The sequence below is a fragment of the Acidaminococcus sp. genome (assembly GCA_022482815.1).
Lineage (GTDB): Bacteria > Bacillota > Negativicutes > Acidaminococcales > Acidaminococcaceae > Acidaminococcus.
On sequence record JAKVOM010000001.1, the window covers coordinates 2,652,888 to 2,710,558 of the forward strand.

The 57,671-nt window shown below is 49.0% G+C and carries 41 protein-coding genes, 3 tRNA genes and 1 other annotated feature (2 of these 45 cut by a window edge); of the genes, 15 read left to right on the forward strand and 29 right to left on the reverse strand.

The genetic code is table 11. The features are described from left to right. From trxB to LKE33_11545, 11 genes are all read right to left on the reverse strand, one after another. Nucleotides 1-400 carry the 5' portion of a thioredoxin-disulfide reductase gene (gene trxB, locus LKE33_11495; GenBank protein MCH3951541.1) on the reverse strand. Its footprint begins 518 nt before the window's first position, so only the first 400 of its 918 coding nucleotides appear in the window; its start codon is at nt 398-400; its stop codon lies off the left edge, out of view. Beyond that, nucleotides 397-723 carry a thioredoxin family protein gene (locus LKE33_11500; GenBank protein MCH3951542.1) on the reverse strand — a complete coding sequence of 109 codons (327 nt, stop codon included), beginning with the start codon at nt 721-723 and terminating at the stop codon, nt 397-399. The genes trxB and LKE33_11500 overlap by 4 nt, the downstream gene beginning before the upstream one ends. Nucleotides 724-1,198: 475 nt before the next feature. Beyond that, entirely contained in the window at nt 1,199-1,633 is a 435-nt protein-coding gene (locus LKE33_11505) for an OmpH family outer membrane protein (GenBank protein MCH3951543.1), read from the reverse strand. A 480-nt stretch (nt 1,634-2,113) separates the two neighbouring features. Then, nucleotides 2,114-2,317 carry a heavy-metal-associated domain-containing protein gene (locus tag LKE33_11510; protein ID MCH3951544.1) on the reverse strand — a complete coding sequence of 68 codons (204 nt, stop codon included), beginning with the start codon at nt 2,315-2,317 and terminating at the stop codon, nt 2,114-2,116. A gap of 19 nt (nt 2,318-2,336) precedes the next feature. After that, nucleotides 2,337-2,627 (reverse strand): metal-sensing transcriptional repressor, encoded by a 291-nt coding sequence (locus LKE33_11515; GenBank protein MCH3951545.1) that lies wholly within the window; start codon nt 2,625-2,627, stop codon nt 2,337-2,339. Nucleotides 2,628-3,223: 596 nt separating this feature from the next. Next, complete coding sequence (gene ileS, locus LKE33_11520) at nt 3,224-6,031, reverse strand: isoleucine--tRNA ligase (protein ID MCH3951546.1); 2,808 nt, start codon at nt 6,029-6,031, stop codon at nt 3,224-3,226. Nucleotides 6,032-6,065: 34 nt separating this feature from the next. Beyond that, nucleotides 6,066-6,282 (reverse strand) — a binding site (T-box leader). 416 nt (nt 6,283-6,698) lie between these two features. Continuing rightward, a complete protein-coding gene (locus LKE33_11525) occupies nt 6,699-7,478 on the reverse strand; it encodes an RNA methyltransferase (GenBank protein MCH3951547.1) in 780 nt (259 codons plus the stop codon). Further along, a complete protein-coding gene (locus LKE33_11530; protein MCH3951548.1) occupies nt 7,475-8,134 on the reverse strand; it encodes a TrkA family potassium uptake protein in 660 nt (219 codons plus the stop codon). Before LKE33_11530 ends, LKE33_11525 begins: the two co-directional genes overlap by 4 nt. Before the next feature lie 20 nt (nt 8,135-8,154). Then, entirely contained in the window at nt 8,155-9,483 is a 1,329-nt protein-coding gene (locus tag LKE33_11535; protein ID MCH3951549.1) for a TrkH family potassium uptake protein, read from the reverse strand. 4 nt (nt 9,484-9,487) lie between these two features. Further along, nucleotides 9,488-10,501, reverse strand: coding sequence for an alpha-hydroxy-acid oxidizing protein (locus LKE33_11540; GenBank protein ID MCH3951550.1), 1,014 nt, complete (start codon nt 10,499-10,501; stop codon nt 9,488-9,490). Nucleotides 10,502-10,929: 428 nt separating this feature from the next. Next, nucleotides 10,930-11,487, reverse strand: coding sequence for a TetR/AcrR family transcriptional regulator (locus LKE33_11545; protein ID MCH3951551.1), 558 nt, complete (start codon nt 11,485-11,487; stop codon nt 10,930-10,932). 170 nt (nt 11,488-11,657) lie between these two features. Between LKE33_11545 and LKE33_11550 the strand changes: the two genes are divergently transcribed. The 4 genes from LKE33_11550 (at nt 11,658) to LKE33_11565 (ending at nt 16,111) form a co-directional block, all read left to right on the forward strand. Beyond that, nucleotides 11,658-13,529 carry a cation-translocating P-type ATPase gene (locus LKE33_11550; protein MCH3951552.1) on the forward strand — a complete coding sequence of 624 codons (1,872 nt, stop codon included), beginning with the start codon at nt 11,658-11,660 and terminating at the stop codon, nt 13,527-13,529. Nucleotides 13,530-14,207: 678 nt separating this feature from the next. Further along, nucleotides 14,208-14,492 carry a MarR family transcriptional regulator gene (locus tag LKE33_11555; GenBank protein ID MCH3951553.1) on the forward strand — a complete coding sequence of 95 codons (285 nt, stop codon included), beginning with the start codon at nt 14,208-14,210 and terminating at the stop codon, nt 14,490-14,492. A gap of 356 nt (nt 14,493-14,848) precedes the next feature. Next, nucleotides 14,849-15,373 carry a GNAT family N-acetyltransferase gene (locus LKE33_11560; protein ID MCH3951554.1) on the forward strand — a complete coding sequence of 175 codons (525 nt, stop codon included), beginning with the start codon at nt 14,849-14,851 and terminating at the stop codon, nt 15,371-15,373. Between the two features lie 81 nt (nt 15,374-15,454). Then, nucleotides 15,455-16,111 carry a hypothetical protein gene (locus LKE33_11565; protein MCH3951555.1) on the forward strand — a complete coding sequence of 219 codons (657 nt, stop codon included), beginning with the start codon at nt 15,455-15,457 and terminating at the stop codon, nt 16,109-16,111. A gap of 249 nt (nt 16,112-16,360) precedes the next feature. On the opposite strand, the gene LKE33_11570 is transcribed toward LKE33_11565, so the two are convergent. The 3 genes from LKE33_11570 to LKE33_11580 all read right to left on the reverse strand — a co-directional run bounded on the left by LKE33_11570 (nt 16,361) and on the right by LKE33_11580 (nt 21,193). Further along, nucleotides 16,361-17,605 (reverse strand): IS110 family transposase, encoded by a 1,245-nt coding sequence (locus tag LKE33_11570; GenBank protein ID MCH3951556.1) that lies wholly within the window; start codon nt 17,603-17,605, stop codon nt 16,361-16,363. Between the two features lie 550 nt (nt 17,606-18,155). Beyond that, a complete protein-coding gene (locus LKE33_11575; protein MCH3951557.1) occupies nt 18,156-20,594 on the reverse strand; it encodes a YadA-like family protein in 2,439 nt (812 codons plus the stop codon). A gap of 461 nt (nt 20,595-21,055) precedes the next feature. Beyond that, nucleotides 21,056-21,193 carry a hypothetical protein gene (locus LKE33_11580; protein ID MCH3951558.1) on the reverse strand — a complete coding sequence of 46 codons (138 nt, stop codon included), beginning with the start codon at nt 21,191-21,193 and terminating at the stop codon, nt 21,056-21,058. A 1,113-nt stretch (nt 21,194-22,306) separates the two neighbouring features. On the opposite strand from LKE33_11580, the gene LKE33_11585 reads away from it, so the two are divergent. Further along, the gene (locus LKE33_11585) at nt 22,307-23,209 is read left to right on the forward strand and encodes a transporter substrate-binding domain-containing protein (protein MCH3951559.1); all 903 of its coding nucleotides are present in this window, start codon (nt 22,307-22,309) and stop codon (nt 23,207-23,209) included. A gap of 339 nt (nt 23,210-23,548) precedes the next feature. Here LKE33_11585 and LKE33_11590 read toward each other — a convergent pair whose 3' ends face one another. The 3 genes from LKE33_11590 to LKE33_11600 form a co-directional block, all read right to left on the reverse strand. Then, nucleotides 23,549-24,433, reverse strand: a complete 885-nt coding sequence (locus tag LKE33_11590; GenBank protein ID MCH3951560.1) for a LysR family transcriptional regulator — start codon at nt 24,431-24,433, stop codon at nt 23,549-23,551. A 730-nt stretch (nt 24,434-25,163) separates the two neighbouring features. After that, nucleotides 25,164-26,045: a LysR family transcriptional regulator gene (locus LKE33_11595; protein ID MCH3951561.1), complete on the reverse strand. Its 882-nt coding sequence runs from the start codon at nt 26,043-26,045 to the stop codon at nt 25,164-25,166. A 393-nt stretch (nt 26,046-26,438) separates the two neighbouring features. Beyond that, nucleotides 26,439-29,690, reverse strand: coding sequence for a hypothetical protein (locus LKE33_11600; protein ID MCH3951562.1), 3,252 nt, complete (start codon nt 29,688-29,690; stop codon nt 26,439-26,441). Nucleotides 29,691-30,649: 959 nt separating this feature from the next. Between LKE33_11600 and LKE33_11605 the strand changes: the two genes are divergently transcribed. Next, nucleotides 30,650-31,504 (forward strand): zinc ribbon domain-containing protein, encoded by an 855-nt coding sequence (locus LKE33_11605; GenBank protein MCH3951563.1) that lies wholly within the window; start codon nt 30,650-30,652, stop codon nt 31,502-31,504. Nucleotides 31,505-32,158: 654 nt separating this feature from the next. On the opposite strand, the gene LKE33_11610 is transcribed toward LKE33_11605, so the two are convergent. Continuing rightward, nucleotides 32,159-35,446 (reverse strand): autotransporter domain-containing protein, encoded by a 3,288-nt coding sequence (locus tag LKE33_11610; protein ID MCH3951564.1) that lies wholly within the window; start codon nt 35,444-35,446, stop codon nt 32,159-32,161. Between the two features lie 410 nt (nt 35,447-35,856). After that, nucleotides 35,857-36,075, reverse strand: a complete 219-nt coding sequence (locus LKE33_11615; GenBank protein MCH3951565.1) for a hypothetical protein — start codon at nt 36,073-36,075, stop codon at nt 35,857-35,859. Nucleotides 36,076-36,123: 48 nt separating this feature from the next. On the opposite strand from LKE33_11615, the gene LKE33_11620 reads away from it, so the two are divergent. After that, a complete protein-coding gene (locus LKE33_11620) occupies nt 36,124-37,473 on the forward strand; it encodes an ISL3 family transposase (protein ID MCH3951566.1) in 1,350 nt (449 codons plus the stop codon). 336 nt (nt 37,474-37,809) lie between these two features. Here the strand turns inward: LKE33_11620 and LKE33_11625 are convergent, their stop codons facing one another. The 4 genes from LKE33_11625 to LKE33_11640 all read right to left on the reverse strand — a co-directional run bounded on the left by LKE33_11625 (nt 37,810) and on the right by LKE33_11640 (nt 45,093). Continuing rightward, entirely contained in the window at nt 37,810-42,660 is a 4,851-nt protein-coding gene (locus tag LKE33_11625) for a hypothetical protein (GenBank protein ID MCH3951567.1), read from the reverse strand. 510 nt (nt 42,661-43,170) lie between these two features. Next, nucleotides 43,171-44,001, reverse strand: coding sequence for an SDR family oxidoreductase (locus LKE33_11630; protein ID MCH3951568.1), 831 nt, complete (start codon nt 43,999-44,001; stop codon nt 43,171-43,173). A gap of 12 nt (nt 44,002-44,013) precedes the next feature. Then, on the reverse strand, nt 44,014-44,529 hold the full coding sequence (locus tag LKE33_11635) for an NAD(P)H-dependent oxidoreductase (GenBank protein MCH3951569.1): 516 nt from the start codon (nt 44,527-44,529) through the stop codon (nt 44,014-44,016). A 9-nt stretch (nt 44,530-44,538) separates the two neighbouring features. After that, nucleotides 44,539-45,093, reverse strand: a complete 555-nt coding sequence (locus LKE33_11640) for a hypothetical protein (GenBank protein MCH3951570.1) — start codon at nt 45,091-45,093, stop codon at nt 44,539-44,541. 167 nt (nt 45,094-45,260) lie between these two features. Between LKE33_11640 and LKE33_11645 the strand changes: the two genes are divergently transcribed. Beyond that, the gene (locus LKE33_11645) at nt 45,261-46,139 is read left to right on the forward strand and encodes a LysR family transcriptional regulator (GenBank protein MCH3951571.1); all 879 of its coding nucleotides are present in this window, start codon (nt 45,261-45,263) and stop codon (nt 46,137-46,139) included. A 442-nt stretch (nt 46,140-46,581) separates the two neighbouring features. On the opposite strand, the gene LKE33_11650 is transcribed toward LKE33_11645, so the two are convergent. Together LKE33_11650 and LKE33_11655 are read right to left on the reverse strand one after the other, a co-directional pair. Next, a complete protein-coding gene (locus tag LKE33_11650; protein ID MCH3951572.1) occupies nt 46,582-47,466 on the reverse strand; it encodes a 3-hydroxyacyl-CoA dehydrogenase NAD-binding domain-containing protein in 885 nt (294 codons plus the stop codon). Nucleotides 47,467-47,644: 178 nt separating this feature from the next. After that, nucleotides 47,645-47,857, reverse strand: a complete 213-nt coding sequence (locus tag LKE33_11655) for a hypothetical protein (protein ID MCH3951573.1) — start codon at nt 47,855-47,857, stop codon at nt 47,645-47,647. A gap of 272 nt (nt 47,858-48,129) precedes the next feature. Between LKE33_11655 and LKE33_11660 the strand changes: the two genes are divergently transcribed. Further along, the gene (locus LKE33_11660; protein ID MCH3951574.1) at nt 48,130-49,347 is read left to right on the forward strand and encodes an ISL3 family transposase; all 1,218 of its coding nucleotides are present in this window, start codon (nt 48,130-48,132) and stop codon (nt 49,345-49,347) included. A 101-nt stretch (nt 49,348-49,448) separates the two neighbouring features. Here LKE33_11660 and LKE33_11665 read toward each other — a convergent pair. The 4 genes from LKE33_11665 to LKE33_11680 all read right to left on the reverse strand — a co-directional run bounded on the left by LKE33_11665 (nt 49,449) and on the right by LKE33_11680 (nt 50,557). Continuing rightward, nucleotides 49,449-49,524 (reverse strand) — tRNA-Lys (locus tag LKE33_11665). A gap of 4 nt (nt 49,525-49,528) precedes the next feature. Beyond that, a tRNA-Gln gene (locus LKE33_11670) sits at nt 49,529-49,604 on the reverse strand. 6 nt (nt 49,605-49,610) lie between these two features. Continuing rightward, nucleotides 49,611-49,686, reverse strand: a tRNA-His gene (locus LKE33_11675). Between the two features lie 439 nt (nt 49,687-50,125). Next, on the reverse strand, nt 50,126-50,557 hold the full coding sequence (locus LKE33_11680) for a HutP family protein (GenBank protein ID MCH3951575.1): 432 nt from the start codon (nt 50,555-50,557) through the stop codon (nt 50,126-50,128). A 295-nt stretch (nt 50,558-50,852) separates the two neighbouring features. Here LKE33_11680 and LKE33_11685 point away from each other — a divergent pair, with 295 nt between their 5' ends. From LKE33_11685 to LKE33_11710, 6 genes are all read left to right on the forward strand, one after another. Beyond that, nucleotides 50,853-51,083: a hypothetical protein gene (locus LKE33_11685; protein ID MCH3951576.1), complete on the forward strand. Its 231-nt coding sequence runs from the start codon at nt 50,853-50,855 to the stop codon at nt 51,081-51,083. A gap of 231 nt (nt 51,084-51,314) precedes the next feature. Further along, nucleotides 51,315-52,157, forward strand: a complete 843-nt coding sequence (locus LKE33_11690; protein MCH3951577.1) for a basic amino acid ABC transporter substrate-binding protein — start codon at nt 51,315-51,317, stop codon at nt 52,155-52,157. Nucleotides 52,158-52,383: 226 nt separating this feature from the next. Continuing rightward, on the forward strand, nt 52,384-55,563 hold the full coding sequence (locus tag LKE33_11695) for a DUF3427 domain-containing protein (GenBank protein MCH3951578.1): 3,180 nt from the start codon (nt 52,384-52,386) through the stop codon (nt 55,561-55,563). A gap of 786 nt (nt 55,564-56,349) precedes the next feature. Further along, nucleotides 56,350-56,790 carry a MarR family transcriptional regulator gene (locus LKE33_11700; protein ID MCH3951579.1) on the forward strand — a complete coding sequence of 147 codons (441 nt, stop codon included), beginning with the start codon at nt 56,350-56,352 and terminating at the stop codon, nt 56,788-56,790. A 12-nt stretch (nt 56,791-56,802) separates the two neighbouring features. Next, the gene (locus tag LKE33_11705; GenBank protein MCH3951580.1) at nt 56,803-57,300 is read left to right on the forward strand and encodes a GNAT family N-acetyltransferase; all 498 of its coding nucleotides are present in this window, start codon (nt 56,803-56,805) and stop codon (nt 57,298-57,300) included. Between the two features lie 65 nt (nt 57,301-57,365). Continuing rightward, nucleotides 57,366-57,671, forward strand: the beginning of a protein-coding gene (locus tag LKE33_11710; protein ID MCH3951581.1) for an MFS transporter. Its footprint extends 903 nt past the window's final position; 306 of the gene's 1,209 nt are visible here — the first part of the coding sequence; it begins with the start codon at nt 57,366-57,368; its stop codon lies beyond the right edge, outside the window.

Sequence of the window (57,671 nt, forward strand, 5' to 3'; positions counted from 1 at the left end):
AGTACCCGATGCCGCGGCCGATCATCGCGTCTTCGCGGGGAATGCCGAGCTTACGGGGAGAAGCACCCATCGCAAGAATAATGGTACGTCCGAGATAATCGCCTTCTGAAGTATGGGCTACTTTGGGATTAGCTTCCAGGTCGAGGGATTCAACATCGACAAAAAGCGTCTCGGCGCCAAATTTCTCCGCACCTTCCTGCATCTTCTCGCCCAGTTCAAACCCATCTACAGGATCAGGAAAACCAGGGTAATTTTCGATTTCACTCGTCGTAGCCATCTGGCCGCCCGGAGAAAGTTTCTCCAGGATAGCCACGGAAAGACCACTGCGGGCACCGTAGAGGGCTGCCGTATAACCGGCAGGCCCTCCTCCGATGACCAGAATATCATAAACCTTTGTCATAATAATCCCTGCCCTTCAAGCCAGGTCTTTACAGCGGCCTTGGAGGGCGGATTCACGAGCAGTTCACTCGTCTTGCCGTCCTTGACGGCCATCAGACTAGGAATGGTTTCGACGCCGAAGCGTGCAGCCAGTTCGCGTTCATCATCAACGTTGACGGAGGCAAATTCAATCTTATCAGCTACTTCGGCAGCAAGCTGTCCCATTGCCGGCTTTAAGCGGCGGCAGTATCCACACCACGGGGCAGAAAATCCTACCACCATCGGTTTCGTATTCTTCAGCACAACTTCATCAAAATTGGATGATGTAATCTTCTTGAATTCCATGGTAAAACCTCCTTATATCTAGAGAAAAGCTATTAATTAGTTTTGATACTGTAATTTTAGCAGTTACAGTTATTTTTGTCAAGGAGTAAGAGGAAAAAAGTTAGCCGCTAAGAGCGGCTGGCTGTGGTCGACTGCGTCGACAGATTAAAGCCGTAGCCGACTCCGTCGGCTAGCCTTCGGCAGAATAGGGACAGCACCCAACACAAGCGATTCCTCCTCTGGGGGAGTATGCTAAAGCAGCCGTTTTATCGAACCAATCCCTGTTGTCCGACTGACCACCCACCGCAAGCGTCAGCGCTTCCTGCCGTCAGTGCTGACTGCGTTTTCCCTCTTCTCTTCTTACCTTCCTCCACCACTTCGTGGTCCGCCCTCCTTCCTAAAGGACGGAGGTGGCAGCGGAATTCCAAACCTGACGGTTTGGCTTAATTAAACAAAAAACAGGCCGCATCTGCAGCCTGTTTTGAGTCCTTTTCAATTAGCGTCCACCGACAGCTTTCAGTACGTCCTTCGTCAGGTCCGTACCGCCGTTAACGACAGCGCTTGCCGTCAGAACCGTCGTAATGCCGCGTTCCTTGGCAACTTGGTTTACTGCCTTCAGGATTTTTTCACGAATCGGGTTGAAGAGTTCCTGTTCTCTCTTTGCAATCCGTTCAGTCAGGGTGTTATCCAAGGCACGCTTGCCGTTGTCATCCAGGCTTGGAGCCTTTTCACGGAATTCCTGCTGAGCCTTCTGCTGTTCCAGATTCAAAGCAGCTCTTGCGCTGGCAAAATCAGGATGGTGAGAGAAGACCGTATTCAAATCTACATACCCAATGGATTCAGCTGCAAAAGCCGTTGCCGGTACAACTGCGCCGCCAACACCAAAAGACATGGACAGTGCTAAAGCAGCAGCCACCAATTGTTTCTTCAATGAGATCAGCCTCTTTTCTAAAATCTACTCAAGTGCTTTTTGCATTATAACATGCTAAAAATTGACGTGCAAGTCGAAAGATAAATAAAAGCTAAATAAATGAACTTAATTGAAAAAAGTTTTCTATTTTGTCATAGCCGGCCGTCTTTGGCGGCCGGCTATGGTCGACTGCGTCGACGGATTGAAGCCGTAGCCGACTCCGTCGGCTGGCCTTCGGCAGAAAGGGATATTCTTCACCGCAAGGAATCCCGCTATCTTTCTTTCCTCCACAACCTCCTTCCGAACGGACGAAAAAGAAGCTATCCTCCACCGCTGTCGTCAGCGCTTCCTGCCGTCAGTGCTGACTGCGGTTTCCCTCCTTTCGAAGCCGTGAAGCGGCTTGAAAGGAGGTCCCAAAGGAATTCCAAACCTAACGGTTTGGCTAAAAAAAGGCTGTGTAGCAATGATGGCCCATTGCTTCACAGCCCTTTTTTACGTTCATTATTTTACCAGTTCGTATCCGGCATCGGTGATTGCTTTATCAAATTCAGCAACAGGAATGTCACGGCTGGCAGTTACTTTAGCAGTACCTTTTTCCAGGTTGACATCCACAGCAGATACACCGTCCAGAGCAGCCAGGGCATCGTGTACATGCTGCTGGCAATGTGCGCACATCATACCTTTTACATTTAACGTCTTTTCCATATACGATTCATCCTTTCTGTCATTTCATCAATTTTTGAAGGGTTTCACACAGTTCATCAACGACCTGATCATCTCCGTTGCGGATGTCTTGCACCACGCAGGATTTGATGTGGTCAGCCAGTAATTTTTTGTTGAAGGCATTCAGACCGCACGTAATGGCGCTGACCTGGGTCAGAATATCCACACAGTACCGGTCTTCTTCAAGCATCCTCTTGATTCCGCGAACCTGACCCTCAATCCGGTTCAATCTCTTGATAAGATCCTTGTACTCACTGCCCTCTTTGTTTCGTTTCGTCGTTTCATGCAGCATTTTACTATACCTCCGTTATGTATATATAATACTCGTTTTGTGGAAAGATGTCAAACGCTTTCTTTGCTGTTACGAATAATTAATATTTGCTGGAGATTGATAAAAAGTTTTAATACCCCTACCCTGTATAAATTCAAGAAGTAGTGAGAAGTAGAAAGTACGCTGGTGCGGCAGATTGTCAGGTAAATTCCAGACAAAAAAGCTGTGGCGCTTCGCGCAAAAAAAGCTGTGGCCGCCATTGGCGGCGGGGCTGCGACAGCAAAAAAGCACTTTTAACGTTTAGCATTCAGCTTTTAGCCCAGCCTGCGAAAGATTGGTTTGTGGATAGACGACAGTGGTTAGTACTGTAGTGCAAGCAGATACTTTGGCTGATTTACGAAGACAATTGCAGCGAGCAGTTAATTGGCCTTCGGCAGAAAGGGAGTGTCCAAACCGCTTGTCGGTTTGCTTCCGCGGATGGCCGGCAACCCGCGACCAGATACCAGCGCTGTTAAGGAAGGTTTTCGCAAAATTTTAAATGCTAACGGTTCGGCTTAACGAAAAACCGGAAAGGTTCCCAAAACGGGAATCTTTCCGGTTTGTAAATCTATAATCGCTTATTTAAGCACTTCTACGCAGCGATGGCACAGGGTCGGATGTTCTGCGTCCTGGCCAACCGTCTCGTCGTATCTCCAGCAGCGTTCACACTTATGGCCTTCGGCCGGGGAAACTTTGACCGTCAGATCCTGACGATCCGTCTTTTCTCCGCCTTCCGTACCTTCATGCAGTGCTACCTGGGAAACAATGAGCAGCGTTGGCAGGTCTTTTTCTACGCGGCGCAGTACTTCCAGTGCTTCGCCGTCTGCATAGAGATCAACCTTAGCATCAAGGGAATTACCAATCTTCTTGTCGCGGCGGGCATTTTCCAGAATCTTCATGATTTCGCCGCGGACTTTGATGAAGCTGTTCCACTTCTGCAGTTCATCTTTGTTGATGTATTCCTCATGCAGCTTCGGCCATTCGAGCAGCAGTACGCTGACAGGTGCATCGGCCGGCTTCTTGAGCTGCTGGTAAACTTCTTCCATCGTGAAGCTCAGGATTGGCGTCAGCATGACCATGAGGTCATACAGGATTTCATACATAGCCGTCTGAGCGCTGCGGCGCTTCGGATCATTCGGCTTGCTCGTATACAGACGGTCCTTGATGATATCCAGATAGAAGGAGCTCATGTCTACCGTGCAGAATTCGTGAACAGCATGATACACCAGATGGAAATCATACTCTTCATACGCATTCTTTACGTACTTCTTCAGTTCCTGCAGGCGCATCAGTGCGTACTGATCCAGTTCTTCCATGTCGGCGAAAGCTACTTTGTCCTTTTCATAGTCAAAGTCATAGGTGTTGCCGAGGATGTAACGGATGGTGTTGCGAATCTTACGGTATACTTCGGCAATCTGTTTCAGGATCAGCTTGGAGATTCTGACATCGCCCTTGTAGTCTACGGAAGATACCCACAGACGAACAATATCGGCACCGTAATCCTTGATAACATCTTCCGGAGCGACCGTGTTGCCGACGGATTTACTCATCTTGCGGCCTTCACCGTCAAGAGTATAGCCGTGAGTCAGAACGGCACGGTACGGAGCCTTGCCCGTCGTAGCGACACTCGTGAGCAGCGAAGACTGGAACCAGCCTCTGTGCTGGTCACTGCCTTCGAGGTACATATCAGCCGGCCAGCCCAGTTCGGGGCGTCTTCTCAGTACGCCGCGGTGCGTTGAACCGGAGTCGAACCAGACGTCCATGATATCGCTTTCCTTGCGGAAATGCGTGCAGCCGCACTTCGGGCACTTCGTGCCTTCCGGCAGCAGTTCTTCGGCGGTATGCTTCCACCAGGCGTCGGTGCCCTCTTTTTCCACAATCTTAGCCAGATGTTCAATCGTTTCCGGCGTAATCAGCGGTTCACCGCAGTCTTCGCAGTAATAAATAGGAATAGGCACGCCCCAGACACGCTGACGGGAAATACACCAGTCATGACGGTCAGCAACCATGTTGTAAATGCGCTGACGGCCCCAGCTCGGAATGAACTGAACGTCGTTGTTGATGACTTTCAAAGCCTGATCACGGAAGCCGTCTACGGAAGCAAACCACTGCTCGGAAGCACGGTAAATGATCGGGTTCTTGCAGCGCCAGCAGTGAGCATACTGGTGGTGAATGTTTTTCTTGCCCAGAAGAGCGCCATTTTCAGCCAGATGTTTAATAACAAGGCCATTGCAGTCAAAGACGAATTTGCCTTTGAAGAGTTCGCCGGCTTCGTCAGTGTAGCAGCCTTTTTCATCGACCGGGCAGAGAATGTCCAGTTTATATTTGAGGCCCGTCAGATAGTCGACATCGCCGTGGCCAGGAGCGGTATGGACAGCGCCGGTACCGGTTTCCAGGTCAACGTAGTCGGCCAGTACAACGAGGGACTTTCTATGGTTGTATTCAGGGAACGGATGCTCGCATTCGGCATATTCAAAGTCGCGGCCTTTCGTTACACCGAGAACCGGGCCGAAGGTAATGCCGCATTCACTGGCAACCTTGTCAATCAGTTCCTTTGCCATGATGAGAGCTTCACCCTGGTATTCGACCCAGGCATATTCAAAGTCGGGGTTCAGGGCAATAGCGACGTTGGCCGGAATGGTCCAGGGCGTCGTGGTCCATACGACAAAGTAAGCTTTCATGCCCTTGGCAGCTTCCGGAGTAAGGCCCTTATCCTTGACGAGAGGCATCTTTACATAGATGGTCGGTGTCTTCTGATCCGCATATTCGATTTCGGCTTCGGCCAGAGCAGTTTCGCAGTGAGGGCACCAGTAAACGGTCTTTTTGCCCTTGTAGATGTAGCCCTTGTTGGCCATGTCGCCGAAAACGCGAAGCTGATCAGCTTCGGTAAGCGGATTAAGGGTCAGATAGGGATTATCCCAGTCACCGATCACGCCCAGACGCTTGAAGCCTTCGCGCTGCTCGTTGATCCATTTGTGGGCATAATCATTGCACATCTTTCTGAGTTCCAGAGCGGAAATCTTATGACGGTCTACACCGGTAGCCTTCAGGCAGGCATGTTCAATCGGCATGCCGTGCGTATCCCAGCCGGGAACGTAAGGCGTGTCAAAGCCCTGTTGATACTTATATTTAATGATGATATCTTTCAGAATCTTATTCAGTGCGTGACCAATATGAATCTTGCCGTTCGCATACGGAGGGCCATCGTGCAGAATGAACTTCTTATGGCCGGCATGCTGTTTCAGTTTCAGATGATACATGTCATGGTCCTGCCAGAACTTCAAAAAGTCCGGTTCACGTTTGGGCAGACCGGCACGCATCGGGAAATCGGTCTTCGGCAGATTCAGGGTAGCGCTGAACTTGTCGTTTTCTTTTTCTTTACTCACCAGGAACACCTCCAAAAAAATAAGCCCCGTCCCCGCAAGGGACGAGACTTTTACCCGTGGTACCACCCTCATGACAGGACGTTTCCTGCCACTTTCAAATGAAATAACGCTCATCAGACGGACCGTCCTACTGCTGGTTCGGCGGTCAGCTCGGGAGTGATTTTCCTTTCTGCATCCTCCTGCCCGGGCTCTCACTCTCCCCCGAGTCGCTGCACCGGCTGCATCAGTACTGTCTCCGTCATGGCTATTTTCAATTTTTACCCGTCTATTATACACTTATAGGATGCTACCGTCAAATGGATAAAAAAAGAAAGCTGTGGCCGGCTAAGCCGGCGGAAAAGAAGCTGTGGCGCTTACGCGCGAAAAGGATTTAGTAAAGGAGCTAGTGGATAGTGTCTAGTGGTTAGTAGGCTAATGCATGCAGCCACATTGGCGGATTCCTGAGAAAGATTGCAGTGAACAATGAGTTAGCCTTCGTCAGAATGGGCTATCCACTCATATCGGGGGCAGAGTTGTAAAGATACTAGTTCCCCCACTTTCTAAATTAAGAGCAAAAATATAACGGTGAGGGGATGACTCATTTCCTCACCGCTGGTTTTGATATTATCACTCTTTAGCCTTTGCAGCCGGCCAACACAGTCGAACACAACTTTATATTTAGGTACCTTTAATGCATTTTAACCGCGCAGTCGTACAATAATATGCCTGTCGCTACTGCCACATTTAAACTTTCCGCTTCACCGTACATCGGGATTTTCACCCGCGTATCGGCCTGCTCCAAAATGGACGGCGACACGCCTTCGGCTTCGCTTCCCATGACGAGAAGTGTTTTCTCCGGCCAGGTAAGTTCCGGCAGGTTCACGGCACCGCGCAGATCCGTTACCACAAGCTGCCATCCTTCGCCGCGGGCCCAGTGCAGCAGTGCTTCCTCCTCGATACCCGTAAAGACGGGCAGATGAAAGAGGTTTCCCATCGCCGAGCGCACGACTTTCGGATTATACAGATCCACGGAATTCTTAAGCAGCACCACGCCTTCCGCCCCGGCCGCGCAGGCCGTGCGGATCATGGTGCCGGCGTTTCCCGGATCATGGATTTCATCGAGGACGAGGATGACGCCCTTTCCCGGATGGAAATTTGCGAGGTCATTGTCGCGCAGTTCTACGAGAGCAGCCACGGACTGCGGATCTTCCGTAGCCGCAATCTTTCCCATAATAGCTTCCGTTACCACATAATACGGCACAGAAGACGTTTCTGCTTCTTCCTGCCATTCTTCCGGCAGCTTCGTGCAGAAATAAGCTGTCACTTTCCAGTCGGAACGGCGCACTTCCTCTACCGCTCTCGTTCCCTCGAGCAAGAAAAGCTGTTCCCGCTGCCGATATTTCTTTTGTTTTAATGAAGCCGCTTTCTTTACGACTTCATTTTTTAAGGACGTTATCGTCTGGATCATAGGTTTTCCCTCAACTGCTTGATAGAATCCGAGTTACCAATGATCACAAGGACGTCTTTGTTCTGCAGCGGCTTCTTCGGATCCATGCTGATTTCGATTTTCTTATCAGGGTGCTTAATCGCTACGATGTTCACGCCGAAACGGCGGCGCACATCCAGTTCAATCAGGTTCTTGCCCACGGCCGAAGTCGGCGTATCAATTTCCACAAGCGCAATGTCATCGGACAGTTCCACAAAGTCCAGGATGTTCGTATACCCCAGGCTGTGCCCTACGCGTCGCCCCATATCCCGCTCCGGATAGATGACGGATGTCGCACCGATTTTCTTCAGCATTTTCCCGTGAATGGGAGAAGACGCTTTAGCTACAATCTTGTGCAGACCGGCTTCCTTCAGCAGCATGCAGCAAAGCAGGCTGGGCTCCAAATCACCGATGGCAATGATGGCCGCGTCAAAATTGCGCAGGCCCAGGCTCTTGACTACGTTTTCGTCGATGGCATCACTCACAACGACGTGGGTCAGCTGGCTTGCCAAATTCTGCACGACTTCTTCATTATTATCGATACCGAGAACCTCGTGCCCCATTTCGGCAAGGGTCAGCGCTACACTGCTGCCGAAACGGCCCAGTCCCCAGACTACAAATTGTTTGGTTTTTCCCATGAGATACCCCTTACTTCCTCTCAGCCTACAATGATTTTTTCTTCCGGATACCGGATGGGCGGTGTATTCCGCCGTGCCGTCAGCGACATGGCAAACGTCATGATGCCGACACGTCCGGCATACATGGAGATAATGAGGATCAGCTTGCTGCCTGTCGTCAGATGCTGGCTGAGCCCTGTAGAGAGCCCCACCGTCGCATAAGCCGACGCCACTTCAAAGAGGGCATACAGAAAATTCGTATCTTCCAGGTACGTAATCCCGATGACCTCAAAGAAGATCCACACCATGGACATGGTCGCAATGGCGAAGGCCCGGAAAATCGTTCCACTATCAATCCGGCGCCCGAAAATCGTGCACTCGCTCTTCTGCTGCACGACCTGACGGGCCGAAAGCACCAGGAGAGCAAAGGTTGTCGTCTTGATGCCGCCGCCCGTCGATGCCGGCGATGCCCCGATGACCATGAGGACGATCATCACAAGGAGCGTCGACGACCGCAGCTGCACGAGATCAATCGTGTTAAAGCCGGCCGTTCTGGTCGACATGGACTGGAAGAAACTGGCGAGCCAGGCATTTCCCGGCGTCAGTGCTGCCAGCGTCTTGGCATTATCAGCTTCGAGGAACTCGATGAGGACAGTACCGGCAATCAACAGGAACGCCGTCGTCACAAGGACCAGCTTCGTGTGAAGCCGCAGCCTTGAAAACCCGCGGTGCTCGAGGACATCCGACATTACGGGAAAACCGATACCGCCCAGGATGACGAGTGCGCTGATGATGAGGTTCACCGGCACATCCGTCGTAAATCCCGTCAGACTGCTGTAGTGGCCGAAAAGGTCAAATCCGGCGTTGCAAAAAGCAGAAATTGCGTGCCAGAAACCATAGTAAATTCCCTTGAGCCCAAAGCTCGGCACAAAGCAGATACTTAAGAGCGCACCGAAAACGAGCTCGACGGCCGCCGTATACTTTGCTACCTTGAGACTCATCCGAACCACCCCGGCCATATCGTCCTGGTTCAGGGAAGCCTGGATATACATGCGGTCCTGCAGGTTGATTTTGCGCCCCGTTGCCACGGAAAAAAGCGTAGCAAACAGCATGAGGCCCAGACCACCGGCCTGGATCAGAGCAATGAGCACAATCTGTCCGAACGTAGAAAAATACGTGCCCGTATCGACTACGACAAGACCGGTGACGCAGGAAGCGGATGTAGCTGTAAAAAGAGCATCTACAAAGGACAATCCCTCTCCCTGCTGACCGGCAAACGGCAGCATAAGGAGCAGCGCCCCTGTCAGGATGAGGACTGCAAACGTAAGTGCCACGACCTGATTGGGTGAGAAATGATGTCCTTTCAGCAAGAGCTTACCTCCGAATCATATCGGGTGTAATATCTTTCAGCGTCGGAGCGCCGCACATTTCCATCGTGTCGGCAAGTTCGGAACCAAGCTTGTCAACGAGGCAGGCCACGCCTTCCTTACCGCCGCCATAGACAGCATTGACAAACGGTCTGGCAATCAGCACGGCATCGGCGCCCATGGCAAGAGCCTTGAAAACATCAACACCGGTACGGATACCGCCGTCGACAAAGATTTTGACCTTGCCGCCAACAGCTTCCACGATTTCCGGCAGGACTTCTGCCGTAGCAGGGCTCTGGTCGAGGACACGGCCGCCGTGGTTAGAAACGACGATGGCGGCAGCACCGGCCTCTACGGCCTTGAGAGCGCCCTTAACACTCATGATACCTTTGACAATGAAAGGCTTGCCGGCAAGAGCAATGATTTCCTTCATTTCAGTGACGGACTTGCTGCCTGCAGGAGGAACGAAATTCTTCAGGAACGGCAGACCGGCGGCATCGACGTCCATAGCTACGGCAATAGCACCGGAAGCCTTGACGAGGGCCATCTTGTCTTCAATCATCTGCTTGTTCCAGGGTTTTACCGTCGGCACGCCGACACCCTTGCAGGCCTTGATGGCATCGGTAGCACCGATCATGACCTGAGCATCCATGCCGTCACCCGTAAAGGCCATAATGCCATTTTCGGCACAGCCCGGAACGAGTTCGGCATTGTAAGTAATATCATTATATTTATCGCTGTAATGCATAGCCACAGCGCCGACAGGGCCTGCGAAGAACGGATATTTGAACGTATGACCGAACAGTTCGACAGACGTATCAACCGGTTTCTTTTCGCAGAGCGTATCCATGACGACACGCACATTCTGCCAGGCGTTATAGTTGCGAATAGCCGTATCGCCGACACCCTTGGCACCAGGGCCGGGGATCATATTGCGGCAGGCAACACCGTTGCAAACAGGGCAGCTCTTGCACTTGCCCGTGCATTTACGTGCATTTTCAAGAAGTTCACTGTATTTCATTGCAAAAAACCTCCTCTAACCTAATATCAGTGTGGCTTCATTATAGCACAAAAAAAGGTCACAGGGGGTAGTCGATAGTGGGTAGTGATTCGTACAGTAGTATTGGAAAGATATTGGATGATTTTTGAGGCAGATAGCAGTTAGCCGATAGCAGATAGCGGCAGTTGGCAGAGAAAAGAAACCGCTTTTGGTCTATGGCATTTAGCAGGACAGCGGATTGTCTTCATCTTTTTTATTATGAGAGATAAATCAAAAGGCTGCCAATGGCGGCATGGGCTGGCGATATTGGGTAAAAGTTTGTCCTTGCATTGCTTTTTGTGTTTTTTAATCATAATAGTAGATTTACAGTACAGTATAATCGGCAAAATAAATCGTGCACTGGTCTTGTCCTATTTTCATTGGCCTTCCCCGGGAGGCAACTTTTGCTCTCATTTTTCTTTTTTTTCGGCGATGAGTGTAATGTAATACGCTGCGATGATTTCGGGTGTCTCCTTAAAGCCATTTTTGATCCACAGGGAGACAACCTGAGCAAAGGAAGCCACGTAAAAGCCCGCGGCGTAGTCCCTGGGGATATCTGGCGGAAAGAGTTCTTTTGTGCCTTCAAAGACTTTTTCCAGCTGTTTTTTAAAGTATTTCAAAAAGATATCTTCGCTTTCCCCCGAAAAGAGGTTCGTCAAGTCGTTTTTTCTTTCCTTGAGGTGATAGAGCAGATGGGTCATGCGGCTCGCCAGGGTCTCGGGCTGCGAAGAAAAATCGTGATGTGCTTCCCGCTCGAGCACGGAGGAAAAAACGTGTCCGAAGATGTCTTCGCACATTTGATTCAGCAGGTCGTCTTTCGTCTCGAAGTGGGCATAAAAGGTCGTCCGTCCCACATCGGCCTCGTCAATGATGTCCTGCACGGAAATATGATGATAATGCTTTTTGGCAAGGAGCGTGCTGAAGGCCCTGAATATGGCCTGCTTTGTTTTCCGTTGTCTCCGGTCCATCGGGATTCCCCCTTTTCCGAATAAAATCAGCTTTTTGTTCCGTAACGAATAGAAGGCGCAAACTGCTTCTTGTAAGCACCTTTGGAACTGGATACTATTTTTATAGAACAAGTTGTTCGTTATTAAATATAATGTATCTATTCCTGCATGGAAAAACAAGGAGAAAATCAATGAAGCACCTCACCGATTATTTTACGGATGAAGCAAAATTCCGGCTGGTCCGGATTGGTTTTTCCGGGATTGCGCTCGTCATGAGCCTGTTGGAATGGACTGTACTTCCCGGCGGACTGGATATGGCGTGGATAGCGATTTTTCTCTGCAGCGTGCCCATCGTTACGGGCGCCGCAAAGGCTCTCGTCACAAAGCACGATATCACGGCTGACGTCCTTGTTTCCCTCGCCCTCATCGGTTCACTCATAGCCAGAGAATTTTTTGCAGCCGGCGAAGTCGCTTTTATCATGGAAATCGGCTCTGCTCTGGAAGACTACACCTCCTCCAAGGCAAGGAAGGGCATTCAAGGGCTCATAAACCTCATGCCGAAGCTGGCCCGGGTCCGCCGTAACGGAGAAGAAAAGCGCATCCTCGTAGAAGACGTCCAAAAAGGCGATACGGTGATCGTGCTCGCCGGTGAAACCATACCGACCGACGGAAAGATTATCAAAGGAATTACCTCTCTCGACCAGTCCGCCATGACCGGCGAATCCCTTCCCGTGGATAAGACTGTCGGAGACGATGTGCTCAGCGGTTCCCTCAATAAAGAAAATGTATTTGAATACGTGGCCACGGCTGAAGCCGCCGATAGTGCCCTGCAGCGAATGATTGATCTTGCCGAAAAAGCGGATGAAAACAAGGCCCCTATCGTTTCCCTGGCTGACCGCTGGGCAGCGTGGCTTGTCATAGCGGCTTTTACCACGGCCATTCTGACTTTCCTGCTCAACTGGTTTATCCTGGGAAATACGTCGGGCGCTTTTCTTCGAGCCGTCACTGTCCTGATTGTAGTCTGTCCCTGCGCCTTTATCCTCGCAACGCCGACAGCCATCATCGCGGGCATCGGGAACGCTGCTAAGTACGGCATGATCATCAAGTCCGGTGAATCGCTGCAGCGGCTCAGTACCATTGATACAGTTGCTTTTGATAAAACGGGCACCCTCACTTACGGGAAGCTCAGCATTGAGAAAGTGCAGCCGTTTGATTCCATCTATTCGGAGAAAGACATTCTGACTCTTGCCGCCATTGCAGAAGCCCGCTCCGAGCACCCTATCGGGAAGGCTATCTGCGCGGCTGCGGATACGAACGGGCAAGCTTCCTCCTATACCATTTTTTCGGGCAAGGGCATCGCTGCTACTTATGAAGGAAAAAAACTTCTTGCGGGCAAAAAGGAATTTCTCGTGGAAAAAGGCATTTCCTTTAATACAGAATGGACGCGTGACGAAAAGGCCAGTGGTTCCACTATGGTCTATCTCGCCGTAGACGGAAAAGCCGTTGGATCCATCTCCCTTACGGATACAATCCGCGAAAGTGCTGCCCCGACCATAAAGAAACTGCAGGCCATGCAAATTGAACCCATTTTACTCACCGGAGATAATCCATCGGCCGCAATGAAAATTGCCGAGAACGTTCATATTGCCAATTACCGCAGCGGACTTCTTCCCGAAGATAAACAAAAAATAATCCGTGAATATCAGGGCGCAGGTCACAAAGTCTGCATGATCGGCGACGGCATCAACGACGCCGTCGCACTCCGTACCGCCGACTCCGCCATTGCCATGGGAGGCATCGGCTCGGACATTACCATTGAATCTTCTGACGTGGTGCTCGTGCAGGACGATATCAGCCGGATTCCCTATTTGCTCCATCTCTCCCAAAAGGTTCTCCAGAAGATCCAGGCTAATATCGTCCTGTCCCTCATCATTAATCTGATTGCCACGATTCTTGCCGCGACCGGCGTGCTGAATCCCATTGTGGGGGCGCTGGTGCATAATGTGGGGTCTGTGTTTGTAATAGTGAACTCTTTGAAGCTTTTATCGTTGAAGGAAGAATAGGCGCAAATAAAAGCACCTCAGATAATCTGGTGCTCGGCTGGCCTCGCACGCATCTTATCTGAGAGCTTTTTTAAGGGAAACTTTTTACGTCCAGCGCAGAAATATGGGCGCATCTACTGTGTCAGGCAGACTTAGGAACCACTCGATATACTATTTTTGTATTATCTCGGGTTCCTAAGTCTGCCTTCCTTGTATCTGCACCCATCTTCTGTGCTGTCCATAAAAAGAAAATAAAAAGAGGTGTGAGATTGGGGTATATGGCTTGTTTTATTTTTTGTTTTTGCCAAAGCAAATCCTTGGAGACTGCTTTCGGCCTTCTTTGAACACAGTGAAGAAGAAGGGGACGGGTGCTTCTATTTTTGTTCGTTCAATGCCAAATTGCTTTAGTAATTTGGCCTCCACGGGCAGATGTCGGGATGCGGAATGCAGGCGGAGGGCTTCTCCCCACTTGACAATGTTCTCTCTTTCCACTACACTGCAATTATAATTGTTGCTATTTCAACTAATTGGGGTGAAAGAGCCATGGAACTCGCTAGCGAATTACTTAGGAATATCGGGACACTCAGTCGTTCTGTTCAGTCCATGATGGACGTAAAATTTCGGTCGTACGGTCTGAAGCGCGGGTAGTTTGTCTTCCTCACGCGCATCTGCGAAGCGCCGGGTATCTGTCAGGCCGATCTGACGGACGCCTGCAATGTAGATAAGGGCACGACGGCCAAGGCGGTAAAAAAATTGGAAGACGCCGGGCTCATTTATAGGCATCGGGAAGACTCCGATAAAAGAATGTGGCACTTGTCCCCCACTGCAGAAGGCAGCAAACTTTATAAAGAACTCATTGAAGAAGAGAATCGGCAGATTGCAGCGGGCCTTCGAGGCTTCTCTCCGAAAGAAACGCGGGAACTACTGAAGCTTGTAAAGAAATTACAGGAAAATGTGCAGCTTGATTGGCTGGAAAATCACTGAAGGCACCTGCCTCTCCCTGGTGCTCGGCTGGCCTCGCACGCATTTCGAGGCAGAGCTCTTTATAAGGTAACTTTTTCTGTCCAGTGCAGAAATCTGGGCGCATCTACTGTGTCAGGCAAACTTAGGAACCACTCGATATACTATAACTTCTTTCATATTTTTATATTCGCTGCAAACCGCTCTGTGGTTTACTTCCACAGGCGGGCGGCTGGCTGAAAAGCTGAACGGATGATAATGGAGAACAAGCGGTGAAGAAATGATTAGCTATTTCTTCACCGCTTTCTGTCTTCTTCATGATAAAATGAGATTTAAAAGTACCACTCGAAAAATAGTTACGTCATGAATGGGAGACCAACATGCTTGAAACAAAACGTTTGCTCATGCGCCCGCTGGAAGAGAGCGATTTGGAAAATATCAAAAGAACCTTGCAGGATGAAGCCGCAATGTATGCCTACGAAGGTGCTTTTTCTGACGAGGAAGCAGCCGAGTGGTTGAAGCGCCAGATGAAGCGCCAGGACGACTATGGTCTGGGCCTGTGGGCTGTCATTCTGAAAGAAACGAACACTTTCATCGGGCAGTGCGGCCTGACGTACCAGCCCTGGAAAGGAAATAAAGTTCTTGAAGTAGGATACCTCTTCGAACGAGCTTACTGGCACCACGGATATGCCACGGAAGCGGCCCGGGCCTGGATGGACTATGCTTTTACGGAAATGAAGGCACCTGATGTATGTTCCATTATCCGTGATACAAATTTGGCTTCCCGAAACGTCGCTTTACGGAACGGTATGCACCTCGTCGATGAGGATATAAAAGTCTTTCGAGGCGTGACGATGCCCCATGTACGCTATATCAAGCGAAATAGTTTACTGAGCTGTGAATAAGAGCAAATCGTTTTTTCCTCTTGTGTTTCCGGAATCTGTTATAATTAGGGAAAATTACTCTGAACCTGTGGAGAGAACATCATGGAACCTGTTTATTATATGCCCGGCTGCGCTTTTGAACTTTATAAAAAGGAAACGTCTGAAAAGTTTCTGACTTATTTGAGGAAGCATTTTCCCAATATCCAGCGGTATGATACATGCTGCCGCCACCCATCGACACTTCCTGAAGACTCTCGTGTTATTTATGTCTGCTCCAGCTGCGCCATGCGGCTGCGGGACCAGGATGCGACACTGAAGCTTCAGTCCTTATGGAACGTGATTCATACGTTCGGAGACTATCCCCTGCCCGACTACCATGGCAGAAAAGTGAGCCTCCATGATTCCTGCACGGCCAAATCAACGCCCATTATCCATCAGGACGTCCGCCAGCTTCTCAAAGATCTGAACTTTGACCTCGTTGAGGTAAAGGCTCATGGAATGAATTCCCAGTGCTGCGGAGACAGCCTGTATCCCGACCATTCACCGGAGGAAGTGCTTGCGGCTATGAAAAACAGGGCCGCTTCCATGCCCTGTGAAGACGTCGTCGTGTACTGCATCTCCTGTATGAATGCCATCAAGCGCGGCGGCAGGAGGCCTCTTCTCTTGACGGATCTGGTGCTGGGAGAAGAGACGGTGCCGCCAAGTGAGAATATAGATGAGTGGTATGGGAAATTAGTTGAGTATATTGAAAAGCACTGAAAAGGCACTTGCCTCATGCTGGCGTTCGGCATGTCTCGCGCTCATCATGAGGCAGAGCTCTTTACAAGGAAGTTTTAGTTGTTCTCCGAAGAATCCATCAGAAACAAAATAAAAAGAAATGTAAAATTGGAGCATATATCACCAAATGGGGTGTATGCCCTGTTTATGTTTATTAAAAGAAGCTATCCTCCATCGCAAGCGATTCTCCTCCTTTCGACGCCGCATTGCGGCTTGAAAGAAGACTAACTATCATATGTCAAGTACAATGTCCTGTGAATCGGAGCTAGTATTTATCTGCTTTTGAAGCATTAATTGAGCAGATGTTTTGTATGTATTTCCTGTTGTCTGAAGTGCATAAATTAACCGTACCAACTTTTTGGCTGCATGAGAGATTGCTATGTAGTAATGCTTGCCTTCGTTTAGTTTCTTAGCTAAATATTCCCTGTAGGCTGGTTCGTACCGGCAGACGAATATCGCTGCGTTAAAGAGCGCAAATCGTAGATAACGTGACCCTCTTTTCTCCATGTGGGCGCTTCGACCTATCCCACTTCGGCGTCCTGATTGGTTCCTGGACGGTGCAAGCCCGGCATAAGCTAGAACTTTGTCAGGAGAAGAGAACTTGGAAAAATCCCCGACTTCCGCTAAAATTGCGGCTCCTGTGACGGCACCAATCCCAGGAATTGTAAGTAAAGGTTCCGGATGCTCGCTCAGCAGCTCCTTTTCCTCAGCCTCGATTTTGCGAATTTCTTCATCATAGTCCTCAAGAATCCGGATGTTCGCCCGCAATTCATGTTCATTGCCCAGATTGTTGTGTTTACCGATAGATTTTTTTGCTTCGTCACGAATTTGTTCAGCCAAATCCTCATTTAAGCTGCCTCTGGATGCCTTGTGAATAATGTTTTTCAAGTGTTTCAAATTGGCGTTTGCCAGCTCCTCGGGAGTAGGATATTCCATGAATATAGCGTGAGCAGTGGCAGAATTCAGGTTCATATATTTTCCTAGTTCAGGGAAGTTGAGGACCACAAGCCGATCCACGTCTTGTTTAATCTTTGTTCTTGCCTGAACCATTCTGAACCGAGATCTGGTAAGTGACATGAGACGTTCATTGTGGTATTCTTTAGGAACGTAGGGTTTGAGATCCAAATCGGACATGAACATACAGGCTATAAAATGAGCATCAATGCGATCGGTTTTAGTTTTGCGAAGGCTATGACTCTTTTTGTATTGATCTGTCATCATGGGATTGAAGACATAAGTTGGTAGCCCGTTATTCAGCAGGAATCTGGTGATATTCTCGCTGTAAGGTCCGGTGGCTTCAAGCCCTACTTTTATGTTTTCTGCCGGCTGTTTGTAAGAGCATATCTGCTTCAGCAGAAAGTCAAAGCCTTCCCAGTCATTGGTAACGGTGAACTGCTTGTACCTGGATTTATGCTCTGGGTCAAGGATGCAGCAGTCATGTTTGTCTTTGGACACATCAATTCCAACATAGATCATAATATAGACCTCCTAAAAAATATGATGCTGAAACCACAGACTCTCTGCCATGTATCCTTGTTCTATATAAACCGTCAGGCGGTATCTAACTAATTAACATCGCTGCAAAGAGCTGTGGTTGGAGTCTTCTTCAAACCGTTAATCGGTAGGTCCTAAAACCAATCCACAGCATCTTTTACAGTGTAGCACTTTCCCCCAAAAAGAGGGTTAAAGTCCCAATACATATGATACAAGGTCCGGACGTAGCCAATGCTTCGCATTGCCAACTATATAAATTAAAAGAGGTAACAAAATTCTACAGCATCTCTTTTCACTTTCTCTAGAGCAAACCGACGGAGGAGGTTTGCTTCTTTGGGATCTTCTTTCAAGCCGCTCCGCTCGTCGCGGCTTCGAAAGAGGGGGGCCCGCCTTACGGGGGAAGATAGCTTCTTTTGCTTTTACTTATTCTTTGCAAACCGCTCCGCGGTTTGCCTCCTCCAGTAAGCGCCCCGCCACTTGCAACCTGCGTAACAAAAAGAATCGGACCCCTCACGAGGTCCGATTCTTTTCGTTATTTATTAATCAACTGAGACACAAGTTTTTCCAGTCTGGCAATTTGCTTATTCTGAGCTTCGATTTTTGCATCCTGACTTGCCACCAACGTCTGGAGATTCGTGATGGTCTTTTGCAGATTGCCTCTCGTTACCGGAGATTCCTTCCCCAGCTTGAAGCTGGCGCCGATACCGATCATGTTCTCCCCGTTTCCGAAGCTCCCGCTGACGTTCACCATGCTCTTTTCGTCGGGACGATAGAATGCGCCGACTGCCATGGCATTGGCACTGCGGTAGTTACCGAAGGCCGCGGAGAAGCTCCACTTATCATCGGGATCAAAGTCGAGAGGATGCAGGTTGGCCAGTGCGGCAGCGCCGGCACCTACGCGGTCAATCTTCGTATCAAGACGGCTGATGCGGTTACTCATGCCCTGCTGCACATCCCACAGCTGACCGCCGTTAACAGCGTCCTTAGAGCCCTGGGAGATATCGCCGTCCTGCACATTCGTGATCTTCGTATTGTTCATATCAATGCCGCCATTATAAACCGTCGGCCCGTTATTGATGGTCACGCTGTTGACTTCGATATCCTTACTCAAGGCGACTTTCACGTCGCTGCCGCTCACAGTCGTTGCAATATTCGTGCCGTCGCCCTTAATGCCGAGGCTGCTTCCGCTGCCAAGGCTCGTCGTATTGCCGTCGTCGGCCTTCAGCTTTGTTTCAATGACCGCGGCATTGCCGCTCGTCGTACCGTCCGTTCCGCTCGACGCGGTACCTTCTTTGTAGGTCACTTCGTCGGAACCGGAATTCTCAAAGTTCGTGCTGATGGTCCAGGAACCGTCGTCGCCCTGGGAGAGTTTAATGCCGTCGCCGGCAATGAGGTTCGTTGATCCGCCGGCCGTACCGGCAACCAGTTTCAACTGAGCCACGTTAACCGCATCCGTATCATTCACGCCGGCGGCCACATTCGTAATGCGCCGCGTAGCCGTGCCATTCGCACCGATGGACACAGCCGCCAGGGTCGGTCTCCAGACAGACGTTGTACTCGTGGCATTCGTTCCCGTTGCCGGATCGTAGCCGGACATATCGAGGCCTGATTCCGAGTCATTCAGGATAGAACCGGCACCGAGAGCCACACCGCCGTCAGCCTGGACATTGGTGTTATACCCAAGAAGCGTTGCCTGAGAAGCCGTGAGACTCGTTTCGCTTTCGGCAGAACCGAGGATGACAGAATTTTGGACGTTCGACAAATTCCGATTGTCTCCGAAGAGCTGGATTCCTTTTGAGAATTCTACCGTATCAGCGGCGCCGATGACACTCACATTGTCCACTTTCGTGGCCGTAACATTAAAACCATCTATCATATTGTATTCACTCGGATCATCGCTGGTACCTTTAATCGTATTATTGACGCCGATAATCTGCGAATGTTTTGCATAATCGGCCGTGTTCCCGCCACCGAAAGCAAGAATGCCTCCACCTGCACCACTCGCCTTAACAGTGTTCGTCAATTTATCCTGCAGTTCATCCACTGTATCGGCGCCATAATTACCGCTAAAGCTGATATTGCCATAAGCATTGGTAATTTTATTGCCTGCCCCATAGATAAGAGTCCCGTTAGCATTTTCTGCTGTATTGGCAATGCCCACGATTGTATTGGCAATACCGCTGTAACCGCCATAACCTTTGGAACGGTTCTGGTTAAGGGAGCCTACGAGGACAGATCCCATATTTTGTGAACCATACAATAAGCTATTCAGCCCGCCACCGCCGGTAAAATTACCTGTATTGATAGAATAAGCGCCGACGATGGTCGCCATCATGCCTTTATTGTATGAGTTCGTGCCAATGGTCGTCATGTCGATAATATTAGCGGATGTATTTTCAACCGTAGTTCCGGCCATAGTTTTGCCCTGCATAGTATGACTTCCGATTTCGACGGACCCCGTACGGGCATAGGAATTCGTTCCAATTGCAATGCCGCCCGGAAGACGGTTCAGCGCATCGTCAACATTCTTTAGATTATCCTTTCCATTCCAGGATTCTTTATTAAAGCTGAATTCATATTCCTGCTGCCCGGTACCGCTCAGGACATAAGCACCTTTCCCTATAGCAATACCTGTAAATGCGTACATATTAGGCTGCACTTGTGCATTGTCACCAATTGCAATGGACGATTTTCCGGTGGAAACTGAGCCCCGTCCGACAGCGACCGAGCCTTCATTGCTGGCTCTCGAACCGCTGCCCAGCGAAAGACTGCCGCCGCCTTTAGCCTGGGCATTTTTGCCCACAGCCGTATCCGTTGCATTAGAACTTACTGACCCGGATCCCTGGGCCACACCATTACCGATTCCCGTTGCTGTATCGGCAGCAAAAACTGTAAACGTCTGCCCTGCAAACAGCATGGCGAGAATCATTACGGCAAGTGTCCGTTGTTTTCTATTCATCTCTTTTTTCATCGTAATAGCTCCTCTCGTGTCGTAAAAACATTCCCCATTGAAACAAAAATAGGATCCCGTGAGGGGGTCCTATTCTTTGCTTCGAGCAGTCACTTTCTCCGGAACTGCCATCCTACTGCCTCTTCGCTTCCCCAGTACCTCTTTTCGGTTTTCTCCAAGCAACCGGAAACAGGCATCATTTCTATCCCTTCATAGAAGGCTCTCTCCACAGAGCCATAAAGAATCACAGTAATATAAGTGATTCCATAGTCCCTATACTACAGACGCGACATTCTGCTCTTCCCACGTTTCGCTCCCTGCTAATCCACAAAAATTCATATCTGAACGGTGCGGCAAGAGCTGCCTTTTTCTCCCCCTTCGATAAATATTTTTTCTCCAGGTAACACTGACAAGAAACACGCAGGTGATGCGGAGAAAATCTCCCATTTTCTTCACGCAAACTAAAAAGCCGTATGATGGTCTTACTTAGGAAGGTTCCTGTTAAGCCATTCATACAGCTCTAAATCCATTATAGAACAACCGTCTTTCCCCAGGACTTCTACTTCGATGCTTACTTCATTCGGATATTCCTTCACGAACGGTCCTCTCCACAGAACCATGAAGGAACAGTAACCACCTACGTATTTCGTTGTCACATGATACTTTGTTGATAGTCGTTTGTATTCTTTTTTTTTAACGATTATCGACTAGCATGGTATATCATATTTTATTATTAAAGTAAATAGAAATTGCGATTATTTTTTAGATAATTTCAGCTTTTTTATTCCATTAGCTGATGTTGTACAACAGAGGGCAAAAACAGTGGCATTCTGACGCCAGGAGAAGGACACTTGCTTTGTGTTTAATCAGGGTGGTCCCTATTTGGTCTTGTGAAAAAAAGAGGACTGCATACAGTTTCCTTTATTGCTTCAAAGCGCTTTTGGCATTTAGCATTTGGCGTTTGGCCTGTTGTGCGCAAAGTGGTTAGTGGTAAGCGGCTAGTGGATAGTACCGCAGTGCGAGCAGTTTCTTTAGCGGATTTTCAATGTAGATAGCTAGGGGCAGTTAATTTTTTAATTCACTGCAAACCGCTTGTCGATTTGCTTAACCACTGGCGACCGGCGGCTTTCTGCCTTAAATAAAAAACATTTCTATCCTCCATCGCAAGCGATTCTCCTCCTTTCGACGCCGCATAGCGGCGTGAAAGAAGATTTTGACGTAGCCAATGCTTTGCATTGCCTGAATGAATAAAAAGAGCTTCAGAAATTAACCATAGCAATGCTATATTTTTGCTATAACGTAATGATACAAATGGTTTAAAAGATAAATATTAAGGGCCATCACCCTCAGCCCTCTTATTCGCAAAAAACACGCGAATAAGAGGGCTGAGGGTGGAGGGCTGGTGCTTCTATTTTTTGTTTTCTCCAGCGGCGATTGACGACCAGCGTTTCTCTTCTTGTCCCTTTCTTTACAATTTTTTACCATTGTTCCTCCTCTCCTCGCACAAAATTGACGAATGATATTTTTTTGATTATGATTTTAAGATAGTATTTGTAAATATCTAACCAAAAAAGATTTTAAAAGCACATTCAGCATAAATGCAAAAACTGCTTTTATCATTCAAAACGAAATTGCTTCAGCAATTTCGTTTCCTACAGGGCGACCGGCGGCTTTTTTGGCTTTATCGTCTCATAGCGATATGGGGCGCTTTTTTATTGTAAGGAGAAGTGACCATGTTCAGCATAAAAAAATTATTGCCCTTATTCGTCATCGGAACCCTTCTCATCTCCGGATGCGGCAGCAAGTCCTCATCTGACACCTCATCTTCACTGGCCCCTGTAAAAGAACAAAAAACCATTGTCGCAGCGACGGGAGGCACGAAAATAGGGATTGCCTACTTCGACAAAAACAATGAACTCACAGGCTATGAAGTGGAAGTCCTCAAAGAAGCCGCGAAGAGAGCCGGCTACAAGATTCAGTTCCAAACGGCCAAATCTGCTGATATTCTCGACGGCATCAGCGCCGGCCGCTATCAGATAAACTTTGATACTCTCTCGAAAACGCCGGCACAGGAGGAAAAATACACGTTTACCAAAGTCCCCCACTACTACGAACCGGCTGCCTTCGCCTTTCCCAAAGGGTTCCTGAAGAAACATCCTGTCAAGAAAATTGACGATCTTGGCAATCTGAGAACCTGCCTGACCTCGGGCAAAGAAAACAGCTGGCAGCGATTCGTAGAGGCCTTCCGCAAAAAGTTTCCTGAAAAAGCCATCCAGGTCACCTATACCAAAGAAGGATGGGCCGACTTCTACCGCAGGCTCAATGCAGGGGATGGCATCGATGTCCTGAAGACAAAAGAGTCGCGGATCCATTTGCTGGAACAGGAATACGGCTATCACTTCGACTTTGTCGTCCTTCCCCAGTCGGAAATGGATAAAGTCGGCAAGCTGACCAATCCGAATGCGTATTTTATGTTCCCCAAAACGGAAGAAGGCGCCAAAATGGCGGCAGACTTTGACAAGGCTATTAATGCAATGCAGAAAGACGGAACCTTGAGCAAACTGTCCATCAAAGTTCTGGGCAGTGATTATTCCAGCAAGGCCAATTACGAAAAATCCCATCAAGTGAAGAAATAAAAAGCGCTTTTGGCATATGGCATTTAGCCTGATGTGCGGCAAAGTGGTTAGTGGTAAGTGGCTAGGGGTTAGTACAATCGTGCAGGCAGATACATTGGCGGATTCTTGATGAAGATAGCAGCGAGCAGTTAGTTGGCTTTCGGCAGAGGGAGAAATAAAAAAGCGCTTTTGGCTTTCAGCTTATGGCATTTAGCCTCGTCTGCAACAGTGTGGTGAGACTTTTTGATTCAAATAAAAAAATAAAACCTAAAATTTAGCAGATAACCTAAATTTCAGGTTTTATTTTTATAAGTTCGTAGAAAAATACCCTGGCAATTTTTCTTTCCTATGCGATTTCCTCTATGCCCTCAGGCCCCCGATTTCCTTACAAATGTCGCGGTAGCGATTCCCAAAGGCGCTGCCTTTTTCCCAGATAAACTTGAAATCATGCACCGCAAAAAAATCATCTATCCGAATCCGCTGCAATTTTCCCTGGCTGATAGGGTCGGCCGCAGCTGTCTCATACAAAAACGAAATCCCTGCATCCTCTTCCAGTAATCTGGGAAGGGTGTGCATCCCTTTCACTTCAGTAATATTGGAAAAATCAGAAAGCTTACATCCCATGAGTGCCAGATGATTTTCGAAGACGCGGCGCGTTCCGTTTCCCGGTTCCCGTACAATCAGTCTTTCCTTAAAAAGATCAGACAAAAACTGCGGTTTTTTGGCAAACTGATGCGCCGTCGAGCAGACAGGAACAAAAGATACGGTCCGATACATCACGGAGTCGTACTTCGTGGGATCGAAGTATCCTTCCACCAGGGCAAACTGGATTTTTCCCTCTTCAATTTCCTGTGCCAGTTCCTCCGTGTCAGCTACGTGCATTGTGATGGAAATATCAGGATGCTCGCGGATAAAGCGGGCAAGGGACGGTGTGATGGCATATTCCCCGATGGTCTCTGTCACTCCGAATTCGACCTTGATTTTGAGCGGACTATCCTGCATCTTGAGCCGTAATTCTGCCTCATTGTTCATCATGAGAGTTCCCGCCTTGCGAAGCAATTCCCCCTTAGGAGTCAAGCGGAGTTTTTTACTCTTGTAGCTGAATAATTTTACTTTGTAGTAGTCTTCCAGATAGTGGATTTGCTGAGAGACGGCAGGCTGCGTGATATTCAGTTTGCGGGCCGCCGCCGTGAAATTCATAGTGATACAGACCGTTAAAAAAGTCTGCATCCGTGAATCAATCATATTTTCTCCTCCTGTCTCTTTGGAAATTTTAACCTGGGCCTCCTTTTCCCCATTTCAGATTTTTCCACCCAAAACCGCTTCCCAATTGGTGCCTTGTAAAAACTATTCAGAATATTACAAGACTTGCGGAATTATTCTAGCATAGTTCTCTGTTACTTTTTAGTAATTATATGTATAATTAATTTATTTTTAATTATTAAGTCGTATTTTGATTAAAATATTACACTTCTGTAATAAGGTAAAGCAATAAAAAAATAAGGCCTCATAATTGTAAATTTTATTACATATTATAAGGGCTTTATGTAAGATTTTTCATTATGTGGGAGAAAGGCAGCTAACACGTCGTCGACGCCTGGCTGGAGAGCCAATGTGGAAATAATAAAGCAGCGGTGAAAAAATAAAAAAAGGCGCCTTTGGCTTATGGCATTTACCCTGGTGTGCGGCAAAGTAGTAAGGCTTTTGATTCAAATAAAAAAATAAAACCTGAAATTTAGCAGATAACCTGAATTTCAGGTTTTATTTTTATAAGTTCGTAGAAAAATACCCTGGCAATTTTTCTTCCATGGGCGGCCAGCGGCCTACATAAAAGAGGCTGTGACATCATGCACACGCATGGTTTCACAGCCTCTTAAATTAAAAAGTCCTAACATGTTTGTTCCGGTCATTTCCTGCCATACGCTGGCAGCTTTTTTCTGACCTATTTCTTTTTCATCAATTGACTTCCTATCCTTTAGCCCGCAAGTTCGGTACAGAGAGCGCGGTACTGATCTCCATATTTACTGCCTTTTTCCCAGATAAACCTGAAATCATGCACCACGGAAAAATCACTCAGCCGAATCCGCTGTAATTTTCCATTACTAATCAGGTCATCTGCAGCTGCTTCGAACAAGAAGGAAATTCCTGCATCCTCTTCCAAAAGCCGAAGAATGGTATGCATTCCACTCACTTCAACGACGCTGTGAAAATCAGAAATCTTACATCCCATCAGTGCCAAATGGTTTTCCAGGAAGCGGCGCATTCCGCTTCCCGGTTCCCTCACAAGCAGTCTTTCTCCAAAAAGATCAGCCATGAGCCTTGGTCCTTTCCCTTTCTGAAACTGATGGTTCACTGAGCAAACAGGAATAAAGGGTACCGTCCGATACATCATAGAATCATATTCCGTAGGGTCAAAGTATCCTTCTGCCAGCGCAAATTGGATTTTACCTCCCTTGATTTCCTGTGCCAGTTCCTCTGAATTGGCAACGTGCATTTTAATGGAAGCATCAGGATGATTGCGGATAAACCGTGCAAGGGGAGATGCAATCACATATTCCCCGATAGTTTTCGTCACTCCAAATTCAATTCTTACTTTCCCCGGATATTCCTGCATTTGACGCCGTAGTTCTGCATCGTCATTCAGCATGGCAGTTGCAGCTTTGCGAAGCAATTCTCCTTTAGGGGTTATATAGACTTTTTTCCCCTTGTAAGTAAATAGCTTAACTTTGTAGTAGTGTTCCAGAATACGCATGTGTTGGGATACGGCAGGCTGCGTGATATTCAGCTTGCGGGCGGCTGCCGTATAATTCATTGTCTCACAGACCGTCAGAAACGTCCTAATCCGTGGATCAATCATATTGCGTCCTCTCCTCTCAAACTAGGGATTTTTAATTCCGGCCCCCTTTCCCTTATTTAAGATTTCCCCGATAGAACCACTATCATTCAAAATTACGTAACGCTTTACTATTTTTTTAGAATCTTTTCAATATTATTCTATCATAATTTTACATTGCTTTACTTAAATTATAATAAAAATGTATATATTTAGCAAGTTTTTATCAATAGAATTGTATTTTTGACTAATATTTTACATTTTTCAATAAGCTGGATACTCAGAAATGCCCCGCACCTTCATCCCGGCTCCTGAAATTTCCTGAACCTCAAATTCAGAGTTATCCTCAGCCCCGGAAAAAGATACGGGGTCATATCTGTATTTATTTGTCTCTATTCGTCCGGTTGGCAGTCACAGTCAGAGATCCCACTTGGCGCCCAGGCGGAAGCTGACGCCTTCCTGCTTGCCGCACCAGCCCGTCAGTGCGAAGTCCATCGTCATGTTCGAATCCTTCGATGGTTTCGCTTCGTACCCCAGCTCCAGCATTCCGCTCGAACCCTTCAGGCTCGGGCTCGGCGTTCCGTAGCCGTGGTAATACGCGTTTGCCTCGTTGTCGAATTCATACTGGTACGCCAACCCGACATAATACTTGCTGTTCGCGTTTGCTTCCCGCGTGTAGCGCGCCCCTGTGCGGATCTTGCTGCTTGTAACGGCGTCGAAATGGTAATTTTCGCCCGTCGTCATGTCCGCGTTAAAGCCTTTCTGGTGGCTGTACAAGTACCGCAAATACGCATCCAGCGTGCTCTTATTATCCAGTGCAATCTGCTTGCCCACGCCTACGTGGAATGCGTAGTACGGCGTGCTGTAATCGTAATGTTCGTACGTCCTGCCGATACCCGTAATCTCCAGATCGTGCGACTTATAGTCTGCCGTTACGCGGCCCGCGCGCACGCTGCCTTCGTAGTACAGACCGCCTTTCTGCTTCTGCTGTACGAACACACCGCCGCCCGTGTAGTGAGCATTCCCCTCCGCGTGCTTCCCGTCCATCACGTAGGAATCGTAGTCAGCGTTCCCATATTCGAAGAACGGCCCCACCAGAAGTTCCCGGTGCTCGCTCGTAAAACGCTTCGCCAGCCCGGCGTTCACGCCCCAGCCGTCCGCATCGATGTGTGAACCTGTATTGTAACGCAGGTTATCCCGCTTGAACGTCACGTATGGCACCAACTCACTCTTCCCCTTCAGGGCCCGCTGCCGTTCGTCCTCCAGTACGGCGTCACGCGCTGCGCTCATGCCGCCGTCAATCAGCAGGTCCGCGCCGCTCGAGACCATGGCCGACGTCAGAAGCGCCGTCTCCGTAAATGACTTTGTCTGTTCCTTGACGGTACTCTCGGAGTGCTGCCCAGTTACGCCCGTCACCATGATATTAATATGGTCGCCGTCCGCATTGTTGCTTACCACGTCGTAGGCAATCGTGTAGTCCATCGAGACACCGTTCGCCAGCGTGGCAAACTCTGTGTTTCCCACCGTGAGAACACCGGAGGAAGTATCGATTTTGCCGTCCACCAGGGTCAGCACGTCTCCGACATTCAGTTCCACGGCGCCGTCGGCATAGGCGTTCACTGTCGTGCCGGCGGCCGGAACAACCAGGCCGTTACCCGATAACGTCAGAAGCGTGTCCCCTGCAGTAGTTCCCGCCGGCATATAGAAGTTGATTGATTCGAAATTATGCAGGGACTTTGCCCGCATATCCTTGCCATGCACATTCAATTTATTGCCCGTCACAAGGTCTCCCGTAGTGGGGGAAGGTAAATCAGAAGGGTAAGGCGGGGTGACCACATCGGTAATCGTGGCACCGCCGTAAATGTCAGCCGCGGAATAACTCGTGCGAAGATTGATGGTGCCATTCGTCGCACTGCCGCTGCCCGTCGTGACAATGCCGGCAGCAACGAGCTCACAGGTATCGTTTGTGTTTCCTGACAGTTCCAGCACCGAATCGGACACATCACCCGTATAGCTCCATCCACCGACAATGCGTTCGCCGGCAGTACCGGCCACGGTCACCCTGGTCCCCGTAATGGATCCGGCATCGGAAAGTGCACCGTATACCCTGTTTGCAGAGCCGGTTTCCGTCACCGTCACACTGTTACCGTCGGCAGTCCCGTCCCCGGAATCTACCGACCCGCCGTAAGCAGTGTTCTGGACCGCGCCGCTCACCGTCAGCTGGTTCCCATCGGCCTGCCCGGTACGGATTCGGCCACCAACTGCATATCCGACGTGAGCCGTATCCGTAATGACGGCTGTATTGTTGCTGGCGCTTCCGTCTGCGCTGTCGCTTTGGCCGCTGTAGCCGCCGTAAACAGTGTTCGTGACCGTACCGCTTACGGTCACCCGATTCCCATCAGCCCGGCCGGACGTGCTCAAAGCGCCGAATGCATTTCGATCAATCTGGGCGCTGGCCTGCACGACCAAGGTGTTGTTTTCAGCCGCGCCGCCGCCATTCATACCCCCGTAAGCACTTGCCGTCACGTGTCCGCCTACAGTCAGCGCATTGTCTCTGGCATCGCCTGTCGGACTCGAAGGATTGATACCACCGCCATACGCCGCGCGGACAGTTGCGCCGCTCTCCACTAAAGCCGTGTTGTGAGTGACATCCGCAACCTGGCTGAACCCGCCGAGGAACGAGCTTTCACAGACACCGCCGGTTTTGATAGTAGCACTGTTATATTCCGCCTTACCGGAGATGCTCATGCCGCCATAGGAGGCATAATTGTTGTCAGGGCCTGCCAATGCGGTATGGCCAGTCCCCTCGATGACAAGCGCGTTATGGCTCGCATTGCCGCCGCCATCGTTGACAAAGCCGCCGGTAACTCTCTCCCTCACGGAACCGGCTACGGTCACCGCATTGTATTCCGCGCTGCCGCTGCCGTGGTAGACATTGCCGCCGAAAATTTTGCCCCCGACACTAATGTTGCTCCCCACATTAACCGTATTATAAGAGGCATCACCGCTGCTGCCGCTGCTTTTGTAGATAAATCCGCCGCCCACTGAGCCGTTTACGAGATTCGAGCCGGAGCCGGATTCAATTGATACCTTGTTGGAGTTGGTACCGCCGGTTCCGGTGGCTTCAACGTACCCGCCGTACACATTTCCTGAAGTGCCGCCACGGATGGTCACTGTGTTTGAATCCGCACTTCCATTACCGGCACCCCCAACAAAAGCTCCATAGTAGTTGCCGCCGGCTGCACCTTCCATAATGACGGTATTGTTAACAGCACTGCCGACAGCATTAGAGGTGATATAGCCTCCCATCACATTAGAAGAATTGGAAAAGTTCACATTGTTCATCACACGGATAAGGGAGCCCGTAACAGTCCCCGTTCCGGAAACAGCCCGGCCGCCCATGGCACTCGACTGCATCTGCATCGCGGTTGATCCGCCGTCCCCGATTTGGACATGGTCGCCGGGGCTGCCGGCGGCATCCCAATTCTGTGAATCATGCTGGTACACGTATAGCGGCGTGGTTCCGTCCGCTTCCGTAGTCGTGTCGTAACCTGATGTCTGCGGTAAGGCAAAAGCCGGACAGCTGCCATAGAATGCTACAACACCGGCACATAGAAGACCGGTCAAGACTTTCTTTGTCAACAGCGTGCCTGTCCTTTTCTGTTTCATTTTTTTCTCCCCTTTGCTCAATTGTTACTGCGAACCGGAGTAGCTTTGAGTTCCAGTTCAAATTTCCCCTTTTCAGCTCAACTACCACTTTCTCAGTTAAACTATCTTGCTTCCAGTTCACTCCTTTCCAAGTGTCTCTATTTTGTGAAAACAATTAATATTTCTCAAAATCTTCCCGGTTCATTCTATCATGACTTCATTATTTTTTATTAATTCCTAATAAAAATCCATATATTTTACATATCTTTATCAATAGAATTATATTTTTGATTGTTTTTTTACATTTCATTGATAAGCCAAATATTCAGCATTCAATGCTTTATAATCGTCATAAAAAACATAAATTATAACTTTTTTTGAGGCCAAAAATTTGTGGTGTGATTATCCCTTAAGCAATATTGCGGCCAGTATCGATGTATAATATTTCGAAAAATAATAAAGCAGCGGCAAAGAAATAATTGGTTACTTCTTCACAGCTGCTTTGGTTTGTTACATTTTAACTTCCACTGCGAGGCAATTAATAGGCCTTCGGTGGTCTGAAAAACTTAGATCAGTATGGCTGTGCAGATGGTCTCTGCTTGGTCATTTCAGTTAGGCTGTTTTTGACGATTTCACCTGGTCCCTGACAATCAAAGAACAAAACCTTATGGATGCAAATTTTATTACGAATATATAAGGCTTATAAGGGTGATATTTTTCGCTATGTACTGTGGTGCTTCGCGCAAAAAGAAAGCTATGACGCTTTGGACGCCAGAAGCGGCCGGTCTTCGGCAGAGAGAAAGAATAAAAGAAAATTAAAAGGGAGCTTTTGGCGTTTGGCATATGGCATTTAGCCTGGTGTGCGGCAAAGTGATGACGTCGTAAAACTTTGAAGATAGCTTCTTTTCTCCTTTTTCCATCCTTCTCGTGCTACAATGGAACCGATAAAATCTCGCACAAGGAAAGGGGATTTCATAACCATGGCTAATCTTGACAGTGCTGTCAGTTTTAAAATAGGCGAATCTTTTCCGCTCGCGCTGCACGAGGGGGATACGGTCATGCTGGAGCTCATGGACGGAACGTTCTCGCTCGTCGCTTACCAGACGGCGCCGACACAGGAAGAAGTCGCCGCCATTAGCCGCGGAGGTATGGAGCTGAGTCTTACGCTTCTGCCCGTCGATCCGCATCTTTTTCTGGACGCGGAACTTGACTCGGGGGAAACGCTGCAGTGCGCTTTCTATATCAAGTCCTGTTCCCCGGAAATGCAGGAGCTCATTATGTCCCAGGGTGCGCCCCAGACTCTCCGAATCTTTCTCGTCGATACACCGTCCAATAAACTTATGGCAATGCGGACGATTCTTTTTGATGAAGACTTTTCCGAGTCTTTTTACATGGCGCTCAAAGGGCAGACGCTCTCCTCTTACGAGCCGGTGCACGCGGAAGGTGCGATCATGGATACGGAAATGAAGTATACGCCGGCAGATGGCTATGAATACGTGGAATCTCATCTCGACGTGGCGCCGCTCGACGACACGGAAACAGCGCAGCCGGATGAGGAAGAACCGGCTGAAGAAGATACTGACGAAGAGGCTCCTACAGAAGAAGAGCCCAGCGAAGAAAGTCTCTTGGAAGAAGCTGCCGCAGAAAATGCGGCAGAAACTCCTGTTGAAACAAATCCCGACTTTGCAGAAGATATGGACGCCGCCATCAAGGATGTCCTCTCCCGTTACCCTGCGCCGAAGCTCAGCGGGTATTTCTGCTATTACTGCGGCACGCCTCTGATTGAGGGTGCGAACTTTTGCTATAAGTGCGGGAAGAGGCAGCCAAAGGTGTAAGGCACTTGGTTAAGACGCTAAAAGAAGCTATTTTCCACCATGGATGATGAAAAATAGCTTCTTTTTGTTTGAGTGGGTGCATGCGTATGAAATAAAAAGATTAAAAGATATAAGGGGCATCATCCCCCGCAAGCGGGCCCCCTTCTTCAATGTCGCGCAGCGACGTCGAAGAAGGTCTCTTTAATTTACAGCCGCTGTTTTTATTTTCATTAGAGCAAACCGACGCAGGAGGTTTGCTGCGTTGAGACCTTCTTTCAAGCCGCTCTGCGGCTTCGAAAGAAGGAGAATCGCTTGCGATGGATGATAGCTTCTTTTATCTTTTTCCATTTGCTTTTTTTAATTATGTTTCAGACGTGGTCAGATGCAAGGAAGGCGGGTGTGGGGCCTGGAAGATGTACACAAATAGTACCTCGACAGGTCACGCACCCGCCTGACACAGCAGATGGCCGCAAATGAGGCATAGGCTAAAAAGCTTCTTTAATGTGAACTGGGGCTTGAGACGACGAGACTTGTCGAGGAGCGAAAGCCCCCAGGCGACTCCGATGCCCCAACGTGATACGGGCTCTTATGCGAAAAAACGACCCCATTGCTTTTCCCAAGCAATGGGGTCGTCGCATTTCATCAAATCAGCGCAATTTGTGCGCTGACTTTCCATCAGAACGTCCACTTCACCAGCGCTCTCACGCTGGCACCTTCCTCTTTACCTATCCAACCGCGTAACGACAGGTCATAAATCATATTCTTTCCGCCTTTGCCTTCCCAGCCGAGTTCCATCATGCCGCTGCTGCCCTGGACGGACGGGCTCGGTGTATCTCCGCCGCCAAAGTGAGCAGTGCTTTCGTTATCGAATTCGTACTGGTAAGCGGCCCCCACGTACCAGGATCCGAGATCCTTTTCATCGTGGATGTAGCGCGTGCCGATGCGAATCTTACTGCTGTCGACATCGTCGAATTCGTAGTTTTCGCCCGTAGCCAGTTTCGCGTCGAAGCTGTCTTGATGAGCGTAGAGATAACGGAGGTAGGTATCGAGACGGACGTTGTCACCGTAGTTATGAACCTTACCGAAGCCCAGATGGAATCCGTAATACGGCGTACGATAATCGTAGTCTTCATGAACTCTTGTAGTGCCAATCAAGAGGTCATTGGAATTGTAGTCGGCGCTGACGCGGCCGCCGCGGACACTGCCATCGATATACCAGCCGCTGTTGAAGTTCTTCTGTGCGAAGATACCGCCGCCGATGTAGTGGGCATTACCGTTAGCATGGATACCGCCGTCAATATAACTGTCATAATCGCCGTTGCCGTATTCCACGAACGGCCCAACGAGGAACGAACCCGACTTGTCTTCATACCGTCTCGCAATGCCGAGAACAGTGTTCCAGCCGTCGCTCTCGACGTGGGAACCGGTATTGTAGCGCATATTCTTGTAGGCTGCGGCCACAAACGGTGTCCACGTCCAGTCGGAATTGAGTTTCACTGCCTTTGCAGCATTCCAGAGGGCGCTGTCCACAAGGAAGTCACCGCCGCTGGCAACGAGAGCTGCCGTGTAAGTCGGCGTCTCCACAAGGGATTTCGTCTGCTCGTTTAATGTCGTGTCTTCCGATTCCGGAACAATCAATTTAATATAGTCACCGGAATCATTTTCGGTGCGGGTCTCAATAGCCGCCGTAGACGTTGTGGAAACGCCCTGATATACGGTGCCGGAAACGGCTGTGGATAAGGTGCCCGTCGTATCGATGGCACCGGAAAGCAGCGTAATTTCTTCGCCCGGGTTCAGTACGACGGAACCGTTTACATAAGCCGTTGCTGTAAGGCCCGTAGACGGAATGGTCGTCGTTCCCGACACAGTGAGCATCGTGTCGCCGTTCGAAGTTCCCGCGGGAACATAGAAGTTGATACTATCAAAATTCTGGATGGAGTCAGCCGTACTGTTCAGGCCTGTCACATTCAGCGTGTTGCCGGTCACGACATCGCCGGATCCGGTCGTATAGCCGCCAAAGAGGTCGCCTACATCTACGGTTCCGTCGAGGGTCACCGTGTTGTCTGTGGCATCACCGGATACCGTATAACCGCCGTAAATGTCATCCGTGGTAGAAGCGCTGATCGTGACTGTGTTGTCAGAGGCATCACCTGTTCCCGAATAACCGCCATACACATCATTCAGTGTGGAATCTGTGACTGTAACCGTATTATCCGTGGCGTCACCCGAATCTCTTACATAACCTCCATAAACCATTCCATATTCACTCGCCACAGTCGAAGAAGTGAGTTCGACGGTATTCCCCGAAGCATTCCCGGACATTGCAGCGCCGCCATACACCATTACTGCAGTCGTATTCGTGGCAATCAGCGTGTTATTCGTGGCATTTCCATCAACCGCCCAACCGCCACCATATTCTCCGGAATCAGAGAAAGTACTGACAACATTGTCGAGGATAACCGTGTTTTCCGCAGCATCCCCATTGCTGTATGATTCACCGCCTATAACTCCTGTCATGTCAGTAGAGGAAACTGACACTGTATTTCCTGTTGCGTTTCCAGAATACGTATAACCGCCAATGGCAAATCCATCATACCCATCCATCGTTGCAGAATCGCTAATAGTGACCGTGTTACCCGAAACGTCACCGGAACTTGACACATAACCGCCATAGACGTTAGCTGATTCCGATTCGCTGATGCTTACCGTGTTATTCTCTGCATTCCCAGTAACAGCACGGCCTCCATAAACATAAACAGCGTCAGAGTTACTGCTGAGGCTGACGACATTGTCTGAAGCATCACCTGATGACGCCGTGTAGCCGCCGTAAATGCCTTCCGATACGGAGGAGGATGTCAGCGTTACCGTGTTACCCGTGGCATCCCCTTCTGTTTTGACGTATCCGCCATAGGCATTTGCCGATACAGTAGACGATGTCAGAGTTACGCTGTTATCTGATGCGTCACCTGTTCTCGACCAACCGCCATAGACACTTTCACCAATGCTGGAATCGTTGATAACTACACTGTTACTTGTGGCGTCCCCAGTCCCCGATACGTAGCCACCATAGACGCTGCCGTCTACCGTGGAACTATCCACCACGGAAACCGTATTGTCAGATGCATTCCCGCTGTCCCCCCAACCGATTGCCCAAGCGCCATAGACGTCTTCTGTTGCATTGGAATTCGTAAGGGTGACACTGTTTTCTAAAGCATCGCCATTATTACCGCCAAAGCCGCCGACCACTAACATGGTCAAGGTGGAATTTGTGGCGGTTACATTGTTTCCTGTTGCGGTCCCTTGTACCACTTTATAACCGCCGTAAACAGGGATATTCACCGTGGAATCGGTGATGATGACAGTATTATTTTCAGCACTTCCGTACATAGCTCTCCCACCATAGACACCCGAATCAATATTAGAGGCTCTGCGGGCAGAAATAGTGGAATTATTTATAATAATACTGTTATTTGCTGCGACTCCCTCAACCGTATAACCGCCAATGATGTTGTAATTTCCTGACACATTGGAATTTGTAAGACTAATACTGTTATTCGTCGCGTTGCCGACACCAGAACCGTTCGTGACGGATTCGTATACATAGCCGCAGATTACTCTGCCGAACAGGGTGGAATTCGTAGCGGTAATACTGTTTCCTATCGCGCTGCCGCCTACAATCGAATCCGCATAGCTGCCAAACATGTTGCCTCTAGTGGTAACGTTGTCCAGGGTGATAGAACTATTCAGGACATTAGGATAATCGGTAGTCGAAGGCTCAATAGCAATGGAAGTCCACATTCCATCCGTAGCATAAATTGTTGTATTCGAATAAGACAATTGGTCGCCCGAATAACCTATGACTGTGGTTGCGTAGCCTGTCGAAGCACAAAGAGGAATTGTCCCCATACAAATCACACCCACCAAAATCGCCTTTTGGGCTGCATGACTCACCCAACGTTTCATAAAGCCTCCCTTCAACTCCAGAAAAACCTGCACAGATCGGCGTTCACGTCGCTTCGGCAGCATCTTCTTTGCGCCGGACGTGGGTGCCCACTCCTCTTCATTTGCCGTTAATCTATGCTTAGATTTGTATTTTATTCCCCGTAAATTTTTTCTTGTATTTATTATAACACTCATTATTAATTTATAGTATGAAAATAATGATAATTTATATTGAAAAGTATTTCACGGAATATTAGATTAACGATAAGAAGAATAGATGGCGAGAAAAAAAGCTATCCTCCGCCACTTCGTGGCCCCTCCTCCTTCCTACGGACGGAGGTGGCAGAGGAATTCCAAACCTTACGGTTTGGCTTAACTTGAGCGACGTCGAAGAAGGTCTCTTTAATTTACAGCCGCTGTTTTTATTTTCATTAGAGCAAACCGACACAGGATGTTTGCTGCGTTGGATCCTTCTTCCAAGCCGCCCCACTCATGGCGGCTTCGGAAGGAGAACCGCAGTCAGCGCTGATGATAGGAAGGGCTGACGAGTGCGGTGGAGGGATAGCTTCTTTTATCTTTTTCCATTTGCTTTTTTGGTTCTTCACGGAAATTTGTGGACTAGAAGACATTTGACTATTGAAAAAGGACATTAACTCCTCCAAAATATAAGCGACGAAACCATACCTTGGGAGGAGAAAATGTCCTTTACTAATTACACTATTCAAAATAATGCAGAATGTCAAGATGTCTTTTACAATGTCTTCATGCCGGAAGACCCTTTTGATGACAGCCAGGAGATTGTTATTTGCAGTGAAAAGAAATATACCGACTTCCGTTGTCCTAAATGTGGTCAGAAAATGTATTCTTACGAGCCATTTTCTACCTACTTGAAAAGTTTTCCTGCGTATCCTGAGCATACCAGGATGATCCGCTTTGAAGGGCATCGCTTCCGTTGCTCCTGCTGCCATGCAACCATCACTGAGCCTATTCCCTTTAAATATCCCGGGACTCGCATTACCATGAGGGCTTCCCTTTGGATTGAGACGCTGCTTCGTAATGGAATCCCTGCCAATGCAATTGCCAAGATGTCAGGAATTCACTGGAGCACGATTCGCTATGTCCACAAACAGCTCATGGATGAATCTCTCGATAAATATGAAATGGAATTGGAGCTGACCTCTTACAAGCCCCGTTTTCTGGCCATCGATGAGTTTGCTATCCATAAGGGACACACTTATGCCACTTGCGTCATGGATTTAGCGACAGGTTATATTCTCTGGGTCGGCAGAGGTCGGGCGATAGCTGACTTCGAGCATTTCTTCAAGGAATATGATCAGACAAAGCTGACAGAGGTCAAGGCAGTCGCCATGGATATGAACGCTTCCTACAACAAGCTGGTACAAGAACATCTGCCGCAAGCTAAGGTCGTGTATGATCGTTACCACATGCAGGCTCAATTCGGGAAGGAAGTATTAGGTGTAGTAAGACTTGATGAGGCCAGAATGCATAGGGATAAAGCCAGAAACATGCAAGAAGCATTAAAAGACGCAAGCAATGAAGACAAGCCGGCTTTGAAAGAGCAGATATTCAATGAAAAGAAGAGCTACCACAAATTGAAGAAAGTCCGCTGGCCGTTACTCACCAATGAAGATAGGCTGAATCCTAAGAACAAAGAAGCGTTGCAGGCCATCTTTGCAGAGCACGAGGATCTGGCAATATGTTATTCCATGAAGGAAGAGATGGTAGCCCTCTATGAATTAAGGGACTATGACAAGGCTCTTGCAGGATGGAAGCGCTGGTTTAAAGCTGCACTAGGCAGCGGGATTCCGGCCCTGGTTAGGTTTGCTAAGATTAAGCTGCCAAGGATAGACGGTCTGGTGAACCATGCCCTGTACCCGATAAACACAGGGAAGCTTGAGGGTTTCAACAACAAGATTAAAGTGGCCAAAAGAAGAGCGTACGGATACAGAGATGATGAGTACTTTTTCACGTTAATTCGCTACCTCTCAATTCCGACCGTAAGAGGTATACTCCCGAAAAAAACGTGAAGAACCGCTTTTTTTAACTATGTTTCAGACGTGGTCAGATGCAAGGAAGGCGGGTGTGGGGCCTGTAAGATGTACACAAATAGTACCTCGACAGGTCACGCACCCGCCTGACACAGCAGATGGCCGCGAATGAGGCATAGGCTAAAAAAAGCTTCTTTAATGTGAACTGGAGGCTTGAGACGACGAGACTTGTCGAGGAGCGAAAGTCCCCAGGCGACGCCGATGCTCCAACGTGATATGGGCTCTTATGCGAAAAAACGACCCCATTACTTTTTTTCTAAGCAATGGGGTCGTCGCATTTCATCAAATTAGCGCGATTTGTGCGCTGACTTTCCATCAGAACGTCCACTTCACCAGTGCCCTAACACTAGCTCCCTCTTCCTTCCCAATCCATCCTCTCAAAGACAGGTCGTAAATCAAATTCTTTCCGCCTTTGCCTTCCCAGCCGAGTTCCATCATGCCGCTGCTGCCCTGGACGGATGGGCTCGGTGTATCTCCGCCGCCAAAGTGAGCAGTGCTTTCGTTATCGAATTCGTACTGATAAGCAGCCCCCACGTACCAGGATCCGAGATCCTTTTCATCGTGGATGTAGCGCGTGCCGATGCGAATCTTACTGCTGTCGACGTCATCGAATTCATAGTGTTCACCTGTAGCGAGCTTTGCACCGAAACTATCCTGATGGCTATACAGGTAACGCAGATACGTATCAAGGCGAACGTTGTCGCCAAACTTGTTCACTTTGCCGAAGCCCAGATGGAATCCATAGTACGGCGTGCGGTAATCGTAGTCTTCGTGGACTCTCGTAGTACCGATCAAGAGGTCATTGGAATTGTAGTCGGCGCTTACGCGGCCGCCGCGGACACTGCCGTCGATATACCAGCCGCTGTTGAAGTTCTTCTGTGCGAAAACACCGCCGCCAATATAGTGGGCATTGCCGTTGGCATGGATGCCGCCGTCAATGTAGCTGTCATAGTCACCGTTGCCGTATTCCACGAATGGTCCGACGAGGAACGAGCCTGACTTATCTTCATACCGTCTCGCAATGCCGAGAACGGTGTTCCAGCCGTCGCTCTCGACGTGAGAGCCGGTGTTGTAGCGCATATTCTTATAAGCTGCGGCCACAAACGGTGTCCACGTCCAGTCAGAACTCACCTTCACAGCCTTTGCGGCATTCCAGAGGGCACTGTCCACGAGGAAATCACCGCCGCTGGAGACGAGGGCTGCCGTATAAGTCGGCGTCTCAACGAGGGATTTTGTCTGTTCGTTCAAGGTCGTTTCTTCCGATTCCGGAATAACCAGTTTAATGTAGTCGCCGGAGTCATTTTCCGTACGGGTCTCGATCACAGCCGTTGTTTCCGTAGAAACGCCCTGGTAGACCGTGCCCGACATGGCTGTCGATAAAGCACCGTTCGTCGTATCGATGGTACCGGAAAGCAGCGTAATTTCTTCACCTGGGTTCAGTACGACAGAGCCGTTTACATAAGCCGTCGCCAGAAGTCCCGTAGAAGGAATCGTCGTTGTTCCTGATACGGTAAGCATGGTATCACCGTTTGAGGTACCTGCAGGCACGTAGAAGTTGATTGCGTCAAAGTTCTGGATGGAGTTGGCCTTGCTGTTCAGGCCCGTCACGTTCAGCGTGTTGCCGCTTACAACGTCGCCGGATCCGGTCGTATAACCGCCGTAAAGATCACCCACGTCGACGGTCCCGTCGAGGGTCACCGTATTGCTGATGGCATCGCCCATATCCGTATAGCCGCCGTACACGTCACCCGTTGTAGAAGCGCTGATAGTCAGCGTGTTACTTGATGCGTCGCCCGTTACGGTATAACCACCGTACAGGTCTCCCGTCGTCGAAGATGTCACCGTAAGGGTGTTATCCGAAGCATCGCCTTCTGACGAGTAGCCCACATAGGTATCGCCGTCCACAGTCGAAGAGGTAATGGTAACCGCGCTATCCGAGGCATCACCCGTTGTCGTATAGCCGGCATAGACGTCACCGGCTACTGTAGAAGAAGTAACTTCCGCTTCGTTATTAGAAGCACCGGTCGTACCCATACCGCCGTAAACAGTACCGTTCACAGTAGAAGCACTGACACTGGCGCTGCTGCTACTGGCAGTACCCTCCGCCGTGTAGCCGCCGTAAATATCAACGTTGGCAGTAGAACCATCGGTCAAAGAAATACTGCTTCCCGATACGCTGCCATCCCCTGTATAAGCGCCATAGGCAGCATTTTCCACGGTGGTGTTATTGAGGGTGACAGTGCTGTCTGAAGCATTTCCGGACGGCGTATAGCTGCCGTAAACGCCATTGTTAAGTGTAGAGCCGGTCGCGGTGACACTGCCCGAAACATCGCCTGAAGAGGTATAGCTGCCATAGACCGTTTTTGAAGTGGTCAAAGATGTGGCAGTCACGCTATTTCCCGTCGCTCCTGTCGTACCCATGCCGCCGTAAACCGTTACATCAAGGGTAGCATTGTTCACTTCCACAGTGTTATCCGAAGCAGTGCCTACTGCCGTATAGCCGCCGTAAACATCGTTCTTAAGGATGGAGCCATCAGTGTTTGTAATATTGCTGATTGTAACGCTGTTTTCTGTCGCGTCGCCATCCTCTGTATAACCGCCGTAAGTTGTTCCGTCTACTTCGGAATTATCGACGCTCGCGCTGTTGCCGCTGGCGGTACCCGCAGCCGTATACCCACCATAGATACTAATATTGTCGGCAGTAGAACCATCGGTCAAAGAAATACTGCTTCCCGATACGCTGCCATTTCCTGTATAAGCGCCGTAGGCAGCATTTGTCACTGTAGTGCCACTGAGAGTAACGCTGCTGCCTGTGGCATTTCCGGACGGCGTATAGCTGCCGTAAACACCATCGTTGAGAGTAGATCCAGTCGCGTTGACACTGCCTGAAACATCACCTGAAGTCGTCGTATAACTACCATAGACGGTTTGTGAAGTGGTCAAAGACGTGGCGGTCACGCTATTTCCCGTCGCTCCTGTCGTACCCATGCCACCGTAAACTGTTACCCCCAGGGTAGCATTATTCAAAGTCACACTATTATCCGAGGCTGTGCCCGCTTCTGTATAGCCGCCGTAGATATCATCACCAATGGTAGTACTGGACCCATCAATGTTGCTAATGGTGACACTGCTTCCTGTCGCGTTTCCGGATGACGTATAGGCACCGTAGACATGATTTGCCACATTAGTATTATCGATGGTAACACTGCTGTCAGTGGCATTGCCCGATGGTGTACAACTGCCGTAAACACTGCCTCCCAGGGTAGAATCTGTTGCGGTCACACTACCTGAAACATCGCCCGATGTTGTCGTATAGCTGCCATAGACAGTATGGTCTGAAACAGTCGAATTTGTGAGTTCAACAGCATTTCCCGTCGCACCGGTTGTGCCTCTGCCGCCATAGACCGTCACTGACAGTTTAGAGTCATTAATTGTGACACTGTTATCTGAGGCCGTGCCGTCTCCCGAGTAACCGCCATAGACGCTGTCGCCAATGCTGACAGTCGCGGTAGTATCGCCGACGGTGATAGTAGTGGTATCGTCAATGTTGTTAAGAGTAACGCTGTTTCCCGACGCTACGCCTGCACTCGTGTAGCCGCCATAGACACCATCGCCGATGCTAGAACTACTTACAGTCACAACGTTACCAGAGGCCGTGCCCTCATCCGTGTAGCCACCAGCAACGTAGCTCCCCGCAGTCGAGTCACTCATGGTAACCGTATTTCCCGTTGCATCGCCATCCCGGGTATAACCGCCAAAAACGGCGTACACCACGCTGGACCCGTTGGTAAAGGAAATGCTGTTTCCGGTGGCATTGCCTGACAACGAATAACCGCCCCAGACGCTATTTTCTCCAGTTACACTGGAAGCACTGATGGTGACAACGCCACCTGTGGCATTGCCCGATATGGAGTAGCTGGCGTAGACATCGCCTGTAAGTTCAGACGATGTAATCTCAACTTTATTATCCGACGCGCTGCCTCCGTATCCGCCAATAACACTTACTGCTACTTCAGAGTTCTTGACAGTGACAACATTGTTTGAAGCAGTACCGTTCAGTGCGTAACCGCCATAGAGACTCTCTCCCAGAGCAGTAGTACTATTAACGCTATTGAGAGTGACACTGTTACCAGTCGCATTGCCATCTGTCGATTGACCTCCATAGACTGCGCCTGTACCTGTCGAAGAAGTGATAGTAACTACGTTATTTGAAACGTCACCGCTGGCCTCGCCGCCGTAGATGGATCCTTTTATGGCTGCATCGGTGATAGTTGTTGTATTTCCTGAAGCCGTACCCGACACGGCATACCCCCCGATGACATCGTCTGTAACGGTAGAACTGTTTTCAACAGTGACGGTATTACTATCTGCGCTGCCACTCGTTGTATAGCCGCCATAAACGGCACGTCCGACAGTAGTACCGCCGGTAATGGTAACGACGTTGCTCGTAGCATCTCCCAAATCTGTATAGCCGCCGGCGACGCTGTTTGTTACTGCATAACCGTTAATATAGACGACGTTTTCCGAGGTATCACCCGATTCCGTGTAACCGCCGTAGACGTAGTTACTGGCGGTATAAGTAGTAGAATCGGTGGTATAGGAGTCGGTAAGGGTAACAGTGTTTCCCGTCGCGTCACCTTTCTCCGTATTTCCTCCATAGACACTTCCAGCCACACTGGTATCTTTAAGGGTAACGCTATTTGTTGAGACATCCCCCGAAGTAGCTGCATAGCCACCCATCACACTGCTATTCAAGGTAGAGCTTGTAGCGGTGACACTGTTTCCCGTCGCGTTGCCTGAATCCGCATAAGCACCATAAACCCTTCCATTGGCGGTTGAATCAGTTAACTTAATTGAGCTGTTCAGAACAGCCGGCGTATCAGTGGAAGATGTCAGAATATAAACCGAAGTATTAGAAGTTGTGCTGAGCGTCACACTGGAAAACACCAGTTGATCCCCTGATTGGGCCACAACCCGGCCGGTGCTTGTACCGCTACTGAACGTGTACGTCGTCGTCTCCGAACTATCCGTACTCGTCGTATAAGTCAGGCCCCCGTCCGAGCGCAATGCCGCATAAACCGTCGTTTCATGAAGAGGAATTGTACCCATGCAAATGACAGCCAGTAATATTGCCTTTTGGGTTCCTCGATTTACCCAATATCTCATAATGCCCTCCTTCGAACTCCAGAGGAAAATGCACAGATTGGGTACCCGCGTCTATTGGCAGTGTCTCCAATCGCCGCCGGACGCGGGTACCCACTCCTCTTCATCAGCCGCTGATCCGTGCTCGATATGTATTTCAATTTCCCAAATAATTTATCCCTTTATTACGGTATATTATAACATTAATTATTATTTTAGAGTAGCAAAATAATGATAACTTATATTTGAAAATACTTGGTAAAGCAAGGGGTTAACAATAAGAAAAAGGTGGGGTCGAAGCTATGGCGCTTCGCACAAAAAGAAAGCTGTGGCCGCCAGAGGCGGCGAGCCTTCGGCAGAGCGCAAAAATAAAAGAAAATAAAAAGCGCCTTTGGCTTCTGACATTGAACCTGGGGTGCGGAAAACAGTGACGTCGTAGAGGGTGTAAAAGAAATAAAGCATACACCCCATTCAGGAACGTATGCCCGAATAACACAATTTTTACTTTTCTTTTTATGAACGGCACTCAGCTCATTATTTCCCCGGCTGCAAAGGCCCGTAAAAATAGCTGGCCGTTGCGCCGCCGTCCATCAGAAGGGCCGAGCCTGTCATGAAGGACGCCCGGTCACTGAGGACAAAGGCCGCCAGCTGTGCGATTTCATCAGCCGTCCCCGGCCGTCCTGCCGGACATTTCTTGAACATATTTTTATAAAAATCACCGCGCGGACCATTGAATTCATCGAGTGCCAGCGGCGTCACAATGATGCCCGGCGCAATGGCATTGATGCGTGCCCCGCGGGCTCCCCACTTCACGGCTTCTCCCATGACGCGTTTTTCATTGCAGCGCTTGGCCAGCTGGTACGCATGGAGCGTATCCTTAATCTGATCTTTTTGAAGGAAAGGAAGCGCAAGGAGCGATTCCGTATCCGCCGTAGCAAGGGCTCTGTCTTCTTCCGGCGTCAGTTGCGGCATACGCCAGCCGGACTGGCTGCTGATGGTAATTCCGCTGCCGCCCGGTGTAATCACTTTACCGACTTCTTCGAGCAGGACAGCCGTCCCGTAGAGGTCGACTTTAAGGATACTTTCAATAGAAGCCTGGCTGGGAGATACACCGGCCCCGTTGATGAGCATCTTGATGGGTCCGAATTGCTGCGCCTTTTGGATAAAGTTTTTTATGGACTCACGCCTCGAAAGGTCTGCTTCCACAGCTTCCACATCAAACCCCGCTTCCGTCAACAGTTTCGCCGCCTCGCGGGCATGAGCAAGGCTGCGGTCTCCCATGACAATTTTTTTATTGTAGCCGACACTCCGGGCACAGGCGACACTGATTTTACCGGCACCCATAACAAGCAGTACATCTTTCATCGTATTTCCTCCTTAGAAATTTCTCTTTACCCACGCTTCGATGGTCTTTTGGGAAGCGCCTACATCGGCCCCGCGGATAGCAAGGCCCTCACCGACATTGGCCTGCGGATAAAGCTTACGAAGATCATTTGCTGCATGCCCAAGTCCGGATCCTTCGTGCGTCATGACAGGAAAAAGATTCTTTCCGGCAAGATCCAAGGCATCGAGCTGCGTAAAGATGGCCATGGGATACGTACCCCACCAACACGGTCCCGCAACGATGATATTTTGGTACTCGTCCGCGCTTTCGAGCATTTTCTTAAGGTGCGGCCGGGCGTTCTCACTCAGTTCGCTTCTTGCTTCTTCCGTGCATGCATTGTAATCGGCGGCATAAGGCTTTTCTGTTTCGACTTCAAAAAGATCGACGGGCATAAGCTGAGCAATTTTCTCCACGACAGCTTCCGTGTTTCCCTTTACCAGATTCTTGATGGAGCCTCTCACATAGTTTTCTCCCTTGCGGGAATAATAAATGACTAAAGTCTTGTTCATCACGGCCTCCTAAATCTTTTTGACCACGTGCGCCGGATTACCAACGGCCACGCAATAATCAGGGATATCTTTCGTCACGACGGAACCGGTTCCGATGATGGCGCCTTCACCGATGGTGACTCCTGGCAGGATGCTCACACGAGCCCCAATCCAGGCATTTTTCTTGATATGGATTTCCTTTGTCATAATGGTGCGGATATTTCTCGGCTCATGATTGACGGTAAAAAGTCCTACGCCGGGACCCATCATGACGCCGTCCTCGATGGTCACCGTGCCTACGGACATGATAGTAAGATGGTGATTGCTAAGGACGTTGTGCCCGATATTCACTCGGCAGCCGCAGTCGATATCAAAAGGCGGAATCAGATAAGAATCATCAGGCATACGGCCCGCAAACAGTTCCTTTTCCAAGGCCTTGATTTTATCGGTCTTGCCGGGATCCAGTTGACGGATTTCATGGCAGACCTTGGCACAGCGGCCAAATTCTTTACCAGCCTCAGCAAGATATTCCGGATTTCTGATATCATAATGTTTTCCATTTCTCAAATCTTCAAAAACGCTCATGGACGGAGCCTCCTTTTCTTATCTAAACCAGTTTCACTGAAGTTGCATCCTCGCTTCGTTAATGTTAGTATAAAGGCGGATATTTTATTTTTCAAATTGAAAATATATGATTTTAATTTAATTTTTAAATCATAGTTCCGTAAGTTCGGATAGTTTGGAGGTCAGTTATGAATACGAAACAAATGGAATATATCCTCGCCATCATGGAAACCAGGAATTTCAACCGGGCCGCAGAAGCTCTCTACATCTCGCAGCCTACCCTCACTTATCAAATCAAACTGGTCGAAAAAGAAATCGGCTTCAGAATCTTCGACCGTTCTTTCCGAGGAATCACCCTGACGCCGGCGGGGGAACAGTTTGTCACGACCGTCCGAAACGTTCTGACGGATCTCAAGATTGCCGTGGAACAAGGACAAAATGTGTCCCGTAAGTATACCCAGGACATCCGCATCGTAGAGCCTATCCGCAGTGCCCTGCCCCTCCTGCCCCGGGTCATCGAAGCCTTTGAGGCCGCCCATCCCCACACTTCTGTGACCCCGGGCTTTGACTGGCACAATGGTCTGACGCGGTTTCTCAAAGGGGAATATGATATTATCTTCGACCTCTACGAAAATGTCCGCCAAATCCCGGACATTAATGTCCATCCCCTCTTTTCCAGCAAAATTTACCTGGTTACGCGCACGGATGATTCCCTGGCAGGAAAGGATCTCATCCATGAAAACGACCTTGCCGGCAGGACGCTCATGGTCGGTGGTCCCAGTCCGGAACCCCTGCGGGCCGTTCAAAAGAGAGTTGTTACCCACGTGGAATGCTCCCATTTCAACAGTGAAAGCCATGATATGTCCCTGACCTATGTGGCGAGCAAACGGGCTATTGTCCTCGCCCCGGGGTTCCTCCACGAACACACGGACGACTTTTGCTGGACGCCCTTCGACTGCACGGAAACCATCCCCTGCGTGCTGTGCACGCATAAGGAGGATAAGCGGGAGGAAGTGAAGGAATTAGTGGAAAGTCTTGTTGAGATGCACAAGAGAAGCTTTCATTAAAAAGCTGAAATAAAAGCTATGGCGCTTCGCGCAAAAAAACGCTGTGGCCGCCAGAGGCGGCTGTATGAATAAAAGAAAACAAAAAAGCGCCTTTGGCTTTTGGCATATGGCATTTAGCCCGGTGCGCGCAAAGTAGTGACGTCATGGGGAGTGTAAAAGAAGCTTTTTACTCATTGCCCGTTTCTTTCCATAAAATAAGAGCTGTGGAGAAGTTCTATTACGTACTTCTTCACAGCTCTTGCTATTATTAGTATTTCAATAGTTAAGGCAAAGCCAAAAAGTAGCCGGTCACTATGTGAAAAGCTAAGTACCAGCAGCAAATTCTATCAGAATCTAGCCAAACTAGCGGCTCGTACGATTGTACCAGCCGCTGCACACTAACCACCCACTACTTTTACGCATGCAAGGCTAAAAGCTAGATGCCATATGCCAAAAGCGCCTTTTATTTTTTATACAGTGCGTTAAACACTTTACGTAATTTTTCGTCACGTGCTCTGGTAGCCTCAACATCCTTCCCGTTGGAATAATCGTAGAAGCCTTTCTTTGTCTTGACGCCCAGTTCTCCTTTTTCGTAATGTTCCTTCAGAAGCACCGGGACGGTATGGCGATCATCCAAATCTTCCATGAGGTAGCTTGCCACGTGATAGAATGTATCCAGGCCGCCAAAGTCCATGGTCTCGAGCGGGCCGATGCAGGCCCAGCGGAAAGCAAGGCCATACTTCATGACAGCATCTATATCTTCAGCCGACACGACGCCTTTTTCCACGAGAGAAAGAGCTTCACGGATTACAGCAAGCTGCAGCCGGTTGGCGGCAAAACCGAGGACGTCTTTGTTGACAATGACGGGTTTCTTCCCGATGGACTGTCCCAGTTCCTTTACCGTTTCGGCAACACTCTGGAGGGTCTTATCGTTTTTGATGATTTCAATAAGGAGAATCAGCGTCGGCGGATTAAACCAGTGCATGCCCAGGAAGCGCTCCGGATGGGTCACGAATTTTGCCAGGCCGTTGATGGAAAGGCCTGATGTATTGGTCGCAATAATGGTGTTATCGCTGACGATTTTGCAGAGAGACTCATAAAATCCCTGCTTAATCTTTATATCTTCCGTCAGATTCTCGATAACGATGTCCCGGGAAGCGAGTTCCTTCATATCCGTCGTATAGCAAATCTTATCGCGGCTGCTTTCACTGATAAGAGTCTTTGCCCGTTCGAGGGTGGGAACGCGGTGGTTCCAAAGCGTAACCTCATATCCATAGGAAGCAAAGATATCCGCCATGGAATAGCCCATGGTTCCGGCTCCGGCAATCCCGATTTTCTTAATTTGCATCTTATGTCTCTCCTTTCAAGGCAACAATCTGAAGCAATTCGAATTCATCATAGCACAGGGGGAGAAAAGATTCCACTCAGCACTGCCCGTGAGACGATCTGCTAAAAAAATAAAGGAACCGCATTACGTCATTCTCGGCGTTCATGCGATTCCGCTCTCTTACGTGAGGTTCACTCTGTCAAAACGGTTTCATGACCTTAAGGGTCACATCCATCGCCATATGTCCCTTTACCTTTGAATGAAATACAAACATAGGCTGTTTCTGAGTTAATTCGGAGTCCCCTCCGTCTCCCTGCTCAATTTGAATTATCCCTTTTTTAGTGCAAGCCGCTGCTGCGGCCAGGAGCGTACACAGGCCCGCTGCCATCCATACAGCATGAGATCTTTTCACGGTCGCTATCCTCCTCTGCCATTGTGAAGTTTATTATATCGCTTGCACCCTGGGGATTCAAGCAATGAACAAGGTTCGAATTTTCTGCTTGTGAACTGCCGATTGACTATATAGTTAATTTATACAGGTGCAGGCATAAAAAAAGGTTCTATAATAAATGTTGGGGTGAGGAAATATTCTTTCCTCACCCCATTTTTGCATAAAAAAGTGGACATAGACGGCATCCACTCTTACAATTAAATCGCCAAACCTAAATGAAAGGAAGATGGCCTATGTCCACATTTGATTATATAGCAAATTCCTTGAATGTCAAAGGTAACGTAATAAAAAAATGCATCCACAGTGAGCAACAAATTGAATTTATTATGGAACTGAATCGAGCTGTTGTCCAATGCCCTAATTGTCATGCGAAGACCGATAGAATCAAGGATTACCGTTGGCAAAGGATTGCTATCGGATCCATTTTGCACCAACAGGCTTTTGTCCGATTACATAAAAGAAGATACGTTTGCCCTTGCTGCGGTCGTACATTCTTTGAAACCGTCCCGTTCCTGCAGCGTTATCAACGCAAATCAAAAGATCTGCAGATGCAGATTATGGTGTCGTGTTTTCAAAAGCGCAGCTTCACAGATATAGCGGCTGACTTCCACACATCTACTACAACGGTCATACGTTACTTTGACCGCCTTCATTTCCCTCATCCCCAACACCTTCCCCAAGTCCTGGCCATGGATGAATTCCGGGGCAATGCTCATGGACAAAAGTATCAGGTCAGCATTACAGACGTAGAACACAATGAGCTCATCGACATTCTGCCAAGACGTGATGCAGACTGGATTATACGTTATTTTCTTCGCTATCCTAAAGCGGAGCGAAGAAGGGTTCGCTATGTTGTAATGGACATGTCTGCCCTTTTTCGTTCTGTCTATAAAACAATGTTCCCGAATGCCACACTGATAGCCGATAGATTCCATGTACAGCGACTTGTTCTCTGGGCTATGGAAAGAGTAAGGAAAGACATTCAAAATACGTTTCCAAAGACCTCACCTTATTTGAAACATAATAAGAGGATTCTCCAAAAGAGGGGAACAACACTAAGTGGAGAAGAGCTGGTAAAGCTGCGCTGCATCCTCTCTCAATCTGATGAACTGAGGCGTGCATATATACTCAAAGAAGCATTTCACAAAGTATTGAGGCAGAAGACTGAATTGGCTGCGAAGCGGGAGCTAAACAAATGGTTAGCTATGGTAATGGGCTACAACTTAGATGCTTTTAAAGGGATTTTAAGATCTTTTAAAGATTGGGAGGCTGCAATTATTCAAGCAATTATCCAGCCATACTCCAATGGATTCACAGAAGGCTGTAACAACCTGATTAAGACGGTTAAGAGAGTTGCATTTGGAATGCGTGATTTCAACAGATTTAGGAACCGGATTCTCTATGTGAATTGGCAAAAAAGGAACTCGGCAAATGCCTTGCCGAGTTCCTAAAAGGCGATTTAGTTGTGGGGCACCCCAACATTTGACAAAGAACCTAAAAAAACGAACTTCCTTTCTCAACACGAGAACAGGAAGTTCGTACCTGTAGAAAATGGTGATCCACCCGGGATTTGAACCCGGGACACCCTGATTAAAAGTCAGGTGCTCTACCAACTGAGCTAGTGAATCAACTTGGCTGGGGCAGCTGGACTCGAACCAACGCATGCGGGAGTCAAAGTCCCGTGCCTTACCGACTTGGCTATGCCCCATTAAAATGGGGTGGCTGGTGAGGATCGAACTCACGCGTGCCGGAGCCACAATCCGGTGTGTTAACCGCTTCACCACAGCCACCATGTCGTACTGGACATCCCAGCGACTTGATTATATTACCATATTACGTATAGCGTGTCAATGTTTTTTTACACTAATTTTTCATTTGCAGCAAGGTGTCAACCCCTTATTCTGCATAAAAGGTGCTTAGAAAAATAGAGAAGAATGGTTATTGTTAAATTCTCTCTTCTCAATTCAGTAAAATACTTATTTTCGGCGCCGTTTTTAGTTCCCTTTTTCACAGAAGATTTGCTGCAAGACAGCCACAGATGCGCGAAAGACCGAATTAGGGCCGCGAAGTCGTACAAACTACGTACGTCGAGAGGTCATAATTCGGTCTGACAAAGCAGATGTGGCTGGATTCTGCAAATCGCTCTGTGAAATTCCTTAAAAAAGCTCTCAGATAAGATGCGTGCGAGGCAAGCCGAGCACCAGATTATCTGAGGTGCCTTTAATAAGCTCAGTCTTCCGCTGCCAACGTCCTGTGCCCCATACCCACAGCTAACTCATTTAAGTTTAATACGCCGACGCTCATAAACACAGCTACACATACATGCTCCCCATAGCGGGCAATGCCAATCTTGCCGCCCACATTGAATCCGGAAGCCTTCGTCATGACCTGGGCCAGCGCTTCATGCGCGGCGCCTGCCACCGTACCGGCCCCGACGTGGGAATCCGTTACGATGTGCTGCCGTTCTGCCGCCACCATAGCTCTTTCTACAATTTTCGTCACGGACGGAAGAAATTCTCCGCCAAAGTTCACGGCTGCTGTACGGAATCCTTCGGCAGCAAAAGCATCCTTCAGGCGGTCTTCTTCCTCCCGCGTTGCGGATAGTGCCATACGGAGTGCCGCCCGTCCTACATCTATACTCTCATACACCTTATTTGCCATAATAAACGCTCTCCATTCTACCGTTCTGAACGCTCTTTATTATAGCAGTTTAATACAGTCGATAGCAAGAAAGTTACCACTTATGCCACATTCTGCGAATCAATTAGCAGTCAGTAGAAAATAGATTTCTTTAACTTTAAGGTGTTATGAGCAGATGCTGCAGTTCTGACTAAATGCCAAATGCAATATCTAAAAGCGCTTTTGTTTTCATTTCTTCAGTCCGCCGACTTGTAGTTGCTTCTTAAAAATATACCTGTTACAATAATCTCAAACTATCCAAAGGAGGGGCAGATGCATGTCAGTCGTCATTGCAGAACAACTCAAGGCCGGAATCATCCTGGGCGATCCGGACAATGAGCAGTACATCTACATGCCCGGCAGCGAAATCGGCGTCGACAATCCCATGTGCATCTACGAGGATAAGGGAAACAAAACCGACCTGCACCTCAAAGAAGCCGTGGAGCTGGCTAAGCGCCTGACGCTGAAACCTGCGGTTCACCCCATATACGGAAAAAGAGCCTACTGAGTATATAAGGCTCTTTTTTTATGCCTGGTTTAATGAATAATTTTACTTTTAGATTATGTGAGTGCCGTAACCGGCGCCAAGAGGCATCTTTCGCTGAAACGGAGGATACAAACTCTTGATACGACTGTACGCGCTATAAACCGCCATATTTTTTACTCTCCCTATTGACTATTTATACATCACAGAGTATAATCATTCATATCCTAAAGAAACAGATGGAAGGCACTATTCATGAAACTGAAGACCAGGATTCTGGCAGGCCTCACAGCGCTGTGCATGGCAGCCGCCTTTACCGCCTGCGGATCTGATACCAATAAAAAAGAAACTGCTAAACCGGACGAAGCTAAAGTGCTCCGCATCGCCACGAACGCAACATATGTTCCCTTCGAATTCAAGGACAAGGATGCAAACGGCAGCGAAAGTGACTACAAGGGCATGGAAATCGACATGATCCGCGAAGTCGCCAAGCGCCTCAACATGAAGCCGCAAATGGAAAACATTCCCTTTAACGGTATCATCCCTGCCATCCAGTCCAAATCCGTCGATATTGCCGCAACCGGCATGACGATGACGAAGGAACGGGCCAAGAAGGTCTGCTTCGCCGCTCCGTTCTACGAATCCAAACTGGCTATCGTCGTTCCTACAGAAAGCACCGTAAAATCGGTCGCTGATCTCAAGGGACAGACCGTAGCCGTCATGGTCGGTACGACCGGTGCCAAGTACGCACAATCCCATGGCATCAACGTCAAACAATTCGATAACAGCGCCACGGCGCTCCTCGAGGTCCAGGTCGGCAACGCGCCGGCGGCCATCGTCGATAAGCCCGTTGGCGAATACTTCTCCACCATCGAAGGAAAAGGCAAAGGGAAGGTCAGGATCATTCCTATCCCCGATTCCAAATCCGAACTGCTGGGCTTCGTCCTGAACAAAGACGACAAAGACCTGCAGCAAAAGGTCAATAAGGCCATTGCCGATATGAAAAAAGACGGCACCTATGCAAAGATCTACAAAAAATGGTTCAACGCGGACGCTCCGGATCTTCCGGAATCCGCTGAGAAAGCCCTTGGGCTATAACAAACTTGCCGGCCGCACTTTCGCGGAGTCCCGTGAGGCCCCAACCCGAATCAGCGGCGTCACAAGCTTGTAAAAACAGACCCTTTCGTTTCTCCTGTGAGAGAACGTAAGGGTCTGCTTTTTTATGTTCCTTTTTATACCCAAAGAAACTGCTTCCCGCGCGCGGATCTCCCATCTCATGCGAAAAGATGCTATACTGATCTCGTTAGTATAAGGAGGGAAAACTTTGAACACGCGCACGCTGCCCAGCGGTATTTATGAAAAAATTATTTCCGAGGAATTTGGCAAAATCCTGGACGAAGCGATCCAAAGCGGCGAAATCTCGGCCCGCATGCAGACCCTGGATCCGCAGGATGCCGTCAATTATCTTGCTTCCTATGTCAAAGAGATTGTACAGCGCTGTCTGAAGACGATTGCTGACAGTGAAAAAGAGGATAACAACGGGGAGCTCCTCACGAGCGAACTAACACTTACGAATGAAGTCATCCGCCTCTTAGCAAATAAGATCAAGGAGCTTGGCAAGGGCCATGAAATCAAGCAGGCCGATTTTTTGCTGACCCAGCTCACGCAAAAAATGAACCGTTTAAAAGATACACCACTTCCTCGCCCCGAGACGTCCCTCTCCCGCTCCTTTCTCTTTACCAACAGCCAGAAAGATATTTCTCTTGTTTCCGAACTGCGGCGCGAAATCGCCTCTTCCGACCGCATTGATTTTCTGGTTTCCTTCATTAAATTCTCCGGTTTCTCCATGATTCGCCCGGAGCTCATTCGTTTTACCAATAATGGCGGAAAGATGCGCATCCTCACGACGACTTACATGGGTGCGACAGATCCAAAGGCCATCGAAGAATTGGCTAACCTGCCCAATACCGAAGTCAAGATTTCCTATAACGTCAAGGAAACGCGGCTCCATGCCAAGTCGTACATCTTCCACCGCGAAAGTCATTTTTCGACGGCCTACATCGGGTCTTCCAATCTCTCCCACGCGGCCATTGCCGATGGCCTTGAATGGAACATGAAGATTACCGAGCGGGATATGCCGGACATCATGAAAAAGATGGACGCCACTTTTGAATCGTACTGGAATTCTGCCGAGTTTAAGTTATTTGATGCGAACAAGGATGCCGATGAACTGCAGCAGGCCATAGATGCAGAGCGCCACCCCGGTGAAAGGAAAAGTGCGGCTTCCTACACCTTTGAAATCCGTCCCTACCCTTACCAGCAAATCATCCTCGACGCACTGCAGGTCGAACGGAAGGAGCGCCATCATTACCATAATCTGATTGTTGCCGCTACGGGTACCGGCAAAACTGCCATTGCCGCCTTTGATTACCGCCGTTTCACCCGCAGCCGTAAAAAGGGTGCACGCCTGCTCTTTGTCGCCCACCGCGAGGAAATTCTGGAACAGGCGCTCTCCTGCTTCCGCCAGGTTATGAGGGATCCGAATTTTGGCAAGCTGTATGTCGGCCGTAATAAGACGGACGAATTGTCCCACCTCTTCATGTCTATCCAATCCCTGGAAAGTACCCGGCTATGGGAACACATGACGCCGGATTACTATGACATGATTATCGTCGATGAATTCCATCACGCCGCTGCAAAGTCCTACCAGAATCTGCTTAGTTATTTCAAACCGAAGATTCTCCTGGGGCTCACGGCTACACCGGAACGCATGGACGGCAAGAATATATTGTCCTATTTTGACGGGCACATTGCCGCCGAGATTCGCCTGTCCGACGCCATTGAGCGCCGCCTGCTCTGCCCGTTCCATTATTTTGGAGTCGCCGATACAGTAGACCTGACCCACATCAAATGGACGAATGGTCAGTATGACCTGAGTGAGCTGAACCACCTCTTTGCGCTCGATAGTGCGCCGGCCATGAAACGAGCTAGGGCCATCAGAGCGGCTGTGGATCGATATACGGCAGACAATCGAGACATCAAGGGACTCGGTTTCTGCGTTTCCATTGACCATGCCCATTTTATGGCGAGGTATTTCAACGATCACGATCTTCCTTCCGCTGCCTTAACGGGCAAAGATTCGGATGAAACGAGAAAACAAGCCAGAACTGACCTGGAAACGGGAAAAATCAAGTTTCTCTTCGTCGTCGACCTCTTTAATGAAGGCATCGATATCCCTTCCATTAATACAGTTCTCTTCCTGCGTCCGACGAACAGTCTGACCATCTTCCTGCAGCAGCTGGGGCGCGGACTTCGTCTGGCACCGCACAAGGACTGCCTGACCGTTCTGGATTTTGTAGCCCAGGCGAATCGGAAATATAACTTTGCCGCTCGTTTTGAAGCGCTGCTCGGCGGCCGTCAAAATGGCAAGATCAAAAAGGAAATCGAACATGGTTTTCCCCACGTGCCCAAAGGGTGCTCCATCCAGCTCGAAGAAATTGCACAGAAACGGGTACTGGATAACATCAAGGCCCGTCTGCGCCGGAATGACTACTACAAGGAACTGATTCAGGAGCTTTATGAAGCAGCAGGACGCGTTCCCACGATTATGGAATTTATGAAAGCAGCCGGAATCGATCTGAACGTGTTCTATGACAAGACACGTTCCTTCACCCGCCTCTGCATGGAAGCCGGCGTGCTGCCATCCGTGCCGCCTGATGATACAGAAGAAAAGCTCACAAAGGCATTTCCGCGGATTCTTTCCATTGACTCACCGAAATGGCTGACCTTCCTGATGAAGAGCTTTGATACGCCGCCTTCTTCCCTTTCAGACGTCGAAAAACAGTATGCCCGGATGTGGCAGTTTACGCTTTTGGGGAGTGACGGAGAAGGTTTTGGGGAAACGCTGGCCCGCTTCCCGAGTGACAGTCCTTTTACGAAAGAACTCAAAGAAGTGCTTTCCATTCAGTATGATAGCTTCTCTGTACTCCCGGAAATGGCAAATCTGCCTTATCCCTGCGCCCTGGAAGTCTACTGCCATTATTCCCGCGACCAGATTTTTGCGGCACTGGGGGTCGATAAGCCAAGCAGCGTGCGGGAAGGCGTCAAGTACCTGGACCCTGGAAAAAGTAATACCGTTACAAAGCCAACAGATGTATTCCTCGTCACGCTGAATAAATCGGAAAAAGAATTTTCCGATACAACGCTTTACGAAGATTACTCCATGAGTGAAACGCTCTTTCACTGGCAGTCACAAAACCTCACGACACCAGCTTCCACGACAGGACAGCGCTATATCCACCAGCGGGAAAACGGCAATATCGTCCTGTTCTTTGTCCGCGAACGTAAGAAGGGTTTACACGATGTGGCTATGAGTTTCACCTTTTTGGGAAAAGCGCAGATCGTCAGCTGGTCCGGTTCCCAACCTATGACAATCATATACAAACTCGAACACCCGATTCCTGCAAAATACATCCGTACTACTGATAGTGCTGGGGTAATGTAATACAAATTAAGTTAGTACAGTTTAAAGGCACCTGCCTCCCTCTGGCGTTCGACAAGTCTCACGCGCATCAGGAGGCAGAGCTTTTTATAGGGAATTTCACAGAGCGATTTGCAGAATCCAACCGCATGGACTTTGTCGAACCGAGTTGTGACCACTCAACGTACCTCTTTTGTACGCCCTCGTAGCCCCAACTCGGTTCTTCGCGTCCCTGCGGCTGTCTTGCAGCAAATCTTCTGTGAAAATTGAATAAATAAAAGAAGCTATCTTCCCCCCGCACTTGTCAGCCCTGACTACCGTCAGTGCTTCCTGCGGTGGATGATGGCCCTTATTATTCTATTCGTGCAAGGAGCGCAGCCTTGCTACAAAAAGGCCTTCTTTCATTTCACTTCGTGAAATCAAAAGAAGGAGGAACCGCCTTGCGGTGGAAGACAGCTTCTTTTACCTTCGAAGTTTTATGACGTCATTGCTTTACACGCACCAGGCCAAATGCCATATGCCAAAGGCGCTTTTTTATTTATACCTCTCTGCCGAAGGCCCGCCGCCTATGGCGGCCACAGCTTCCCAGCTTTAATTCAGTCAAACCGAAGGTTTGGCTATCTTCTACAATCTCCTTCCACGCAGTCGGAAGGAGGATGGGTCACGAAGTGACGGAGGATAGCTTTCCCTTTGCGCGAAGCGCCACAGCGTTATTCTAAAAATTTTTACAGACTCTATTGACAATCCCATCTCCCTGCTGTATACTGCATTTAGTTGAAAGTTCAACTAAATAGTAAAAGAGGAGGCAGCATGAAAGTTACCAATGACCTTTTGCGGAATATCGGTTCTCTCTGCCGCTGCGTCCAGTCGGTCATGGCCATGAAGTTCCGAACGTACGGTCTGCAGCGAGGTCAGTTCATTTTTCTGACCCGCATCCATGAATCGCCGAGCATCCGCCAGACGGATCTCACAGCTGAATGCAATGTAGATAAAGGTACAACCGCCAAGGCCGTCAAGAAGCTGGAAGAAGCAGGGCTGGTCCGCCGCTCCCGGGACGAAAAAGACAAACGGGTCTGGCACCTGTCCCCCACGGACAAGGGTAACGGATTGTACGAAGAACTGATTCAGGAAGAAAACCGGCAGATTGCTGTCGGGCTCAACGGATTTACAACTGACGAAATCAATCAGTTGCTGCAGCTCATCAGAAAATTGCAGCGCAATGTCCAGTCGGACTGGCTGGAAAATCATTAAGGAGGATTAGAAATGGAACTTGTAAAGGCAACGAAGAAAGATGCGGAAAGAATTATGGACATCATCAACCAGGCAAAAGCTTTCCTCAAAGGCCAGGGGGTTGATCAGTGGCAGACCGGTTATCCGGCCATGAGCGATATTGAAAAAGACCTGAACGACGGAATCGGCTATGTCCTGAAGGACGAAGGAAAAATCATCGGCTACGCCGGCATCGATTCCCGTGGTGAAGAAGCATATGATACGTTGAAGGGCAGCTGGCTGAACAGTGATCCTTATATCGTCATCCACCGCATGGCCGTCGACAACAGTGTCAGAGGCAAGGGTCTGGCCCAGAAGATGTTCGAAGCCTGCGAAGATTTCGCGCTGTCCCAGGGCATCCATAATATCCGCGTCGATACGGACGAAGACAACCATATCATGCGCCATATTATCGATAAAATGGGTTACCAATATACCGGAACCATCTGGTTTGACAACAGCACGAAAATTGCTTTCCAGAAAGTTTGCTGATTTGCTTTCCGCCCTGCCTGACGGCCGCGTAAAAAGCTGCTGATACAAAGAAAGGAGAATGACCAATGACTGCTGAAACAAAACGGATTACACCCGTCACCTTTTTCTTGTGCGGTCTTGCTGCCGTACTCCTCTACGGAATCAGCGGCGGCATCCGCTGCGATATCGGAATCCTTCTGAAACCGCTCATGGAGGCTACCGGACTTTCCTACCAGGAAGTCAGCTTTGCCATCGCCGTCATGCAGTTATCTTTCGGTGCCTTCCAGCCTCTCTTCGGGCTCATTGCGGCGCGCCGCTCCAATCGTTTTGTGCTTTTCCTGGGTGTCTGCCTGTATCTGGCGGGGTTAGCCTCCCTTCCTTTCATACATTCC

Bases quoted from the DNA above. Each gene is read 5' to 3' on its own strand.
- LKE33_11500 (MCH3951542.1), bottom strand. From the start codon at position 723: ATGGAATTCAAGAAGATTACATCATCCAATTTTGATGAAGTTGTGCTG.
- LKE33_11510 (MCH3951544.1), bottom strand. From the start codon at position 2,317: ATGGAAAAGACGTTAAATGTAAAAGGTATGATGTGCGCACATTGCCAG.
- LKE33_11515 (MCH3951545.1), bottom strand. From the start codon at position 2,627: ATGCTGCATGAAACGACGAAACGAAACAAAGAGGGCAGTGAGTACAAG.
- LKE33_11525 (MCH3951547.1), bottom strand. From the start codon at position 7,478: ATGATCCAGACGATAACGTCCTTAAAAAATGAAGTCGTAAAGAAAGCG.
- LKE33_11530 (MCH3951548.1), bottom strand. From the start codon at position 8,134: ATGGGAAAAACCAAACAATTTGTAGTCTGGGGACTGGGCCGTTTCGGC.
- LKE33_11540 (MCH3951550.1), bottom strand. From the start codon at position 10,501: ATGAAATACAGTGAACTTCTTGAAAATGCACGTAAATGCACGGGCAAG.
- LKE33_11545 (MCH3951551.1), bottom strand. From the start codon at position 11,487: ATGGACCGGAGACAACGGAAAACAAAGCAGGCCATATTCAGGGCCTTC.
- LKE33_11550 (MCH3951552.1), top strand. From the start codon at position 11,658: ATGAAGCACCTCACCGATTATTTTACGGATGAAGCAAAATTCCGGCTG.
- LKE33_11560 (MCH3951554.1), top strand. From the start codon at position 14,849: ATGCTTGAAACAAAACGTTTGCTCATGCGCCCGCTGGAAGAGAGCGAT.
- LKE33_11565 (MCH3951555.1), top strand. From the start codon at position 15,455: ATGGAACCTGTTTATTATATGCCCGGCTGCGCTTTTGAACTTTATAAA.
- LKE33_11570 (MCH3951556.1), bottom strand. From the start codon at position 17,605: ATGATCTATGTTGGAATTGATGTGTCCAAAGACAAACATGACTGCTGC.
- LKE33_11575 (MCH3951557.1), bottom strand. From the start codon at position 20,594: ATGAAAAAAGAGATGAATAGAAAACAACGGACACTTGCCGTAATGATT.
- LKE33_11580 (MCH3951558.1), bottom strand. From the start codon at position 21,193: ATGGTTCTGTGGAGAGGACCGTTCGTGAAGGAATATCCGAATGAAGTA.
- LKE33_11585 (MCH3951559.1), top strand. From the start codon at position 22,307: ATGTTCAGCATAAAAAAATTATTGCCCTTATTCGTCATCGGAACCCTT.
- LKE33_11590 (MCH3951560.1), bottom strand. From the start codon at position 24,433: ATGATTGATTCACGGATGCAGACTTTTTTAACGGTCTGTATCACTATG.
- LKE33_11595 (MCH3951561.1), bottom strand. From the start codon at position 26,045: ATGATTGATCCACGGATTAGGACGTTTCTGACGGTCTGTGAGACAATG.
- LKE33_11600 (MCH3951562.1), bottom strand. From the start codon at position 29,690: ATGAAACAGAAAAGGACAGGCACGCTGTTGACAAAGAAAGTCTTGACC.
- LKE33_11605 (MCH3951563.1), top strand. From the start codon at position 30,650: ATGGCTAATCTTGACAGTGCTGTCAGTTTTAAAATAGGCGAATCTTTT.
- LKE33_11610 (MCH3951564.1), bottom strand. From the start codon at position 35,446: ATGAAACGTTGGGTGAGTCATGCAGCCCAAAAGGCGATTTTGGTGGGT.
- LKE33_11615 (MCH3951565.1), bottom strand. From the start codon at position 36,075: ATGTCCTTTTTCAATAGTCAAATGTCTTCTAGTCCACAAATTTCCGTG.
- LKE33_11620 (MCH3951566.1), top strand. From the start codon at position 36,124: ATGTCCTTTACTAATTACACTATTCAAAATAATGCAGAATGTCAAGAT.
- LKE33_11625 (MCH3951567.1), bottom strand. From the start codon at position 42,660: ATGAGATATTGGGTAAATCGAGGAACCCAAAAGGCAATATTACTGGCT.
- LKE33_11630 (MCH3951568.1), bottom strand. From the start codon at position 44,001: ATGAAAGATGTACTGCTTGTTATGGGTGCCGGTAAAATCAGTGTCGCC.
- LKE33_11635 (MCH3951569.1), bottom strand. From the start codon at position 44,529: ATGAACAAGACTTTAGTCATTTATTATTCCCGCAAGGGAGAAAACTAT.
- LKE33_11640 (MCH3951570.1), bottom strand. From the start codon at position 45,093: ATGAGCGTTTTTGAAGATTTGAGAAATGGAAAACATTATGATATCAGA.
- LKE33_11645 (MCH3951571.1), top strand. From the start codon at position 45,261: ATGAATACGAAACAAATGGAATATATCCTCGCCATCATGGAAACCAGG.
- LKE33_11650 (MCH3951572.1), bottom strand. From the start codon at position 47,466: ATGCAAATTAAGAAAATCGGGATTGCCGGAGCCGGAACCATGGGCTAT.
- LKE33_11660 (MCH3951574.1), top strand. From the start codon at position 48,130: ATGTCCACATTTGATTATATAGCAAATTCCTTGAATGTCAAAGGTAAC.
- LKE33_11680 (MCH3951575.1), bottom strand. From the start codon at position 50,557: ATGGCAAATAAGGTGTATGAGAGTATAGATGTAGGACGGGCGGCACTC.
- LKE33_11685 (MCH3951576.1), top strand. From the start codon at position 50,853: ATGTCAGTCGTCATTGCAGAACAACTCAAGGCCGGAATCATCCTGGGC.
- LKE33_11690 (MCH3951577.1), top strand. From the start codon at position 51,315: ATGAAACTGAAGACCAGGATTCTGGCAGGCCTCACAGCGCTGTGCATG.
- LKE33_11700 (MCH3951579.1), top strand. From the start codon at position 56,350: ATGAAAGTTACCAATGACCTTTTGCGGAATATCGGTTCTCTCTGCCGC.
- LKE33_11705 (MCH3951580.1), top strand. From the start codon at position 56,803: ATGGAACTTGTAAAGGCAACGAAGAAAGATGCGGAAAGAATTATGGAC.